At 71.1% G+C, this 56,271-nt stretch carries 49 protein-coding genes and 2 tRNA genes (1 of these 51 running past the window's edge); 27 read left to right on the top strand and 24 right to left on the bottom strand.

The window, feature by feature from the left end:
* The 4 genes from FVE25_RS54420 to FVE25_RS25900 form a co-directional block, all read left to right on the top strand.
* Positions 1–206, top strand: a 206-nt coding sequence (locus FVE25_RS54420; protein WP_219825630.1) for a hypothetical protein, incomplete at its 5' end; no start/stop codon positions are given.
* Positions 207–504: 298 nt separating this feature from the next.
* Positions 505–906 (top strand): hypothetical protein, encoded by a 402-nt coding sequence (locus tag FVE25_RS25910; RefSeq protein ID WP_157249617.1) that lies wholly within the window; start codon positions 505–507, stop codon positions 904–906.
* A gap of 124 nt (positions 907–1,030) precedes the next feature.
* Positions 1,031–1,159 carry a hypothetical protein gene (locus FVE25_RS56395; RefSeq protein WP_281367891.1) on the top strand — a complete coding sequence of 43 codons (129 nt, stop codon included), beginning with the start codon at positions 1,031–1,033 and terminating at the stop codon, positions 1,157–1,159.
* Positions 1,160–1,161: 2 nt separating this feature from the next.
* On the top strand, positions 1,162–1,422 hold the full coding sequence (locus FVE25_RS25900; protein WP_157249615.1) for a hypothetical protein: 261 nt from the start codon (positions 1,162–1,164) through the stop codon (positions 1,420–1,422).
* Here the strand turns inward: FVE25_RS25900 and FVE25_RS25895 are convergent.
* From FVE25_RS25895 to FVE25_RS25885, 3 genes are read right to left on the bottom strand one after another with little or no spacing between them, the layout of a single operon-like run.
* Positions 1,413–2,081, bottom strand: a complete 669-nt coding sequence (locus FVE25_RS25895) for a response regulator (RefSeq protein ID WP_157249614.1) — start codon at positions 2,079–2,081, stop codon at positions 1,413–1,415. The two genes, FVE25_RS25900 and FVE25_RS25895, sit on opposite strands and share 10 nt — an antisense overlap.
* Entirely contained in the window at positions 2,078–4,537 is a 2,460-nt protein-coding gene (locus FVE25_RS25890; RefSeq protein ID WP_157249613.1) for a sensor histidine kinase, read from the bottom strand. Before FVE25_RS25890 ends, FVE25_RS25895 begins: the two co-directional genes overlap by 4 nt.
* A 10-nt stretch (positions 4,538–4,547) precedes the next feature.
* Complete coding sequence (locus FVE25_RS25885) at positions 4,548–5,018, bottom strand: group II truncated hemoglobin (protein ID WP_157249612.1); 471 nt, start codon at positions 5,016–5,018, stop codon at positions 4,548–4,550.
* Positions 5,019–5,133: 115 nt separating this feature from the next.
* On the opposite strand from FVE25_RS25885, the gene FVE25_RS25880 reads away from it, so the two are divergent.
* Positions 5,134–5,592 (top strand): hypothetical protein, encoded by a 459-nt coding sequence (locus FVE25_RS25880; protein ID WP_157249611.1) that lies wholly within the window; start codon positions 5,134–5,136, stop codon positions 5,590–5,592.
* 44 nt (positions 5,593–5,636) lie between these two features.
* On the opposite strand, the gene FVE25_RS25875 is transcribed toward FVE25_RS25880, so the two are convergent.
* The 6 genes from FVE25_RS25875 to FVE25_RS25850 all read right to left on the bottom strand — a co-directional run bounded on the left by FVE25_RS25875 (position 5,637) and on the right by FVE25_RS25850 (position 11,630).
* A tRNA-Met gene (locus FVE25_RS25875) sits at positions 5,637–5,713 on the bottom strand.
* A 102-nt stretch (positions 5,714–5,815) separates the two neighbouring features.
* Positions 5,816–5,892 (bottom strand) — tRNA-Met (locus FVE25_RS25870).
* Positions 5,893–5,990: 98 nt separating this feature from the next.
* A complete protein-coding gene (locus FVE25_RS25865; protein WP_157249610.1) occupies positions 5,991–8,936 on the bottom strand; it encodes a UPF0182 family membrane protein in 2,946 nt (981 codons plus the stop codon).
* Positions 8,937–9,064: 128 nt separating this feature from the next.
* A complete protein-coding gene (locus FVE25_RS25860) occupies positions 9,065–10,111 on the bottom strand; it encodes a YlbL family protein (protein ID WP_157249609.1) in 1,047 nt (348 codons plus the stop codon).
* 10 nt (positions 10,112–10,121) lie between these two features.
* Positions 10,122–10,547, bottom strand: coding sequence for a molybdenum cofactor biosynthesis protein MoaE (locus tag FVE25_RS25855; RefSeq protein ID WP_157249608.1), 426 nt, complete (start codon positions 10,545–10,547; stop codon positions 10,122–10,124).
* 9 nt (positions 10,548–10,556) lie between these two features.
* Complete coding sequence (locus tag FVE25_RS25850) at positions 10,557–11,630, bottom strand: NAD-dependent epimerase/dehydratase family protein (protein WP_157249680.1); 1,074 nt, start codon at positions 11,628–11,630, stop codon at positions 10,557–10,559.
* A gap of 130 nt (positions 11,631–11,760) precedes the next feature.
* Here FVE25_RS25850 and FVE25_RS25845 point away from each other — a divergent pair, with 130 nt between their 5' ends.
* The 3 genes from FVE25_RS25845 to FVE25_RS25835 are packed head-to-tail and all read left to right on the top strand — an operon-like array spanning position 11,761 to position 14,511.
* Positions 11,761–12,960, top strand: a complete 1,200-nt coding sequence (locus tag FVE25_RS25845) for a zinc-dependent metalloprotease (RefSeq protein ID WP_157249679.1) — start codon at positions 11,761–11,763, stop codon at positions 12,958–12,960.
* The gene (locus FVE25_RS25840; RefSeq protein WP_157249607.1) at positions 12,957–13,505 is read left to right on the top strand and encodes an NUDIX hydrolase; all 549 of its coding nucleotides are present in this window, start codon (positions 12,957–12,959) and stop codon (positions 13,503–13,505) included. Before FVE25_RS25845 ends, FVE25_RS25840 begins: the two co-directional genes overlap by 4 nt.
* A 22-nt stretch (positions 13,506–13,527) precedes the next feature.
* The gene (locus FVE25_RS25835; protein WP_246267436.1) at positions 13,528–14,511 is read left to right on the top strand and encodes an endonuclease/exonuclease/phosphatase family protein; all 984 of its coding nucleotides are present in this window, start codon (positions 13,528–13,530) and stop codon (positions 14,509–14,511) included.
* On the opposite strand, the gene FVE25_RS25830 is transcribed toward FVE25_RS25835, so the two are convergent.
* From FVE25_RS25830 to FVE25_RS25820, 3 genes are all read right to left on the bottom strand, one after another.
* Positions 14,494–15,042, bottom strand: a complete 549-nt coding sequence (locus tag FVE25_RS25830; protein ID WP_246267435.1) for a hypothetical protein — start codon at positions 15,040–15,042, stop codon at positions 14,494–14,496. The two genes, FVE25_RS25835 and FVE25_RS25830, sit on opposite strands and share 18 nt — an antisense overlap.
* Positions 15,043–15,074: 32 nt before the next feature.
* Positions 15,075–15,452, bottom strand: coding sequence for a M48 metallopeptidase family protein (locus FVE25_RS25825; RefSeq protein ID WP_343046159.1), 378 nt, complete (start codon positions 15,450–15,452; stop codon positions 15,075–15,077).
* Positions 15,453–15,657: 205 nt separating this feature from the next.
* On the bottom strand, positions 15,658–16,440 hold the full coding sequence (locus tag FVE25_RS25820) for an enoyl-CoA hydratase/isomerase family protein (RefSeq protein WP_157249605.1): 783 nt from the start codon (positions 16,438–16,440) through the stop codon (positions 15,658–15,660).
* A 191-nt stretch (positions 16,441–16,631) separates the two neighbouring features.
* Here FVE25_RS25820 and FVE25_RS25815 point away from each other — a divergent pair, with 191 nt between their 5' ends.
* The 4 genes from FVE25_RS25815 to FVE25_RS25795 all read left to right on the top strand — a co-directional run bounded on the left by FVE25_RS25815 (position 16,632) and on the right by FVE25_RS25795 (position 22,323).
* Positions 16,632–17,771, top strand: a complete 1,140-nt coding sequence (locus tag FVE25_RS25815) for a ThiF family adenylyltransferase (RefSeq protein WP_157249604.1) — start codon at positions 16,632–16,634, stop codon at positions 17,769–17,771.
* A 280-nt stretch (positions 17,772–18,051) separates the two neighbouring features.
* Positions 18,052–19,368, top strand: a complete 1,317-nt coding sequence (locus FVE25_RS25810; protein ID WP_425489500.1) for an ABC1 kinase family protein — start codon at positions 18,052–18,054, stop codon at positions 19,366–19,368.
* Between the two features lie 549 nt (positions 19,369–19,917).
* Positions 19,918–21,084: an MFS transporter gene (locus tag FVE25_RS25800; protein WP_157249601.1), complete on the top strand. Its 1,167-nt coding sequence runs from the start codon at positions 19,918–19,920 to the stop codon at positions 21,082–21,084.
* A gap of 69 nt (positions 21,085–21,153) precedes the next feature.
* On the top strand, positions 21,154–22,323 hold the full coding sequence (locus tag FVE25_RS25795; RefSeq protein ID WP_157249600.1) for a Cmx/CmrA family chloramphenicol efflux MFS transporter: 1,170 nt from the start codon (positions 21,154–21,156) through the stop codon (positions 22,321–22,323).
* 474 nt (positions 22,324–22,797) lie between these two features.
* Here FVE25_RS25795 and FVE25_RS25790 read toward each other — a convergent pair whose 3' ends face one another.
* The 4 genes from FVE25_RS25790 to FVE25_RS25775 all read right to left on the bottom strand — a co-directional run bounded on the left by FVE25_RS25790 (position 22,798) and on the right by FVE25_RS25775 (position 26,649).
* The gene (locus tag FVE25_RS25790; protein ID WP_157249599.1) at positions 22,798–23,067 is read right to left on the bottom strand and encodes a WhiB family transcriptional regulator; all 270 of its coding nucleotides are present in this window, start codon (positions 23,065–23,067) and stop codon (positions 22,798–22,800) included.
* Between the two features lie 132 nt (positions 23,068–23,199).
* A complete protein-coding gene (locus FVE25_RS25785; RefSeq protein WP_157249598.1) occupies positions 23,200–23,508 on the bottom strand; it encodes a hypothetical protein in 309 nt (102 codons plus the stop codon).
* Positions 23,509–23,606: 98 nt separating this feature from the next.
* A complete protein-coding gene (locus FVE25_RS25780; RefSeq protein WP_157249597.1) occupies positions 23,607–24,491 on the bottom strand; it encodes an acyl-CoA thioesterase in 885 nt (294 codons plus the stop codon).
* Positions 24,492–24,552: 61 nt separating this feature from the next.
* A complete protein-coding gene (locus FVE25_RS25775; RefSeq protein WP_181019711.1) occupies positions 24,553–26,649 on the bottom strand; it encodes an ATP-dependent DNA helicase UvrD2 in 2,097 nt (698 codons plus the stop codon).
* Positions 26,650–26,755: 106 nt separating this feature from the next.
* Between FVE25_RS25775 and FVE25_RS25770 the strand changes: the two genes are divergently transcribed.
* The gene (locus FVE25_RS25770) at positions 26,756–27,637 is read left to right on the top strand and encodes an alpha/beta hydrolase (RefSeq protein WP_246267428.1); all 882 of its coding nucleotides are present in this window, start codon (positions 26,756–26,758) and stop codon (positions 27,635–27,637) included.
* Between the two features lie 69 nt (positions 27,638–27,706).
* Positions 27,707–27,955, top strand: a complete 249-nt coding sequence (locus tag FVE25_RS25765; RefSeq protein WP_157249595.1) for a glutaredoxin family protein — start codon at positions 27,707–27,709, stop codon at positions 27,953–27,955.
* Between the two features lie 3 nt (positions 27,956–27,958).
* On the opposite strand, the gene nudC is transcribed toward FVE25_RS25765, so the two are convergent.
* Complete coding sequence (nudC, locus tag FVE25_RS25760) at positions 27,959–28,930, bottom strand: NAD(+) diphosphatase (RefSeq protein WP_157249594.1); 972 nt, start codon at positions 28,928–28,930, stop codon at positions 27,959–27,961.
* Between the two features lie 114 nt (positions 28,931–29,044).
* On the opposite strand from nudC, the gene FVE25_RS25755 reads away from it, so the two are divergent.
* From FVE25_RS25755 to FVE25_RS25745, 3 genes are read left to right on the top strand one after another with little or no spacing between them, the layout of a single operon-like run.
* Positions 29,045–30,922, top strand: coding sequence for a serine/threonine protein kinase (locus tag FVE25_RS25755; protein WP_181019710.1), 1,878 nt, complete (start codon positions 29,045–29,047; stop codon positions 30,920–30,922).
* Positions 30,923–30,928: 6 nt separating this feature from the next.
* On the top strand, positions 30,929–32,530 hold the full coding sequence (locus tag FVE25_RS25750; protein WP_157249592.1) for a WD40 repeat domain-containing protein: 1,602 nt from the start codon (positions 30,929–30,931) through the stop codon (positions 32,528–32,530).
* Between the two features lies 1 nt (position 32,531).
* Positions 32,532–34,463, top strand: a complete 1,932-nt coding sequence (locus tag FVE25_RS25745; protein ID WP_157249591.1) for a serine/threonine protein kinase — start codon at positions 32,532–32,534, stop codon at positions 34,461–34,463.
* A gap of 295 nt (positions 34,464–34,758) precedes the next feature.
* On the opposite strand, the gene FVE25_RS25740 is transcribed toward FVE25_RS25745, so the two are convergent.
* The 3 genes from FVE25_RS25740 to FVE25_RS25730 are packed head-to-tail and all read right to left on the bottom strand — an operon-like array spanning position 34,759 to position 37,076.
* Positions 34,759–35,421: a response regulator transcription factor gene (locus FVE25_RS25740; RefSeq protein ID WP_157249590.1), complete on the bottom strand. Its 663-nt coding sequence runs from the start codon at positions 35,419–35,421 to the stop codon at positions 34,759–34,761.
* Positions 35,418–36,737 carry a sensor histidine kinase gene (locus FVE25_RS25735; RefSeq protein ID WP_219825629.1) on the bottom strand — a complete coding sequence of 440 codons (1,320 nt, stop codon included), beginning with the start codon at positions 36,735–36,737 and terminating at the stop codon, positions 35,418–35,420. The genes FVE25_RS25740 and FVE25_RS25735 overlap by 4 nt, the downstream gene beginning before the upstream one ends.
* A 39-nt stretch (positions 36,738–36,776) precedes the next feature.
* The gene (locus FVE25_RS25730) at positions 36,777–37,076 is read right to left on the bottom strand and encodes a hypothetical protein (RefSeq protein WP_157249588.1); all 300 of its coding nucleotides are present in this window, start codon (positions 37,074–37,076) and stop codon (positions 36,777–36,779) included.
* Between the two features lie 159 nt (positions 37,077–37,235).
* Between FVE25_RS25730 and FVE25_RS25725 the strand changes: the two genes are divergently transcribed.
* From FVE25_RS25725 to FVE25_RS25710, 4 genes are read left to right on the top strand one after another with little or no spacing between them, the layout of a single operon-like run.
* Positions 37,236–38,375, top strand: coding sequence for an ATP-grasp domain-containing protein (locus FVE25_RS25725; RefSeq protein WP_157249587.1), 1,140 nt, complete (start codon positions 37,236–37,238; stop codon positions 38,373–38,375).
* On the top strand, positions 38,357–39,796 hold the full coding sequence (locus FVE25_RS25720; protein ID WP_246267426.1) for an IucA/IucC family protein: 1,440 nt from the start codon (positions 38,357–38,359) through the stop codon (positions 39,794–39,796). The genes FVE25_RS25725 and FVE25_RS25720 overlap by 19 nt, the downstream gene beginning before the upstream one ends.
* Before the next feature lies 1 nt (position 39,797).
* Positions 39,798–41,345, top strand: coding sequence for an IucA/IucC family protein (locus FVE25_RS25715; protein WP_157249586.1), 1,548 nt, complete (start codon positions 39,798–39,800; stop codon positions 41,343–41,345).
* A complete protein-coding gene (locus FVE25_RS25710; protein WP_246267424.1) occupies positions 41,342–42,538 on the top strand; it encodes a type III PLP-dependent enzyme domain-containing protein in 1,197 nt (398 codons plus the stop codon). The genes FVE25_RS25715 and FVE25_RS25710 overlap by 4 nt, the downstream gene beginning before the upstream one ends.
* Here FVE25_RS25710 and FVE25_RS25705 read toward each other — a convergent pair.
* The 3 genes from FVE25_RS25705 to FVE25_RS25695 form a co-directional block, all read right to left on the bottom strand.
* A complete protein-coding gene (locus FVE25_RS25705) occupies positions 42,525–45,788 on the bottom strand; it encodes an ATP-dependent helicase (protein WP_157249585.1) in 3,264 nt (1,087 codons plus the stop codon). The genes FVE25_RS25710 and FVE25_RS25705 overlap by 14 nt on opposite strands.
* Entirely contained in the window at positions 45,782–49,120 is a 3,339-nt protein-coding gene (locus tag FVE25_RS25700; protein WP_157249584.1) for an ATP-dependent helicase, read from the bottom strand. Before FVE25_RS25700 ends, FVE25_RS25705 begins: the two co-directional genes overlap by 7 nt.
* 189 nt (positions 49,121–49,309) lie before the next feature.
* Positions 49,310–49,864, bottom strand: coding sequence for a TetR/AcrR family transcriptional regulator (locus tag FVE25_RS25695; protein WP_157249583.1), 555 nt, complete (start codon positions 49,862–49,864; stop codon positions 49,310–49,312).
* 85 nt (positions 49,865–49,949) lie between these two features.
* On the opposite strand from FVE25_RS25695, the gene FVE25_RS25690 reads away from it, so the two are divergent.
* On the top strand, positions 49,950–50,684 hold the full coding sequence (locus tag FVE25_RS25690) for an SDR family NAD(P)-dependent oxidoreductase (RefSeq protein ID WP_219825628.1): 735 nt from the start codon (positions 49,950–49,952) through the stop codon (positions 50,682–50,684).
* 397 nt (positions 50,685–51,081) lie between these two features.
* Here the strand turns inward: FVE25_RS25690 and FVE25_RS25685 are convergent, their stop codons facing one another.
* Positions 51,082–51,912 carry a nitroreductase/quinone reductase family protein gene (locus tag FVE25_RS25685; RefSeq protein WP_157249582.1) on the bottom strand — a complete coding sequence of 277 codons (831 nt, stop codon included), beginning with the start codon at positions 51,910–51,912 and terminating at the stop codon, positions 51,082–51,084.
* 221 nt (positions 51,913–52,133) lie between these two features.
* On the opposite strand from FVE25_RS25685, the gene FVE25_RS25680 reads away from it, so the two are divergent.
* The 5 genes from FVE25_RS25680 to FVE25_RS25660 form a co-directional block, all read left to right on the top strand.
* The gene (locus tag FVE25_RS25680) at positions 52,134–53,114 is read left to right on the top strand and encodes a GlxA family transcriptional regulator (RefSeq protein ID WP_157249581.1); all 981 of its coding nucleotides are present in this window, start codon (positions 52,134–52,136) and stop codon (positions 53,112–53,114) included.
* Positions 53,115–53,359: 245 nt separating this feature from the next.
* The gene (locus tag FVE25_RS25675; RefSeq protein ID WP_157249580.1) at positions 53,360–53,965 is read left to right on the top strand and encodes an isochorismatase family protein; all 606 of its coding nucleotides are present in this window, start codon (positions 53,360–53,362) and stop codon (positions 53,963–53,965) included.
* Positions 53,966–54,022: 57 nt separating this feature from the next.
* Positions 54,023–55,063, top strand: coding sequence for a hypothetical protein (locus tag FVE25_RS25670; protein ID WP_157249579.1), 1,041 nt, complete (start codon positions 54,023–54,025; stop codon positions 55,061–55,063).
* A 15-nt stretch (positions 55,064–55,078) separates the two neighbouring features.
* Positions 55,079–55,837, top strand: a complete 759-nt coding sequence (locus tag FVE25_RS25665; protein ID WP_157249578.1) for a GntR family transcriptional regulator — start codon at positions 55,079–55,081, stop codon at positions 55,835–55,837.
* A 200-nt stretch (positions 55,838–56,037) separates the two neighbouring features.
* Positions 56,038–56,271, top strand: the beginning of a protein-coding gene (locus FVE25_RS25660; protein ID WP_246267422.1) for an ATP-binding protein. 1,038 nt of this gene lie beyond the right edge of the window; 234 of the gene's 1,272 nt are visible here — the first part of the coding sequence; it begins with the start codon at positions 56,038–56,040; its stop codon lies off the right edge, out of view.

The raw sequence follows: 56,271 nt of genomic DNA, 5'->3' as shown, positions 1-56,271 counted from the left end.
TCAAACTCTCCATAAGATGTTTGACACTAGCAAAACTCATCATCAAACCACTGTTTGACGAGGTGTTGCATGAGATACTTCATGCACTGGCTTTTAACACACTGTTGAGTTCTCAAGAAACGGACGCGTTTTCCGGCGTTCGTTCGTTTTTCGTTGTGCCCTTAGTCTTTCAGCGTTCCCATTCTCTGTCAAACTCAGTTATTTGACATTTCCTGGGGCCCCAGCAAACGTACCAGACCATCCGGGCAGGATGAACCAGCGTGAGAGTTGGGGTGGCGCCGGGCGGATCCTGTAGATCGGCCGCCCTGCGGAAGCAACTCTAGCAGCCCTCAGACCCCGCTCACGCCCACTCGGGTAATCATCTTGTCCTTCCCTGGCCACCCAGCGCCTAAACCTCGCAGGCCGGAACAGCCCGGCCACCCCGGCAAGTGGACGGCAAGTCATCCGCAATCGCCTCCAGGTACGAAGTACACACGAGCAGACTGCGCCCCCGGAGGTGTTGGCATGACACGCTCGGAGTTCGATGACATCCGCGCCTTCCTGGCCGACGAGAAGACCACCCCCGGTGACCTGCTCAGGATCGCGCGAACCCTGGTCGACGACCTGGAGCATTCGCGAATGCGCGAGGCCGTGCTGCGCACCTACTACCTGCGCCTGCTCACAGCGGCGCGGGCCACGGTGGCGGCGGACGCGGTGGACGCGCCCGACCCCCTCGCCTTCCTGCGGCACGAGCTGGGCGAGCGTGGCCAGCTTCCGGTGGACGGCGAGGACGTGCAGCGCATCCTGTCGGATGCGCGGGCGGCCGCCGCGTTGCTGGCCTGCCTGGAGCAGAACCCCCAGCCGGTACGGCGGAGCGGCATGCGCCTGCGCCGCTGTGTGGGAACCGGCCGGAGGCTACCCCGATAGCGACACCCGTCGAAAGGCAGACCGTGTCCATACCCAGTCTTGGACGAACGACTGCGAGACTGCGCGTATGTGGCAACGGGGGTTCAACTGGGCCGCAATCGTCCTAGTAGGCGGTTTCGGTCTGATGTGGCTGGGCGTCGTGATCTACGCGGCCGACGCCTCGGCTCCATGGGCGCGGGTGGCCCAGGCCGTCTTCGGTGTCCTGCTGGCGGGCTGGGCCGTACAGAAAGCCACCGTGATGATCCGGGCGTAGCCATGACCGACGTGCCGTATGAGATCAGCCAGGACCTGGGAGACGACCCTCAGGAATCCCTGATCGCCATGTACCAGGACAAGCTCCCAGAGCGGCACAAGATCGCCGAGATCGACGACGAGGCCGACCGGAGCATCGTCACCTGGATGCGCGAAGAGGACAAGCGCGATACCGACGCCCATCCCGACCTGCTCGAAGAGCCTCGCTCCTACTTCCAGGAACAGGAACAGGAAGACGAGGAAGAGGAAGAGGATCAGGGCTGAAAGCGGTAGCCCATCCCGGGCTCGGTCAGCAGGTGGACGGGATGGGCCGGGTCGCGCTCCAGTTTGCGGCGTAGCTGCGCCATGTACTGCCGCAGGTAGTGCGTCTCCTTCAGGTAGGAGGCGCCCCAGACCTCGGTCAGCAGGTGCCGCTGGCTGACCAGTTTGCCCGGGTTGCGCAGCAGGAGCTCGAGGAAGTGCCACTCCGTGGGCGTCAGCCGTACCCCGCCCGAGATCGTCTTGCCCACGAGGTCGATCACGTGCTCGCCCACCCGCACCTCGGCGGACTCCACGGCGCTGACGGCGCTGCGGCGGGTGACGGCGCGGACGCGGGCCAGGAGCTCGTCGATGCCGAACGGCTTGGTGACGTAGTCGTCGGCGCCGGCGTCGAGCGCGTCCACCTTCTGCCGGCCGTCGCCGCGGCCGCTCAGCACGATGATCGGGACCTGGGTCCAGCCGCGCAGGCCGTGGATGACGTCCACGCCTTCGATGTCGGGCAGGCCGAGGTCGAGGATGACCAGGTCGGGGTGCCAGTCGGCGGCCTGGCGCAGGGCGGTGGCGCCGTCGGGGGCGAGCGCCACGTCGTAGCCGCGGGCGGCGAGGTTGATCCGCATGGCGCGCAGGATCTGGGGTTCGTCGTCCACGACGAGCACGCGCGTCATGCGGCCCTCCGCAGCGAGACGGTCATGGTGAGCCCTCCTCCTGGTGTTTCCTCCGGCGTGAGCGTGCCGCCCATGGCTTCGGTGAGCCCGTGCGACAGCGCCAGGCCCAGCCCCACGCCTTTGTGCGTGCTGCGGTCGCCCAGGCGCTGGAACGGCTGGAAGACCCGATCGTGCGCCTCGGCCGGAATGCCCGGTCCGTGGTCGACGATGCGGATCTCGACGTCGTCTCCGTGCCAGCTCGCCGTGACGACAACGTCGCCGTAGCGCACCGCGTTCCCGATGAGGTTCACCAGGACCCGTTCGAGCAGCACCGGGTCGGCGGTCAGATCGGGCAGCCCGGCGGGGATCTCGACGCCGACGAGATGGAAGACGCCCAGGTCGGTCAGGGCACGGTGGACGATCTCCTCCGCGTCGACCGGTTCCAGCGCCACGCCGAGGACTCCGGCCTGCAGCCGGCTCATGTCGAGCAGGTTCGACACCAGCCGGTCGAGTTTGACCAGCGACTCGTGGGCGGTGTCGAGCAGTTCGGCGCGGTCCTCGGGCGACCAGTCGACCTCGGTGCCGCGCAACGAGTCCACGGCCGCGTTCGCCGAGGCCAGCGGGGTGCGCAGGTCGTGGCTGACGGCGGCCAGCAGCGCCGTGCGCATCTTGTCGGCTTCGGCCAGCGCCGCGGACGAGGAGGCCGCCTCCTGCAGCCGTTGCTGGCGCAGCGCCACCGCGGACTCCGCGGCGAACGCCTCCAGCACCCGCCGATCGGCCGCGTCGAGGATCTTCCCTTGTACGGCCAGCCCCAGGTCGTCGTCGACGACCACGTCCGGCACGGCGGAGGGCGGGCCGCCCGCGATGGCCACGATGCGCCACCCGTCGCCGTCCTTCTCCAGCATGCTGGCCGAGCTCAGCCCGTACACCTCGAGCAGCCTGGCCAGCAGCGACGGCAGCGCCGCGTCCCCGCGCAGCACGTGTCCGGCCAGCGTGGACAGCACCTCGGAGTCGGCCCGCGCCCGGGCGGCCTCCCTGGAGCGCCGGGCCGCCAGGCTCACGACCGTGCTGACCATGACCGCCACCAGCACGAAGATGGTCAGCGCGAGCAGGTTCTCCGGCTCGGCCACGGACAGCGTGTGGAGCGGCGGGGTGAAGAACCAGTTGAGCAGGCCGAACCCGACGACGGCCGCGGTCAGGGCGGGCCATGTGCCACCGGCCAGGGCGACGCCGACGACCAGCAGCAGGAAGAGCAGGATCTCGCTGGACAGCGCCAGGTGGGGCCGCAGCGGCAGCAGCGCGGCGGTGAGCAGCGGCGTCCCGGCCAGCGCCATGGCCCATCCGGCGGTGCGGCGTCCGGGGGTGAGGGCGGAGCGGTCCGCGTGGCGCCGGCCGTGCCGGGTGCCCTCGTGGGTGACCATGTGGACGTCGATGCTGCCGGACAGGGCGGTGGTCTCCACTCCGACACCGCGGGCCAGGATCTGCGCGAGCCGGCCCCGCCGAGAGGCGCCGAGCACGAGCTGGGTGGCGTTGACCCCCTGGGCGAAGTCCATCAGGGCACGCGGGATGTCGTCGCCGAGGACCTGGTGGTAGGTGCCGCCGAGGCTTTCGACGAGGGTGCGCTGGCGGGCGAGGCTGGCCGGATCGCCGCCGGAGGTGAGGCCGTCGGAGCTGGTCACGTGGACGGCCAGGAGGTCGGCGCCTTTGGAGCGGTCGGCTATGCGGGCGGCCCGCCGTACCAGAGTGTCGCCTTCGGGGCCGCCGCTGAGGGCGACCACGACGCGCTCGCGCGCCTCCCAGGTCGTCTCGATGCCGTGGTCGGCGCGGTAGCGGTCGAGTTGTTCGTCCACTTTGCCGGCCACCCAGAGCAGGGCCAGTTCGCGCAGCGCGGTGAGGTTGCCGACCCGGAAGTAGTTGGACAGGGCGGCGTCGACCATCGCGGGGCCGTAGACGTTGCCGTGGGCCATGCGGCGGCGCAACGCCTCGGGCGCCATGTCCACGAGCTGGATCTGATCGGCGCGTCTGACGACCTCGTCGGGGACGCGCTCGCGCTGGGGCACCCCGGTGATCTGCTCGACGACGTCGCTGAGCGATTCCAGGTGCTGGACGTTGACCGTGGAGACCACGTCGATGCCGGCCTCGAGGATCTCCTCGATGTCCTGCCAGCGTTTGGCGTTGCGCGAGCCGGGCGCGTTGGTGTGGGCGAGCTCGTCGACGAGCGCCACGGCGGGTCTTCTGGCGATGACGGCGCCCGGGTCGAGTTCGGTGAGCTCGACCCCGCGGTGGTGCAGGATCCTGCGCGGCACGATCTCCATACCGTCGGGGCGCGCGGGGGTGGGGGGCCGGTCGGGGGTCTCGACGAGACCCACGACCACGTCTCTTCCCCGTCGGAGGGCACGCCGCCCTTCGTCGAGCATGGCGTGGGTCTTGCCCACGCCGGGGGCCGCACCCAGGTATATGCGCAGCTTGCCCCTCATACGTCCCAGGTTACGGCTGGTACGGCGGCGCCACCCCCCAGCCCCACCGCGGCACGGGCGCCTTCGTGGGCGGCGTGGCCCCGGGCTGCGAGTTGTGCACCGCCAGGCGGGTGCCCCACTCGATGTAACCGGCGAAGGCCGCGCGGAACTCGGGGTCGCCGGGCAGGTCAACCTCGTCGGCGGCGTCCATGAGCAGGTTGACCCAGCGCCGGCGCTGGGGCTCGGAGATGCCCTTGCCCAGGTGCTGCGAGAGCATGTGCGGGTACCCGCCGCGCTCCTCGGTGTAGCGTTTAGGTCCGCCGAAAACCTCACTCAGCCACATCGCCACATATTTCGGGTGACCCGGGTCCATGTGCTCGAACAGCGGACCGATGAGGTCGTCCTTCTTGACCTTCGCGTAGAACACCTCGGTGAGCCGCTCGAACGCCTCGACGCCGCCCGCCCAGTCGTACAGGGTCGGTACTTCTTCATTGCTAGCCACGTAATCATGTAATCATGAATGTGGCTCGCCTGTCATGGAACTCGCAAATAGGGCCTTGTCCCCCGTCTCCGCGGCACCCCAAGATGCAATGCGTGCTACAGAAGGGACGGGTGAGATGGACAGCGCGCTCTCCGAAACACCGGCGCCCGCCCGGCCGGCCGTACCACTGCGTCGCCGCATCCGGCCCGTGTGGTGGGTGGCGGCGACGCTCGTGGCGCTGACGCTGATAGCGCTGAGCCCCATGTGGATCAACGACATGCGGCTCGACGGCCTGGTCGACAGGGTGCGTTCCTATCCCCTGCCGCCCGGCACCGAGCCGAACATCGCGATCCAGGGGAAGGTCGGGCTCCAAGTGGGCGACAGCAACCACTGTGACTATGTGGTCCGGTTGTCGCTGCGCACGACGCTGCCGGCGGCGGCGCTGATCAAGTACTACGAGACCACGACGATCCGCGGCGTCAACGGCGCACCGCTGAGCGGCGAGGTCTACTTCGCGCAGGGCAAGGGACCGCGGCCGGTGATCGTGGAGTTTCTGGAACTTCACGACGCCGGGCTCGACCTGCGCTGCCGTTGAGCACAACACGAAGGCCCTGACCAGAATCTGGTCAGGGCCTTCTTTGGTAGCGGGGACAGGATTTGAACCTGCGACCTCTGGGTTATGAGCCCAGCGAGCTACCGAACTGCTCCACCCCGCGTCGGTGTGTGTCTTAACCATACCGGCGACCCGGCACAGACGCAAAACGAAGATCACCGCTACAACGAACAAGGCCCCGATCTTCCGATCGAGGCCCCTTCTTTGGTAGCGGGGGCAGGATTTGAACCTGCGACCTCTGGGTTATGAGCCCAGCGAGCTACCGAACTGCTCCACCCCGCGTCGTCTTGCTCTAGGAGCCTATCGGCGGTCAAGGGCGCGTGCAAACCGATTGGCCGGAAACGGCGAGGACCCCGCGCATCGGCGGGGTCCTCGGGTGCTCAACCGCTGGTCGAGGTCGGTGTGGCCGTTGGTGATGGCGGCGGTGTGGATGGCGGGGTCGAAGCGGCCGGTGTCGGCGACGGCGTGGACGTCGCCGGCACCGCGGCGCCCAGCGCCTCCAGCTGCTTCAGCGCCGCCTCCAGCTTCTTCTGCGCCTCGCCGTACTTCACCCAGTCCGGCGGGGACGCCTTCAGGGCCGCCTGGCCCTCCTCGTAGGCCCGGTTCACCTCGGCGATGGCCTGGGTGAGCTGGGTCTGCTGCTGTGGCGGCTGGTTCTGCGTGGGCGGCTTGTTCTCCGTGGAGGTCGGCGGCGCCACGCCGAAGACCTCCTTCAACGCCGCGTCCAGCGTGTCACCGAAGCCGACCTTGTCGCCGAAGAGCACCAGCACCTTGCGCAGGCTCGGGAAGCGGCCCGCGCTCTCCTCCTTCGGCTGCACGTAGACCGGCTCGACGTAGAGCAGGCCGCCGCCGAACGGGAGCGTGAGCAGGTTGCCGTAGATGACCTCGGTCGCGCCGCCGGTGCCGCGCAGGAGGTTCAGGCGTTCGGAGACCGTCGGATTGGACAGGAACGTGTTCTGGGCCTGTGGGGGTCCCTGGATCGCCGTGTTGCTCGGCAGTTGCAGGATCTCCAGCGTGGCCTTGTCCGGATCCGCCCCCGCGTCCACCGCCATGAACGCCGCCATGTTCTGCCGGCCGTTCGGGACGAAGGTGGTCGTCAGCGAGAACCGCTCCGCGCTGTTGGGCATCTTCATCGTCACGTAGTACGGCGGCTGCTTGCTCTTCTTCGTGGCCGGGTCCTCGGGGACCTTCCAGAAGTCCTGGCCGCCGAAGAAGGCGTCGGGGTTGGTCACGTGGTACTGCGTGAGGATCTCGCGCTGGGCCTTGAACAGGTCGGCCGGGTAGCGCAGGTGCTCACGCAGGTCGGCCGGGATCGCGCTCCTCGGCTTGATGATCGTGCCGAAGGCGCCCTGCCAGGTCTTGAGGACCGGGTCCTCGTCCCACGCGTACAGGGTCACCGTGCCGTCGTAGGCGTCGACGGTGGCCTTGACCGAGTTGCGCATGTAGTTGATGACGTCCGTGGGCACGGCCTGCGGCTGACCGGCGATCAGCCTGCTGGTCTGCACGTCGGTGGTCAGCTCGCCGAGGCTCTTGCGCTGGGAGTACGGGTAGGAGTCGCTGGTGGTGTAGCCGTCGACGATCCACACGATGCGGTTGTTGACGATGGCCGGGTACGGGTCCTTGTCCAGCGTCAGGAAGGGCGCCACCTTGCCGATCCGGTCGAGCGGCTTGCGGTCGTAGAGGATCCGCGAGTACTCGTTGACGTCGGAGGACAGCAGCAGGTTCGTCTCGCCGTACTTGGCGGCGTACAGCAGCTTGGTGAAGAAGTTGCCGATGGGCACGCCGCCCCTGCCGGCGTAGGTGTTGTTCTTCTGCCCGCTGCCGCCCTGCTGGTCGTCTGGGTAGTCGAGCTCGCGGCCCTGGCCGGGGCCCGGCTTGGGGCCGCCGACGATGGAGTACTCGGGCGAGTTCTCACCGAAGTACACCCGCGGCTCGAAGCCCTGGGGGACCAGCTCGCCCACCGGCGGGATGTCCTTGGCGTCGAAGATCGGCCGGCCCACGCTGTCGACCTGGTTGCCGGGGGCGGCGACGAAGCCGAAGCCGTGGGTGTAGACGAGCCGGCTGTTGATCCAGTTGCGTTCCTGCTCCGGCGGCAGGCCGATGTCGCGGACCGAGACCACGGTGTCGCGGATCTTGCCGTCGGGCATCTTGTACCGGTCGATGTCGAGCTGCTCGGGGAACTGGTAGTAGCCCTTGATCTGCTGCAGCTGCTGGTACGTCGGCGACAGGATGGTCGGGTCCAGCAGGCGCAGGCCGGGGATCGAGCTGGCCTCCTTCTGCAGCACCTCCTCCGTCGCCGAGGTGGTCGCCTGGTAGCCGGTGACCTTCACGTTCTTGGCGTCGACCTTGTAGGCGTCTCTGGTCGCGGCGATGTTGCGCTCGATGTAGTCGCGCTCCTTGGCCTGCTGGTTCGGCTTGACCTGGAACTGCTCGACCAGCGCCGGGTAGACGCTGCCGATCAGCACCGCCGACAGCACGAGGAGGCCGAAGGAGACGCCGGGCAGCATGCCGCCGGGCCGTACGACGCCCGCGAAGAGCATCACGGCGCAGATCAGCGCGATGATCGCGAGGATCGTCTTGGCCGGGAGCACCGCGTTGACGTCGGTGAAGGAGGCGCCGAAGACCTTGCCGCGGTCGGAGAAGACCAGGCCGTAGCGATCGACCCAGTAGGCCACGGCCTTGAGCAGCACGAACACGCCCAGCAGCACCGACAGGTGGGTGCGGGCCGCGCGCGAGGCGTGCACGCCGGGCGACTGCAGGCGGAAGCCGCCGTAGAGGTAGTGGGTGATCGCGGCCAGCACGATCGAGATGATGATCGCGGTGAACAGGAAATTCAGCGCCATCCGGATGAACGGGTAGTCGAACATGAAGAACGACACGTCCAGCCCGAACATCGGGTCTTTCTTGCCGGACTTCACCCCGTTGGCGAACTCCAGCCAGGTCTTCCACTGGCCCGCGATCGACGAGCCCGCGAACAGCGCGAGCACCGCCATGCCGACAATGAAGATCAACTTGCGGTGGGGGTCGAGCGCCATCCGATACCGGTCGGCGCCGCTGCCTCCGCCGAACATGGCGGGGCCGAACATCGGCCGCATCCGGAACGCCAGCAGCATGTTGCCGCCGGCGATGCCGACCATCAGCAACGCGCCGACCAGGAACAACACGATCTGTGTCAGCAGCACCCCGGTGAAGACCGCGGTGAACTGGACCGAGTCGTACCAGAGATAGTCGGTGTAAATGCCGGCGAACAGGAAGAAGAACGCCACGAGCGCCACGAGGGCGATCGCGACAGGAAGCAGCAGGCGCGGGCGGCGGGGCAAGCGCATCGCCCGGCCGGCTCCTGGGGTCCGGAAGCTCAAGGCCAACCCCTCGTCGTGGTGAACAATCGTCTCGCTCTGGCAACCTACACCGGTGTGCCAGCCGTACGGCTAACGCACGACGGGCGTCAGAAGTTTCACCTGGACGAACATGCGGGAAGATCAGTTTTTCCGGCCCGGATCGACTCCAGCGCCTGCGCCGCCTGGTGCAGGGTCTCGGCCTTCACCAGCCGCAGCCCGTCGGGCACCGACTTCAGCGCCTCGGCGCAGTTGTCGGCGGGGGCGAAGAAGACCGTGGCGCCCGCCTTCTTCGCGCCGACCATCTTCTGGGCGATGCCGCCGATCGGGCCGACCTCGCCCTGGGGGGTGATGGTGCCGGTGCCGGCGATGGACTTGCCGCCGGTCATCGAGCCGGGGGTGAGCTTGTCCATGATGCCCAGGGCGAACATCAGGCCGGCGCTCGGGCCGCCGACGTCGCCCACGCTGATGCTGACCTTGAACGGGAACTTGTACTTGGCCTGCATGCTCAGGCCGACCTTGCTGCGCCCCTGGTCGCCCTGGGTGGTCTTGACCGTGACGTCGAGCGTCTCCTTGCCCCGGGTGACGTTGAAGACCACGTCGGTGCCCGCCTTCAGCGCGCGGACGGTCCCCTGGACCATCTCGGTGTCGGTCACCTTCTTGCCGTCGATGGCGTTGATCTCGTCGCCCTTGAGCAGCTTGCCGTCGGCCGGCTGGCCCTTCTCGGTGGTGACCACCGTGACGGCGGTGCCGTACTTGATGCCGAGTTCGGTGAGGGCGGCGGCCGTGGCGCTGTCCTGCGAGTTGGCCATCTCGACGGTGTTCTCCTCTTCGACCTGCTTGGCGGTGCGGCTCTCCGGGAAGATCGTCTCCTCCGGGACCACCGCCACGTTCGGGTCGAGCCAGCCGCGCAGCGCGGTCATCAGGTCGATGCGGCTGCCGGGTCCGCCCTGGTAGGCGACGGTGACCAGGCTGAGCGCGCCGTCGGTCGGGTAGGTCTGGCGGTCGGTGATCGAGATCACCGGCTTCTTGTCGACCTCGCCGATGGTGTTCTCGGTGGGGCCCGGGCTCAGCACGACGTACGGCACCTTCATGAGGGCGCCGACGACACCGAGGGCAAGCACCATGAAGCCCGCCACCAGCAGGGTCAGGGCACGTCGTGACATGGAGGAGAGCTTATTCGCAGGCGCCGACCCACTCGGCCGACCCGTCCGCGAACACCTGATGTTTCCAGATGGGCACCTCGGCCTTGAGGTCGTCGATCAGGCGGCGCGAGGCGGCGAACGCCTCGCCCCGGTGCGGGCAGGCCGCGGCGACGATCACGGCGATGTCGCCGAGCTCGAGGTCGCCGGTGCGGTGCACGGCCGCCAGGGCCGTCACCGGGAAGTCGGCGGCGACCTTCTCGGCCACCCTGCGCAGCTCCTCCTCGGCCGACGGGTGCGCGGAGTACGACAGCCGGGTCACGGGCTTGCCGTGGTCCTGCTCGCGCACGGTGCCGACGAACAGCGTCGTGCCGCCCGCCGCGTGGTCACCCACGGCGGCCATCACCTCGTCCACGGACAACGGGGTGTCACGAATCCCTAGCAACCGGATGACGTCCACGCAAGCAGCCTACAGGCGGCGCTTCTTGCGGACCTGCCGGACGATGGCGGCGGTGCCGATGACCGCCACGGTGGCGCCCGCCGCGGTGAGCGTCGCCTCCTTGACCGGCAGCCTCCTGCCGACCACGGTGGTGCGGTTCTCGCGCAGTTCCAGCAGTTGCTCCAGGGCCGCCTCGTTCGTCCAGGCCGGCTTCCAGCCCGCCTCGCGCAGCGCCACGCAGTCGACGACCCACGGGTAGACGACGTAGTGCAGGTCGGTGGCGGGGGCCGGGGTGATGCCGAGCCGGTGCAGGCGCTGGGCGGTGCCGAACGTCAGCCCGGCGGGCAGATCGAGGCGGCGGATGCCGGACAGCTCCTCCACCTGCTCCTGCTCCAGCCAGCCGTCGGAGCCGACGGCCACGACGCCGGTCACCAGGCCGCGGGCGGCCAGTTCCAGGGCTGAGACGAGGTCCTCGACGTGGCAGAACTGCCAGCGCGGGTTGCAGCCCTTGACCGCCAGCAGCCTGGGCGACTCGAAGTGACGGGTGATGACGGTGTCCACGCCCGGGCCCACGACCGCGGCCGGGCGCAGCACGGTCACCTCCAGGCCGGTGTTGCTCCTGAGGGCGCGGCGGACCAGCGCCTCGATCTCCAGGTAGTCGCCGACGACGCCGGTGTCGGGCTCCGCGGCGACCGCCGAGTCCTCCGGCAGCGGGACCGGGTTGTCGGGGGCCGCGCCGTACACCATCGCGCTGGTGACGAGCACCACGCGCCGCACGCGCGCGGCGGCGCTGGCCGTGAGCACGGTCTGGGCGGCGCGCAGGTTGTAGGCGCGGCGTTCCGCCGGGTCGGAGTCGACGGCGTAGTCGCCGGCCAGATGGACCAGGACGTCGATGTCGGAGATGCGGTTCGCCAAGAGCGGATCCCGGACGTCGATCACTCTCCACGTGACGTCTTGGACGTCGCCGCGCTGTTCGTCGATGGCCACCACCCTGCGGAAATCCGCGGAGTGCGCGAGCTTTGCGAGCAACTCGCGGCCGAGGCCGGAGGCCGCGCCGGTGACGGCGACGACCGGTTGGCGCGGGCGTTTCGAGGTAGGCACCAGGTCCTCACTTTGCACTGATCCGCCGTAGGACGGCTAACGTGGCGGATGTGGACTCCTCCATCCTGCACGAGGTAGAGCGGTGACTGACCTGCCAGGTCGCGAAAACGACCCCAACGAGAACCCGTTCGCCATGTTCGGCAACCCTGAGCAGATGGCTCAGGCGATGCGCCAGTTCGCCGACATGTTGTCGGCGCCTCAGGGCTCCGGCCCCGTCAACTGGGACATGGCCAAGAACATCGCCCGTCACGCGGTGGTCGCCGAGGGCGATCCATCGGTGATGGAGGGCGAACGCCGCCAGATCGTCGACGCGCTCAGCCTCGCCGACCTGTGGCTCAACGAGGCCACGGCGCTGCCGAGCGGGGTGTCGAACCCGCAGGCGTGGAGCCGGTCTGAGTGGATCGAGAACACCATCCCGGTGTGGCGGAAGTTGTGCGAGCCGATCGCCGAACGCATGGTCGAGACCATGGGCGGCGCGCTCGGCGGCGCCGGCCTGCCCGCCGAGGCCCAGCAGATGGCCGGGCCGCTGATGGGCATGCTGAAGCAGATGGGCGGCATGATGGTCGGCCAGCAGATCGGGCAGGCGCTCGGCTCGCTGGCGCGCGAGGTGATCGGCACCTCCGACATCGGCCTGCCGCTGTCGGACACGGCGGCGCTGCTGCCGGGCGGTGTCGCCTCCTTCAGCAACGGCCTGGAGCTGCCCGCCGACGAGATCCGGCTGTACCTGGCGCTGCGCGAGGCGGCTCACCACCGGCTGTTCCAGCACGTGCCGTGGCTGCGCTCGCATCTGCTCGGCGCCGTCGAGGAGTACGCCAGGGGCATCACGGTCGACACCTCGGCACTCGAGGAGCAGATCCGCGGCCTCGACATCAGCAACCCCGAGGCGCTCCAGGAGGCCCTGAGCGGCGGCGCGCTGCTCAAGCCCGAGGAGACCGACCGGCAGAAGGCCGCGCTGGCCCGGCTGGAGACGATGCTGGCGCTGGTCGAGGGCTGGGTCGCCACCGTCGTGGACACCGCCGCCGAGGGCAAGCTGCCCTCCGCGGACGCCCTCGCGGAGACGGTACGGCGGCGCCGCGCCACCGGCGGTCCCGCCGAGCTGACCTTCGGCACCCTGGTCGGCCTGGAGCTGCGTCCGCGCAGGCTGCGCGAGGCGGCGGCGCTGTGGCAGGCGCTGGAGGCCGATCGCGGGCTCGACGGCCGCGACTCGGTGTGGGGCCACCCCGACCTGATGCCGCGGGCCGAGGACCTCGACGACCCGGACGCGTTCGTCAAGGGCGAGTCCGCCTGGGACATCTCCAAGCTGGACGAGCCGCCGTCGGGAGAGTCCGGGTGACTCTGCGTTCCGACGCGGTCGAGGTGCTGACCGGCTGGGTCGCGCCGACCGACGAGGAAGAGGTGCTCCGCAAGGAGTTCCTGGAGCACCTGGCGGCGCACGATGACGCGATGGACCGCGCATGCGTGCCCGGGCATCTGACGGCGACGACCGCGGTGTTGTCGCACGACGGGTCGCGGGTGTTGCTGACGCTGCACCCGAAGGCGGGGATGTGGCTGCCGATGGGCGGTCACTGCGAGCGCGCCGACGCGACGCTGGCCGGGGTGGCCCTGCGGGAAGCCACGGAGGAGTCCGGTATTTCAGGACTTCGGCTGCTGGTCGGGCCTCTGGCGCTGGACCGGCACGAGGTGTGGTGTCACCCGCCCCGGTCCTGGCACCTGGACGTGGAGTACGCCGCCGTGGCGCCCGAAGGGGCCGAGGCGGTGATCAGCGACGAGTCGCTGGACCTGCGGTGGTTCCCGGTGGACGGGATCCCCGACCTGTCCGACGAGGCCACCAGGCGGCTGGCCAGACGCGGACGTGAGATGCTGCTCGGTCTCGCCTGACCTCATCTAGGGGGCTCTTGCCGTGAAAATCCCCGCCGAGAGCCCGATCGGGGGCACGATCGTCACCCCGCCGCGCCGGCCCGCCCGCGGGCGGCTCGCGTGGGTCGCCCTGGCCCCCTTCACCGCCTGGGCGGTGGCCCGGGTGGCCGGGCTGGAGCGTGGCGGGCCGCTGACCCAGCTCATGACGGTCACGCCGTACGCGGCCCTGGGGTCTGTCGCGCCCCTGCTGATCGCGGCACTCGGCCGGCGGCGCGCGGCGAGCGCCGTCGCGCTGGCGACCACGGCCACGCTCGGGTTGTGCGTGCTGCCCCGCGCCCTCGGTGCCGCTTCCACGGCCTCGGGGCGGCCGTTCACGGTGCTGAGCGCCAACCTGTTCCTCGGGCGGGCCGATCCGCTCGCCCTCATGGATCTGGTACGGCGGGCGCGGCCGGACGTGCTGAGCCTCCAGGAACTCACTCCCGGCGCGGTCAAGGAACTGGACGCCGCCGGGCTCGCGGAGACGATGCCGCACCGGGTGCTGCGGGCGGAGGAGGGCTCCGGGGGCACCGGGCTGTTCTCGCGGCATCCGGTGCGCGAATGGGACGTCATGCCGGCCGGGGTGGGGCACCAGATGCCCGGGGCGGTGGTGCAGGTGCCCGGCGGGCGGCCGGTGGAGATCGTCGCGACGCATCCCTTCCCGCCCGCGGGAGCCGAGGTCGTGCAGTGGCGGGCGGCCATGGCGGCGTTTCCCCCTGCCGAGGGGCTGCGGATCCTGGCCGGGGACTTCAACGCCACGCTGGACCATGCGGCGTTGCGCGGCGTGCTGGCCCGTGGGTACAAGGACGCGGCCGATTCCGTGGGGGCCGGGCTGGTGCCCACCTGGCCGGCGAACCAGCGGGTGCCGCCGATCATCGCGATCGATCACGTGCTGGTGTCCGCGCCGATCGGGGTCAGGGAGTTCGGGGTCCACACCGTGCCCGGGACCGATCATCGGGCGGTGGTGGCCCGGTTAGTACTTCCCGAGTAGGGCGCGGGTGTTGTCCCAGCCTTCCAGGCCGGGGTCCAGGCGCAGGGTGTCGTCGCGGGTGCGCAGGCGGTGCCAGCCGGGCGAGGCGGCCACCATGCGGCGGCCGGGGGCCTGGGCGCGCAGGTCGGCCACCGGGTCGTCGGCGTCGAGGTCGGGGGCGGCCCAGCCCGGGAGGGGGAGGTGGCAGGCCAGCGCGGCGGCTCCGCCGTACTCGCAGGGGCTGAGGGCGATCTGGGCCCGGCCGAGTTCGCGGAAGAGCTTGCCGACCAGGAGCGGGGGGAGGTCGGGGGCGTCGGCGGCGATGACGGCTGCCTGGTCGCCGGGGAGGCGGTTGATGATGCTTTTCAGGGGTTCGTCGTCATTTATGGGGATGATGTCGGTGCCGGGCCAGACGATGTCCTCCAGGCCGGGGACGCTCGTCACCAGGACCGGGGTGACCAGGTCGAGGGCGGCGACCATCTCGTAGGTGTCCTCGGCCATGGCGGCGCGGAACTCCTCCGGGTCCACGCCGTCCGGAGCCGCTCGCCCCATGCCCTGACGTGCGAGAACCGCTACCGTGCGGATCAACATTCCTCCGGCGCGGTGTTCGCGGCGGTGGAGAATCCCTCAAGGAAGCCACGCGCCCGCTCGGCCTTGGGATACTGTTCGACCAGAGCCCAGAAACGGGGGCCGTGGCTCGGCACCAGCAGGTGCACGAGCTCGTGGATGATGACGTAGTCGATGACCCATTCGGGCAGGCCCTTGAGGCGGGTCGAGATCCTGATCGTGGCGTTCTCGGGGGTGCACGAGCCCCATCGGTGCTGCTGGTTGTCGACCCAGCGGACGCTGGCGGGCTTGGGCTTGCCGTCGAGGTACCTCGCCGACAACTCGTTGGCCCTTGCCAGGAGGCCCTCGTCGGTGGGTCTGCGACGCCGTTCCTTGGCCGCCAGGCGATCGAGCATCCGGCTCACCCATTCATCAGCGTCTTCGCCACTCAGCCATGCGGGCAGGAGCACGATCGTCTTGTCGCCGTCTCGGTATGCGGAGACCGTACGCCGGCGACGAGAACTTCGACGGACCTCGACTGTCTCGGGGGGCACATATGCACGTTAGCCGACACGGCGCGAATTCCACAGGGGGTGAGGCCCGTTTTCGCTGGTCAGATGATTAAGAGCCGGTGAATTTGGGCACTCGCCTTTCCCGATGGGCACTCAGGCCCTCCAGCATGTCGGCGGAGGCCATGGTCACGGGCTGGGCGAGAGCCTCCCAGCGGAGCGCGGCTTCGAGATCGTGATGGTCCCGATTTAGCGCGACTTTGGTGAGTTTGGCGGCGATCGGGGCTGTTGTGGCGACCTTGGTGGCGATCTCGTGAACTGCAGCTCTTAGCTCATTTCCAGCAAATGACCGATTTATCAAGCCTTCTGATGCTGCTTCAGTACCTGTCAGGACACGTCCGGTGAGGAGCATCTCGCGGGCCAGGCGGGCGCCTCCCGCCCTGGGGAGCAGGTACGTCGCGGCCATGCCCGGGTGCAGGCCCAGCGAGGTGAACGGAGCCAGCAGCTTGGCGTCGTCGGCGGCGTACACCAGATCGCACGCCAGGGCCACGCACAGGCCCGCCCCCACCGCGGCGCCGTTCACGGCCGCGATCGTCGGGACCTCCAGGTTCGTGACCGACAGCCACGTCCGGTAGAAGGTGAGCATCCGATCCCGCAGGTCGGGGACCGACGCATCGGCCCCGCCCGCGATCCACGACAGGTCACCGCCCGCCGAGAACGCGCTGCCCGCCCCGGTGACCACCACGCACCGGACCGTCTTGTCGCCGGCCAGCTCGGCCATGGTCTCGGACCAGCGGCGGGTCATCGCGTCGGTCATGGCGTTGCGGCGGTCGGGCTGGTTGAAGGTCACCCACACGACACCGTTGTCCGAATGATCGACCAAGAGCTCGCTCATGCCGAGGATCGTAACCCCGCCCCTTCCCCGCTCACCCGTGCCCCTCCGCCCGGGCGGGGTGCCGGATCGCCTGGGTTGTGGGGAGATGTCACCGGCCGGTTGTCCACAGCTCCGTGACCTGCGGCGAAAGTTATCCACAGCCCAGGAGAACCCCGCCCACAACCCATCCCGGCCGTGGAACCCTGACCGCCATGAGGCCCCGCGTGAAACCCGCCCTGCGCCGCGTCCTCCGCGACGAGCGCACCCTCCAGTTCGGCGTGCACCCCCAGCACGCGGTCATGGTCACCGACCTCACCGAGCCGCTCCGCGTCTGGATCGAGTCCCTCGACGGCACCCAGGACCTGTCCCAGGCGCTGAAGGCGGCGGCCAAGGCCGGCATGCCCGAGCCCGACGCCCGCACCCTGATCGCCGAGCTGACCGCCCAGGGGGTTCTCGACGACGCCTCGGTACCGCCTACTCCCCTTCAGGACCTGCCCCTCCTCGAACGCGACCGCCTCCGCCCCGACCTCGACGCCCTGGACCTGTCCCGCGACACCCCGGCCGGCGGCCTGGCCATCCTGGGCCACCGCCGTGAGCGCAGAGTCAGGGTGTACGGCGCAGGCCGGGTGGGCGCCTCGATCGTCAATCTCCTGGCGGCCAGCGGCGTGGGCACCATCCGGGTCATCGATCCGGCTTTGACCCGTCCGGAGGACCTGGTCCCCGGCGGCCTGACCTGGGCGGAGCTCGACCTGCCGCGCGAGGAGGCGGCCGTGGCCGCCGCGGATCGGGTGATCTCGGCCCCGTCCTCTCACAATCCGGCGCCGGACGAGCCGTCCGAGCCCTATGTCCGGCTGATCGCGGGCGGGCCGTACCTCAACGACCGTTCCGACCTGCCCGACCTGGTCATCCTCGCTCCGGTCGGGCCGCTGGACGGCATCCTGGTCACCGAGCTGACCGCGCTGAACATCCCGCATCTGCTGGTGTCGGCGTTCGAGGGGTACGGCACGGTGGGCCCGCTGGTGCATCCGAGCCAGAGCGCGTGCCTGCACTGCCTCGACCTGACCCGGCGCGACCGCGACCGCGGCTGGCCCATGGTGACCGCCCATCTGGGCGGGTATCCGGCGGGCGAGATCGCCTGCGACACCACCTTGGCGACGCTGACGGCGGCCGAGGCGACCCGGCACGCGCTCGCCTACCTGGACGGCCGGCCGTCGATTGTGACCAACGGCACAATCGACATTTGGCCTGATTGGCAAAGAAAACGGCGTACCTGGGCAATCCACCCACAATGTAGGTGTATACGCAACAATCCTGATTCGCTAAGAATGGTCAGAGCGACCACCCGCGGCTGAACCCGCCCACTTCCTACCGCCCGGCGCCGGGGTCCGCCCACCGAGCCACGACGGCCGAGCCGTAAGGTCACAGGAGCAACACCTCGCACCCAGCGAGGGCGGCACCACATGGGGGCACCGCACAACACCGCCCGCACCCGGCGGGCACCTGGGGAGACAGCTGGCCTGGAAGCCACCAGGCCGAGTCAGCGACCCCGCGCACCAGGGTCGACCACGGAAGGGGGAAGTGGCGTCTACCCGGACGTCGCGAACTAGGGTGAGCGATCTTCCGCGCCGCGCTGTGACGCGCTCCGCCAAGCTGGCCACGCTTCCGATCAGTTTCGCCGGCCGTACCGCATTGGGCATCGGGAAGCGCCTGGGCGGCAAGTCCGCCGAAATCGTCGCACAGGAGATTCAGCAGCGCACCGCCGAACAGATCTTCAAGGTCCTCGGCGAGCTCAAGGGCGGCGCGATGAAGCTGGGCCAGGCGCTGTCCATCTTCGAGGCCGCCCTGCCACCGGAGATCGCCGGCCCCTACCGGGCGACCCTGACCAAACTCCAGGACGCCGCCCCGCCCCTGCCCACCGCGACCGTCCACAGGGTCCTGGCCGAGCAGCTGGGCGACGACTGGCGCGAGAACTTCGTCTCCTTCGACGACCGGCCGACCGCCGCCGCCTCGATCGGCCAGGTCCATCGCGCCGTCTGGCACGACGGCCGCCAGGTCGCGGTGAAGATCCAATACCCGGGCGCCGGCAAGGCGTTGCTGGGCGACTTCGCCCAGCTGGCCCGGCTCGGCAAGCTCTTCGGCGCCCTCCTCCCCGGGCTGGAGATCAAGGCCGTCCTGGCCGAGCTGCGCGAACGCGTGGCCGAGGAACTCGACTACTTCCGCGAAGCGGAAGCCCAGCACGCCTTCGCCCAGGAGTTCCACGGCGACCCCGACTTCCTCGTCCCCGACGTCATCGCGGCCAACGAGATGGTCCTGGTGACCGAATGGATGGACGGCACCCCGCTGTCCCGCATCATCACCGACGGCACCAAGACACAGCGCGACCGCGCCGGCCTCCTGCTCGTCCGCTTCCTCTTCTGCTCCCCGGCCCGCGTGGGCATGCTCCACGCCGACCCCCACCCGGGCAACTTCCGCATGCTGGACGACGGCCGCCTGGGCATCCTCGACTTCGGCGCCGTCAACCGCCTGCCCGACGGCTACCCCAAGGCGTTCGGCCAGCTCACCCGCATCTTCAACCACGGCGACATGGACACCGTGATCTCGGGCCTGCGCGCGGAAGGCTTCATCCGCCCCCACATCGAGATCGACCCCGACGCCCTCCGCTCCTTCCTGGCCCCCTACGTCGAACCCACGGCCGTCGAGGAGTTCACCTTCAGCCGCGAATGGCTCCAGGCCCAGGCCGCCAGCGCCACCGACCTCCGCCCCACGAACGTGGTCCGCCAGCTGAACCTGCCCGTGTCGTACGTCCTCATCCACCGCGTTCATGCGGCTGGCATCGGCGTCCTGTGCCAGCTCGGCGCCACGGCCCGCTTCCGGGACGAGGTGCTCCAGTGGGTCCCAGGCTTCGCCGACGACCCCGACCAAGCCCCCGACACCCTCCCCATCCCCTAACTGCGCAGGCCCCTTCAACCGGCCGCAGCTCCGCCGTTGCCCGCTCCGGCTTGACGCGCCTGCCTAGGCACGTCCCCGGCCTCGCGGTGCTCCGGCTTTGTGCCGCGTGGCATGCGATGGGCGGGTAACCGAGGCCGCTGCGGATGTGGGGCCGACCGGAAGTGGCGGCATATCGCCGGACGGGAGCAACTAGGACAGGGTTGTGGGCACCCCGGCACCCCGGCACCCCGGCACCCCGGCACCCCGGCACCCCGGCACCCCGGCACCCCGGCACCCCGGCACCCCGGCACCCCGGCACCCCGGCACCCCGGCACCCCGGCACCCCGGCACCCCGGCACCCCGGCACCCCGGCACCCCGGCACCCCGGCACCCCGGCACCCCGGCACCCCGGCACCCCGGCACCCCGGCACCCCGGCACCCCGGCACCCCGGCACCCCGGCACCCCGGCACCTGGGATGGTAGTGGTGACGTCTGAAACGTGCCAGTGTGTGCGGGTTGTTCGCTGCTTGGCTGGTTGCCCGGAAGGTTCATCTGCTCGGGACGGGAACCATGTCAACCATCACTCTTGCCCGGCCGCGTTCGCCGCTTGTCAGCTGGCTGGCGGTCGCGGCGGTCATGTTGGGGATTTTCACCATTGTCACCAGCGAGATCCTGCCCATCGGACTGCTGACCGCTATTGGTGGTGATTTCGGGGTTTCGGATGGTGTCACCGGGCTGACCATGACGTTGCCCGGGGTGGTGGCCGCGATCTCGGCGCCTGTTGTGACGTTGACCACCGCGCGGCTAGATCGGCGGGTGATGTTGTGCGTGCTCATGGCGGTGCTCGCCGTGGCCGATGTGCTGGCCGCCGTCGCGAACTCCTATGGGGTCATGCTGGTGTCCAGGGTGCTGGTCGGGCTGACGATCGGGGGCTTCTGGTCCATCGGGGCCGGGCTGGCGGGGCGGCTGGTCCCGCCTCGGGCGGTTGGGGCGGCTACGGCGGTGATCTTTTCGGCTGTTCCCCTGGGGTCCGTTCTCGGGGTGCCCGCCGGGACGCTCATCGGTGAGCTTGCGGGGTGGCGGGCTGCTTTTCTGGTCCTGGCGGGGCTGGCGGTTGCGGTGCTGGTGGGGCTGGTTCTGGTGCTTCCGCCGCTTCCCGCCACTCGGGTGACCAGCGTGCGCGTTCTGGTTGAGGTGTTGCGTAGTCGGGGGGCGGGGGTTGCGCTGGCCTCTACGTCGCTCGTGGTGGTGGCGCATTTCGGGACTTATACCTATGTCACGCCGTTTCTGCAGGACGTCACGGGGCTGGCGCCGGCGGCGGTCAGTGCTGTTCTGCTGGCGTACGGCGTCGCCGGGATAGGCGGGAACTTCCTGGCGGGCAGGGGTGCGGGCACGCGGCTTCGGGTCACATATGTGAGCTGCGTCCTTCTGATCGCGGGTGCGACGTTGCTCCTGCCCGTCGTGGGCGGGTCGGGCGTGGGGGCCGTGGGGTTGCTGGTGGTCTGGGGGCTGGCCTATGGGGGCGTGCCTGTCTGTTCGCAGGCGTCCTTCCTGGCGGCTGCGCCTCATGCGCCCGAGGCTGCAACGGTTCTTTTCACCTCTTCCTTCCAGGCTACGTTCGCGCTTGGCGCGTTCCTTGGCGGGCGGGTTGTCGATGGGGTCTCGGTCAGCGCCGTGATGATCTGCGGCGGGCTGGTCGCGCTACTCGCGGTGGTGGCCCTGCGGTATTTGGACTGATCGATCTAAAACATGTTACGGTGCTCCTCGTTGATTATGAACCGATCGGTCTAATATTGGGGAGTACCGATGCCACTAGCCGTCTACATCCTCGGCTTGGCGATCTTCGCCCAGGGAACCTCGGAGCTCATGCTCGCCGGGCTCCTCACTGAGATCGCCGCCGACCTCCGGGTGAGTGTGCCGGAGGCGGGGCTGCTGATTTCGGCGTTCGCGATGGGCATGCTGGTCGGGGCGCCGATTCTGGCGGTGGTGACTTTGCGGTGGCCGCGCCGTACCGCGTTGCTGGTGTTTTTGGGGATCTTCGCGGTGACCCACGTGGCCGGGGCGCTCGCGCCGGGTTACTGGATGTTGTTCGTCACCCGGGCCGTCGGGGCCTTCGTGTACGCGGGGTTCTGGGCTGTGGGAACCGTGACCGCGCTCAGCCTGGCGCCCGCCACGGCCAGGGGCAAGGCCATGGGGGTCGTGGCGGGCGGGCTCACCCTGGCCACGATCTTCGGGCTGCCCGCCGGGACCGTCGTGGGGCAGCATTTCGGGTGGCGGGCCGCGTTCTGGGTGGTGGCGGCGTTGTCGCTGCTGGCCATGGTGGGGGTCCTGGCCACGGTGCCCGGCGGGCGGCCGGCCGACGAGGCGGCGCCCCGGTTGCGGCGGGAGCTGCGGACCATGGCCAATCCCCGGCTCTGGCTGTCGTATGGCACGACGGCGTTGTCCACGGGCGGGCTGCTGGTGACGTTCAGCTACCTTGCGCCGCTGCTCACCGACACCACCGGGCTGCCTGCCGCATGGGTGCCGGCCGTACTGGCGCTGTATGGGGTGGGGGCGTTCGCCGGGATCACCATCGGCGGGCAGACGGCGGATGCGCATCCATTCGGGACGTTGTACGTGGGTGTCGCCGGGCTGATCGTCACCTCGGTGGCGCTGGCGTTCGCCGCCGGGTCGGCCGTCCCCACGGTGATCCTCGCCGTGTTGCTGGGCGGGTTCGGGTTCGCCACCAATCCGGCGCTGAACACGCGGGTGTTCTCGCTGGCGGAAGGGGCTCCCACGCTGGCGGCCAGCACGAACTTCTCCGCCTTCAACGTCGGGATCACGGCCGGCCCCTGGCTGGGCGGGCTGGCGATCGGGGCCGGGTACGGGTACGCGGCGGTCGCGTGGATCGGGGCGGCGCTGGGCGTGCTGGCGCTCGTGACCGTGGCGGTCGCGTCCGCCTCGCGGGCCCGGGTGGTGGCGACTGAGGCTGTCTGAGTTCACAGTTTCGCCGTGAGCGTGATCGTGAGCGTGATCGTGAGCGTGATCGTGAGCGTGAGCGTGATCGTGAGCGTGAGCGTGAGCGCCCCGGGCCGGGAAGGGTGTGGCCGGGCCGCCGGTTGTAGCGGGTGAATGGGGTTGAGTACGGCAAAGGGCCCGGACGCGGGTGGCGTCCGGGCCCTCTGTCAGAAGGAGACCTCACCGGAGGTCCTGCGCCGGCGGCAGGACCTCCGGGCTCAGAGTCCTCGGGTCAGCGCGTGACGCAGGCGCTCATTGGCCCGCTGCACCTTCCGGCGAGCACGTTGTACTCGGCGGAGACGGTTGATCAAGCGCTGCTCCTCCGCCTCTCGGTGGAGGGTTTGTATTCGGTCGTTGACCAGATCTTGATACAGATACGGAATCTCAAAGCTCCTGGTGGGAAGCGTGCTCATGTCGGCGGGTTCCTTTCTTGACGTGCGTGCGGGTGCGGGACTAAGCGGCGACCGGGTGCTTGCGCGGACGGCCGCGCGGCCGCTTGCGGGGAACGACGGTCCCCCGGAGGATCAGCTCGCCACCCCAGACGCCCCACGGCTCCTCGCGCTCGAGCGCGCGGTCGAGGCAGGCCTTCTGGATCGGGCAGCCACTGCAGAGCGCCTTGGCGAACTCGACGTCCTCAGGCGACTCGGCGAACCACAGGTCGGGGTCGGTACGGCAGGGGATCTTGGCTTCGTCGATCAGGTCCATGATCGTCTTCGCCCCCATCTGCGTCTCCTTCTTCTTTTGGATCTCAGTGATCTTGGTCGGGCACCTCGTAGGCGGTCGGGGATCACGGACAAACAAAGAGGCCGCGGATCCGGTGTGTGGATCCGCGGCCTGGGGGCTGCTATGTGCCGGTCAACTTATGACCGGCGCATCCCTCCAGGGTTGCGGACCACACAGTCCACCCTTGGTGATCTGCTGGGTCGGCACAGGGTTGCTCAGGGCACCTGCGATGACAGGTGCGTTCGTCGGCTCAACGCCGCTTGCCACTCCGTAGACCGGCGCGACGATGGCGCCCTTGCGAGCGCCGAAGACGGACTCTTGGCCGAAGAGGGCAGACTCCACCCGTCGGAACCTGGCCGGCCCATCGGCGAGCCTGTTGACGGAGTCGCGGTGCGCGGAAGCGAGCCACTGCATGGCCGACATTTCCTTGATGTAGATCACCGGGACTCACCTCCGTTCATTGAGAGAGCCGGACAGGAGCGTCCGACTTGCTTGACCATGACCCTAAACCGGGAAGCCGGGAAGGGGCAACATATTTTCTACCTGGGATTTTGTGACTTAATCTCGCGGATCATCGCCTCCTGCACCACGGAAACCACGAGATCTCCGGATGCGGTGAACATCTGTCCGCGGGCCAAGCCACGGGCGCCCCCTGACCAAGGGGACTCCTGAGCATAGAGCAACCAGTCGTCGGCTCTGAACGGGCGGTGGAACCACATGGCGTGGTCCAGGGAGGCGCCCATGACGTTCGAGGTGCCCCAGGACAGGCCGTGCGCCAGCAGTATCGTGTCGACGAGCGTGAAGTCGGAGGCGTAGGCGGCCAGCACGACGTGCAGCAGCGGGTCGTCGGGCAGCGCGGCGTCGTAGCGGAACCACACGTTCGTCTCGGCGCTGATCAGCTCGGGGTTGCGCGACGCCTCGAAGGTCAGCGGCGAGGCGTAGCGGGCGTCGACGGGACGCGGCTTGGACAGCCAGTCCTTCCAGCCGGGCTCGTCGCCCACGAGCTCATACAGCTTGTCCTGGAACGTCGGCAACGTCGCCGGGTCGGGTACGGCCGGCATCACCGCGGCCTGGTGTGCCCAGCCCTCCTCGGGCGTGTGGAACGAGGCGGACATCGTGAAGATCGCCTTGCCGTGCTGGACGGCGACCACCCGGCGCGTGGTGAAGGAGCGCCCGTCGCGCACCCGCTCGACGTTGTAGACGATCGGGATGGCGGGGTCGCCGGGCCGGATGAAGTAGGCGTGCAGCGAGTGCACGTGCCGGTCGCCGGGCACGGTACGGCCGGCCGCGACCAGCGCCTGCGCCGCGACCTGGCCGCCGAAGACCCGCTGGATGCGCTCCTCCGGGCTGCTGCCGCGGAAGATGTCGAGTTCGATCTGCTCCAGATCGAGCAGGTCGAGCAGCTCCTTAAGCGCCTCGTTCACCAACGCCCCCTTGCGGATGTGCCATATCCCCCTAAGTCTGACCTGTCCCCCGCAGTGTCCCCTACGCGCCCCGGCACAGACCGAGGACGGCGTCGCCGTACTTGTCCAGCTTGACCTTCCCGATCCCGGCGATCGACAGCAGTTCCTGCTCGTTGCGCGGCACTCGCTCGGCGATCGCCTGCAGGGTGACGTCGGTGAAGACGACGTAGGGCGGGATCTTCGCCTCCTTGGCCGTGGCGGTCCGCCACGCCTTGAGGCTCTCCAGGAGCGCCTCGTCGTAGTCCGCCGGGCAGTTCGCGCACCGGCCCAGCTTCTGCTCGGCTGCGGTGGCGAGGTTTCTGGCGCAGATCCGGCAGGACACCGGCACGGCCACCTGCCTGCGCTGGCGTGTGCCCGAGGGCGAGGGCGAGGACGCGGCGGGGGCGGAGCGGGTGGTGGCCGGACGTCCGGTCAGGCCGTCGAGGAAGCGGGACGGGTGCCGCGATTTGTACCCGCCCGGCGCCCGGGAGAGCGCCCAGGACAGGTTCAGGTGCTCGCGGGCCCGGGTGATGCCGACGTAGAGCAGCCGCCGCTCCTCCTCGATCTGCTCGGCCGTCTTGGCGTGGATGATCGGCATCATCCCGTCGGTGAGCCCGACGAGGAAGACCGCGTCCCATTCCAGGCCCTTGGCCGCGTGGAAGGAGGCGAGCGTGACGCCCTCGACGGGCGGCGCGTGCTGCTCGGCGGCCCGGCGTTCGAGCTCGGCCACGAACGCGGGCAGGTCGGCGCCTTCGGCCGCCATGTCCTCGGCCAGGTCGGCCAGCGCGCGCAGCGACTCCCACTTCTCGCGGGCCTTGCCTCCGGAGGGCGCGGCGGGGGTGAGGCCGACGCCGGTCAGGATGTGGTGAACCTCACCGGCCAGCGGTTCGCCGGCGGCCGATCGGGCCGCGCCGCGCAGCAGGACGACGGCCTGCCGTACCTCTGGGCGCTCGAAGAAGCGCTCGGCCCCGCGCAGGACGTAGGGGATCTCGGCCTTGGACAGGGCTTCCTCGTAGGACTCCGACTGGGAGTTGATGCGGTAGAGGACGGCGATCTCGCGGGCGGGCACGCCCTTGTCGAGGAGCTTGCGGATGGCGCGGGCGACCCCGGCGGCCTCGGCCGGCTCGTCGTCGTTCTCCGTGAAGACGGGCTTGGGGCCGTCCTTGCGCTGGGCGAGGAGTTCGAGGCGGTGGGGGGAGCGGCCCTTGGCGATGACGAGGTTGGCCAGGTCGACGACCTGGGGGGTGGAGCGGTAGTCGCGCACGAGCTTGATGACGGTGGCGTCGGGGCGCTCGACGGCGAAGCCGGTGAGGTAGCGGGGGCTGGCGCCGGTGAAGGAGTAGATGGTCTGGTTGGGGTCGCCGACCACGCAGAGGTCGTCGCGACCGCCGAGCCAGGTGTCGAGCAGGAGCTTCTGCAGCGGGTTGACGTCTTGGTACTCGTCGACGACGAAGTAGCGGTACTGCTGGCGGACCTGCGCCGCCACCTCCTGGTGCTCGTTCATCACCGCGGCGGTCAGCTCCAGGATGGTCTCGAAGTCGACCAGGTGCCGCTCGCGCCGGATCCGCTCGTACTCCTCGTAGACGCGCGCCATCTCCTCGGCGTCCACCGGCGGCGTGCGCTGGAGCTTCTTGGCGGCCGAGGCGTAGTCCTCGGGGCTGATCTGCACGACCTTGGCCCATTCGACCTCACTGGCCAGGTCGCGCAGGGTGTCGGGGCTGGTGCGGGTCGTCTTGATGGCCTCGCGCAGCACGGGCAGCTTGGACTCGATGACCGACGGCGCCGCGCCGCCGATGACCCGGGGCCAGAAGTAGGTGAGCTGGCGCAGCGCGGCGGCGTGGAAGGTGCGGGCCTGGACGCCGGGCGCCCCGAGGGCGCGCAGGCGCTGGCGGAGTTCGCCGGCGGCGCGTGTGGTGAAGGTCACGGCCAGCACGCTCGGGGAGTCGACGTACCCGCTGCGCACGGCGTGGGCGATGCGGTGGGTGATGGCCCTGGTCTTGCCGGTGCCCGCGCCGGCCAGCACGCACACCGGGCCGCGCACGGCCTCGGCCACCGCCCGCTGCTCGGGGTCGAGCCCGGCGAGTACGTCGTCGCTGTTCACCCGTTCATCCTCCCAGCCGGTGGCGGTGAAGGGCTCCATTCTGGCAACATGCCGCCCGTCACCGGTTCACCACGCCGAGATGCGAAGAGCCGGTCATTTCCCCCACAATGGGGCCCGACAAACTGCATGGGGGAAAGGGAAGGCCGTGCGAACTGCGGTTTTCGCGAGCGCGCTCGCCGCTGCGATCGCGCTCACGCCGGCGGCGTCCGCCGCGGCAGCCAAGGACCCTTTCCCCGTCGATCCCAACGGGCTGGGCGGCCTGTCGGCCGAGAGCGTCAACTACGGCCAGCAGCGCAACCAGGACATGGACGTGTGGTGGGCGGCCGACGGCAACAAGCGTCCCGGCGTCTTCCTCATTCACGGCGGCTGGTGGTCCGGCGGCGACAAGAAGTACATGACGGAGATCGCCCGCTCCTATGCCGACCAGGGGTACGTGGTCTTCAACCTCAACTACCGCCTGTCCACGCAGGAGTCGTGGCCGGCGCAGCGCAGCGACGCCTTCTCCGCGATCGCGGTGGCCCGCAAGCACGCCGACCGCTGGGCGTTCGACGCGAGCAACTTCGTGGTCGTCGGCTTCTCCGCGGGCGGCCACATCGCCGCGGCGGTCGGCACGTACGGCAACGGCGTCGCCGGCCTCAAGGGCGTCGTCGGGCTGTCGCCGGTGATCTCGCCGCTGCGCGCCTACGCCGACGGTCACAAGTCCCCCGACGTGAACAAGCGCCGCCTGCGCCTGGCCGCGATCCGGCTGGCCGGCGGGTGCGAGCCCAAGGGCAAGTGCTCGCGCGTGTGGGCCAGCATGGAGGTGCCCTGGCACGCCAGCGCCAAGGACGCGCCGATGCTGATGCTGCACGCGGAGAAGGAGTTCGTGCCGCCGGTGCAGAGCCAGTTGCTGAAGGACATGCTCGGCCAGGTGGGCGTGGACGTGACGGTCGTCACGCAGCCGGGCGACCAGCACAGCGCGCCGCTGTATCGCGAGCCGGGCGTGGCCGAGCGCGTCCAGCAGTGGATCTCCGAGCGGATCGGCTGACCCGGGGGATTACGCGGGGGCCCGGCGTTGTTGCACCGGGCGGCCCGTATTCGTGAAAGGAATCCCCTCATGGCGCTGACGGTCTACACCACCACCTGGTGCGGCCCCTGCAAGCGGCTCAAGTCGCAGCTGACCCGTGAAGACATCACCTTCAGCGAGGTCGACATCGAGGCCAACCCCGAAGCCGCCGCGTTCGTGGAGAGCGTGAACAACGGCAACCAGGTCGTGCCGACGGTGGTCATCGAGACCTCCGGGGGCAGGGTCGTGCGGACCAACCCGTCGGCGCGCGAGGTCAAGGCGCTGCTCAAGGCCGCCTGAGCCCTACCAGTCGCCGGCCAGGTGGTCGCCGTACCAGGTCTCGATCAGCCGCCGGGCGATCGAGACCGGCGGCGGCAGTCGCAGCTCGCCCGTGGCCAGCGCCTCGGCGAGCTGCTCGCGTGAGTACCACCGGGCTTCGGCGATCTCCTCGGTGTCGGGGGTGAGCGTGGTGGACAGGGCCTCGGCGAAGAAGCCGAGCATGAGGCTGCGGGGGAAGGGCCACGGCTGGCTGCCCAGGTAGCGGGGGTTGGTCACGGTGATGCCGACCTCTTCGGCCACCTCGCGGATGACCGCGTGCTCCAGCGACTCCCCCGGTTCGACGAACCCGGCCAGGATCGACAGCCGCCCCTCGGGCCACTGGGGGCCGCGGGCCAGCAGGCAGCGGTCGTCCTGGTCGCGCACCAGCATGATCACCGCGGGGTCGACGCGGGGGAAGTGCTGCGAGCCGTCCACGGGGCAGACCCTGACGTGCCCTCCGGACTCGACTCGGGTACGGCTGCCGCAGCGCGGGCAGAATTCGTGGGTGGTGTGCCATGCCTCCAGGGCCACGGCGTAGACCAGGAGTCCGGCGTCGCGGTCACCGAGCAGCCCGCCCACCTGGCGCAGCCCGGCCACGACCGGTTCGCCTTCGGGGGTGTCGCGCAGGTTCATGGGGACGGTCACGCGGCCGTTGAGCTCGGCGTCGACGCCGGGCAGCGGCGCGGCGACCGCGAAGTAGGCGGTGCCGTCCTCGACGCCGAGCAGGTAGCGCTCGCCTTCCGGTGCTTCGGTGACCGGGTAGAGGACGGCCTCGACGTCCTCGCCGGTGCGGCGGACGAGTGTGTGGCCGTCGTTGATGATCAGAACGCGGGTGGACGGGGCTGCCCAGGCACGTTCCAGCCAGGCGGTGTCTCCGCGCAGCAGCGCGGATCGGTCGATGGTGCCGCGTGCGAGTAGCAGTGGCCCGATCAGTTGCTCTTCTGCCCTTGTTTCCACGCGGACACCCTATGACGCCGGTTCCGGGAAGGCTCTGCCGCCATACTTCCGGCCGAAACCCACATAACCACATAATTGGCTCGCAGCGTCGAGATGATCGGAGGCCCTTGGTCGATGCCTTTACGAGACCCGCGGCAACTCGGGGACTACACGCTGGAGCACGCGCTTTCCGAGGGCCCGGCCGGCGAGGTCTACGCAGGCCGTGGTCCCGGCGGGGAACGGGTGGCGATCAAGCTCTTCAGCACCGAACTCGAGAGTCCGCAGAACTTCCTGCAGCGTGCTGAGCGGCTCAAGCGCGTGGAGGCGTTCCACAGCGCGATGATCCTGGACGCCGGGATCGAGGGGGCGCGGCCGTACGTCGTGTCCGAGTTCGTGGACGGGGTGAGCCTGCGGCAGGCGGTCATCGAGCACGGGCCGCTGGGCGGGGCGGCGCTCCACCGGCTGGCCATCGCCACCATGACCGCGCTGGCCGCCATCCACCAGGCCGGGGCGGTGCACGGCGCGCTGCGGCCGGACAACGTCCTGCTCGGGCCGGACGGCCCCCGGGTGATCAACACCGGGGTCGCCGCCGCGGTCGAGTCGGGCGCGGCGATCGCCACCCAGCAGGTCGCATCCCCCGCCTTCCTGGCGCCCGAGCAGTTCGCCGGCGCGCTCTTCCCGCCCTCGGCCGACCTGTTCTCCTGGGGCGCGACCGTGGCCTTCGCGGCCACCGGGCAGTCGCCCTTCCACTCCAACTCGCTGTCGGCCGCGATGAACCGCATCCTGCGGGAGGAGCCGGACCTGTCCGGCGTGGCCGATCCGCCGCGCCAGATCGTGGCCGCGTGCCTGGCCAAGGATCCGGGCCTGCGGCCGTCGGCCAGTGAGGCGCTGATGCGGCTGGTGGGCCACTCGATGCTCACCGACCTGCCGCCGATCATCGAGGAGGCGCCGCCCAGACGCCGGTCCAGGGCGCCCGCGCTGGTGGCCGCCGCGGTGGTGCTGGCGGTGCTGTCGGCCGGCGGCGGGCACGCCCTCGCGCGGGTCACGCGGCCGAACGCGCCGCAGGGGATCGCGGCCGCGCCCTCCACCCCGCCCGGCGCCTCCGCCGCGCCCAGCATGAGCGTGCGCCCCGCGCAGCCGGACCCCACGCCGCCGCCCAAGCCCACCGCGTCGGTCAAGGCGGCCGGGATCGGGCTGACCCTGCACGAGAACCCTTCCGACCCGGTCATCCTCCGCGCCTACCGGGTGGGCAAGGACACCTACATCCGCGAGGGCGACACCTTCGTCAAGTCGAAGATCTCCAACGCGGAGCCCGGCTTCTCGCCCGACGGCAAGTGGCTGGCGCTGTACGCGGAACCCACCCTGACGATCATCAACCTGCAGACGAAGGAGCAGTTCGCCCTCACGCCGCAGGTCAGCGGGACGCTCACGCTGCCGACCTGGTCGCCGGACTCCAAGCGCCTGCTGCTCAACATCACCGACGGCGGCGACCCCGAACTGGCCATGGGCTTCGCCCTCGTGGACCCGGTCACCAGGACCACCGCCACGGTGAACACCCAGGACAAGGGCGAGCGCATCTACGCCTGGCTGCCCGACTCCTCCGGCGTGCTCATCGACTACAAGACCGAGACCGGCTGGGGGCTCAGGGCCCGCGACCTGGGCGGCCGGGAGTTGTGGACCAGGCACTGGGTCGGCCAGCTCTGGGGACGGCGCAGCTTCAACCCGTCGAACACCTCGTTCCTGACCCTGTGCCCGAGCGGCGGCAGCTTCTGCCTCTGGGACCCTCAGTCCTGGGGCCGCCAGGCGACCGTGGCGGTGTACGGCAGCAAGGGCGGCACGCTACTGAGCTGGTACGACGACAGCCACCTGATCATCACCGAGCCGCGCGACAAGGACAAGGCGGTCCACCAGATCATCGCCATCGACCTGCGTGGCCGTACGCAGCGGGTGATGGGCGAGCTGGTCGGCAAGGACGACCGCGACGACCTGATCTACACCTACACACGGAGGTAAACCGGCATGGACTCCGGCATCCTGGTCACCGACCGGGCGGAGGGGCCGACTCTGGCCGAGGCGGTGCGGTCGGGCGGCGCGCTGGCGCCCAACGCCACCTACCGCCTCGCGCTCGCCGTGCTGACCGCGCTCGCCTCCGTCCACCGCACCGGAGGCCGCCACGGCGACCTGGGCCCGCACACGGTCGTGCTCGGCGAGGACGGCCCGCACGTGCTGCGCGGCCTGCCCGGCGGGGAGGGCGGCCAGGCCGACGACATGTTCGCCTGGGCCGCACTGATCGCCTTCGCCGCGACCGGCCAGGACCCCTTCGGCGCGGTGGACAAACGCCGCAGGTACGGCGCGGCCGACCTGGGCGCCCTGCAAGGGGAACTGCGTGAGCTGGTGGCCGACTGCCTGGCGGAGGAGCCGGTGCATCGTCCCAGGGCGGAGGAGGCGCTGTTACGGCTGCTCGGCCACTCCGGCGCGCTGGAGACCGTGCTGCCCGACACGCCCCAGCCGGTCCGGCGGCGGCCGGCCGGCCTGCTGCTGACGGCCGGCGGCCTGGTCATCGTGCTGGCCTTCGGCGCGCTCGGCTACCTGCTGACGCCCAGGACCATCAGCGCGGCGGCGGGCACCACCCCCGTCTCCTCCGGCCCGCCCAAGGCCGCCGCGGCCACGCCGCCGCCGCTGGCCGCCCCGACGGGCAAGGTGACCCTGCCCAACGGCGCCGGCACGCTCTTCGAGCAACCGGGCGACCAGGTCCGCGTCACCGCCTACTCGGTCCAGGACAAGAACGGCGATTCGACGTCGTACGCGCGCACCCCCGACGGCTCGGCCTTCGTGCGGACCGGCGGCGACAACATCTTCACGCCCATCTCCCCCGACAACCGGTGGATGGCCACGGTCAACGAGCTGCACATCCTGTCCGAGGAGCGGCTGGACGTGCAGTTCACCGACCGGGCCACCGGGGAGAAGTTCACCGTCCCGACCGTCACCAACCCGCGCTGGGGCGTCTCGCCCCTGTGGTCGGCCGACAGCAAGACGCTGCTGCTGACGATGATGGAGCGTGACGCCCAGGTGGAGGACGCGTTCGTGCGCGGCTTCATCCTCATCGACGTCGAACGGCGCAGCGCCCGCGTCGTGGAGACCTTCAACGCCGAGGACGTCGCCGTCTTCCGCAAGCAGAAGCCGGACGAGCGCCGGGCGTACTTCTACCGCTGGGCGCCGGGCGGCCAGATCGCCTCCGGGTACAAGGGGTGGGACTTCCAGGGCATCCGCTTCTTCGACCAGGCCGGCAAGGTCGTGCGCACGCTGCACTGGGTCGGCCAGCCGATCGGCCAGTCGTTCTTCTCGCCCTCCGGCAAGTACTTCGTCACCAGCAGTTGCTCGCGCAAGGTGGTCGCGACCTGCGTCTGGGACACCGAGACGGGCAAGCGCTTCGCCACCGTGCAGGCCGTCCCCGGCTACTTCTACAGCTGGTACGACGAGAGCCACCTGGTCGTCGGCCGGGTGGCGGGGACGACGGTGACCATCGAGGTGGCCGACCTCACGGGCAAGGTGCTGCGGAAGCTGGCGGAGCTCGAGACCAAGAAGGACGGGCGCGCGGACGTCCGGTTCAACAGGAGCTGACGTGATCACCCCTGACCGCATCGGCGGCTTCCGGATCCTCGGCACGCTGGGGTCGGGCGGCCAGGGCGTGGTGCACCTCGGCGAGTCGCCGGATGGCGAGAAGGTCGCCATCAAGGTGCTGCACCGGGTCTCCGGCCCGGAGGCCGCCGCGCGGTTCCTGCGCGAGGCGCGGGTGCTGCCGGAGGTGGCCTCGTTCTGCACCGCCCAGGTGCTGGGCACCGGCAGCGAGGACGGCGTGCCGTACATCGTGAGCGAGTACATCGACGGGCCGACGCTGCAGGCGGGCGTGCGGGAGCGGGGCCCGATCGCCGGGCGGGAGCTGCGCAGGCTCGCGGTCGGGACCATCACCGCGCTGGCGGCCATCCACCGCGCGGGGGTCGTGCACCGGGACTTCAAGCCGGCCAACGTGCTGCTGAGCCGGGAGGGGCCGCGGGTCATCGACTTCGGCATCGCCCGCGCGGCGGCGGGCGAGACGACGATCGGCGGCGCGGTGGGCACGCCCGCGTACATGGCGCCGGAGCAGTTCGAGAACGAGTCGGCGGACACCTCGGCCGACCTGTTCGCGTGGGCGGCGACGATCGTCTTCGCGGCGACCGGGCGGGCGCCGTTCGGCCAGGACTCGGTGCCGGCCATCCTGCGGCGGCTGACGACGGAGGAGCCCGACCTCGGCGGCCTGGAAGGCGACCTGCGGGAGATCGTGGCGGGCTGCCTGGCCAAGGATCCGGGCGCGCGGCCGCGGGCCAGCCAGGTGCTGCTGCGGCTGCTCGGGCACCCGCCCGTGCCGGACCCGCCCTCCCGGCCGGTGCGGGGCGGGCCGACGGTGCCCACGAGGCGGCGCACCGACTCGGTTTCCGAGGGGGTGCTGCGCCAGGGCCTGGAGGAGTCGCGCCGGCCCCGCCGCGGGCGCGCCGCCCTCGTCGTGGGTACGGCACTGGCCCTGGCCGTGGCGATCACCGGCGGCGTCCTGCTGACCCGGCAGCAGCCGGAGAAGGCGGCCGCGCCCACCACTCCGGCTCCTGCCGGGCCGGTCGTGCGGCCGGCGCCCGTGCTCAGCGGGCCCCCGGCGGCGGACGTCATCGAGATGGCCGTGCCGGAGCTGAAGGCCACCTTCTACGAGAGCCCGCGGGACCCGGTCCGGCTGTCGTCCTTCACGGTCAAGGAGGAGGACCTGCGCCAGCCGTCGTATGTCAGGAAGCCCGAGACGACGGAGTTCCTGCGCCTGCCGGTGTACCGCGAGCCGATCATCGCGCCGGACGGCAAGCTGGTGGCCTCGGTCTACCAGTCTCCGAAGTACGCGCCGGACGAGAACAACACCGTGGAGTTCACCGACCGGTCACTGGCGACCGTCTTCACGGTGCCGACCGTGGAGCCGCCGCTGGTGGTCAAGCGGCCGATCTGGAACCGGGAGTCGTCGAAGGTGCTGGTGACCGTCACCGACACCGACGGCAAGGGCACCGGCTTCGCCGTGGTGGACCTGGCCACGCGCACCTCCCGCTACGTCGAGGTGAGCGGGCTGACCAAGGAGTCGGTCTTCGGCTGGGCGCCGGACGGCTCGGTCTATCTGCTGCTGGGCGGGCCGGTGCGGTTCTACTCCCCCGACGGGCGGCTCCAGCGCACGGTCGCCGGGATACGGTCGGGCGCGGACCAGCCGGCGGCGGTCAACGGGTCGCTGATGGCCGGCGGGTGCGCGGGCCCGGCGTCGGCCGTCTGCGTGATCGACTACGAGAAGGACCGGAAGGTCGGCGAGTTCCCGCTGGCGGCCAAGCATGCGTTCTGGGGCTGGTACAACCGGGATCATCTACTGATCTACAACTACAGCGCGAGCCCGTGGCGGGTGGACATCGTGGATCTTTCGGGCAAGCGGGTGCGGCGGTTCGCCTCCCTGCAGGGGGACAAGGACACGTTCTGGCGCTTGTACTGGATGGGCGGCTGAGCCCGGCGCGGGGTACGGCGCCGGGCTCAGGACCTGCCGTGGTCAGCGGGCGAAGGCCACGATGTTGTCGCGGTAGCTGCCCTTCTCGCGGTCGAAGACGCCGCCGCAGGTGATCAGGCGCCGCGGTCCAGGCCCTTGACCTTGAAGAAGACCGCGGGGCCGGTCTTGGAGTCCGTACCGGATCGGCGGCCTGGGCGCCGGTCCACGTGCCTCCAGCGCCCGTGTCCACCCCCCCTCGGCCAGCCGTCGTCATCGTCGTCGTCGGCCTGGACGTGGGACGTCCGTGAGGCCGCCGTTAGAGGGCTTTCATCCGGTACCCCGTGCCGCGCAGCGTCTCGATCCGCTCGGCGCCGATCTTCTTGCGCAGGTAGCGCACGTAGACGTCGACCACGTTGGAGCCGGGGTCGAAGTCGAAGCCCCACACGTGGCTGAGCAGCTGCTCGCGGGTGAGCACCTGGTCGGGGTGGCGGCAGAACACCTCGGCCAGCGCGAACTCGCGCGCCGACAACTCCACGACCAGCCCGCCGACGTGGGCCCGGCGGCTGCGCAGGTCGAGGGAGAGGTCGCCCACGCGCAGCACGGTCACCTCGGGCGTGCGCTCGGCGCGCAGCCGCAGGCGCACGCGGGCCAGGAGTTCCTCGAAGGCGAAGGGCTTGGGGATGTAGTCGTCGGCGCCGCCCTCGAGCCCGGCGACGGTGTCGGCCACGCTGTCGCGGGCGGTCAGGATGATGACGGGCAGCGTCACCCTGGCCTGCCGCAGCCTGCGCAGCACGGTGAAGCCGTCGCTCAGCGGCAGCCCGATGTCGAGCACCATGAGGTCGAACTCGCCGCCGCGGGCGTATTCGAAGGCGGCCTCGCCGTCCTCCACGACCGTGGTGACGAAGCCGTTGCCGCGCAGCCCCTTTTCGAGGAACGCGGCGATCCTGGCCTCGTCTTCGGCGATGAGTATCCGGTTCAACCCGTGACCTCCAGTTCGATGATGAATCGGGCGCCGTCCTCCACCCAGACCCGGCCGCCGTGGGCCTCGGCGATGGAGCTGACGATGGCCAGGCCCAGCCCGGCGCCCTGGTGGGAACGGCTGCCCGCGCGGACGAACCGCTGGAAGATGCGCTCGCGGTCCTCCGGCCGCACGCCGGGGCCGCCGTCGCGCACCCAGAGCCGGACCTTGTCGCCGTCCACCGCCGAGCCCGCGGCCACGAGCGCGCCCTCGGGCGTGTGCCGTACAGCGTTGGCGGCGAGCTGCATGAGCGCCTGGGTGAGCCGCTGCCGGTCGGCCACGATCCTGGCCTCGGCCACCTCGTCCACCCGCCAGTCGCGCTCGCCCAGCGCCCTGGCCTTGGCGATGACGCTGACGGTCAGGTCGGCCAGCTCCACCTCCTCCAGCGACAGGAAGCCGGGCTGCTCCGACTTGGCCAGCGTGAGCAGGTCGTCGACGATCCGGTTCATGCGGTTGAGCTCGTCGGTGACCAGCGCGAGCGTCTCCTCGCGCTCGGCCGGGTCGTCGCCCATGAGCTCCAGGTGGCCGCGGATGACGGTGATCGGGGTGCGCAGCTCGTGCCCGGCGTCGTCCACGAACTCCCGCTGCACCTCGAAGGCGCGCTGCAGCCGGTCGAGCATGTGGTTGAAGGTGCGGGCCAGCGCGGCCACGTCGTCGTTGCCGACCACCTCCAGGCGCCTGGTCAGGTCGCTGGAGTCGCCGATGCGCTCGGCGGCCTGCCGTACCATCCGGACCGGCGCGAGCACGCGGCCGGCCACGAACCAGCCCGCCGCGCCGGCCAGCGCCAGGGCGGCCAGCGAGGTCAGGGCGAGCACGCGCACGGCGTCCACGACCTCCTGGCGGTGCTGGGAGTACTGGATGGCCATGACGAAGTGGCCCTGGCGCGGGTCGCCCTTGACCTTGACCGGGATGGAGGCCCAGCGGACCTCGCCCTGGCGGGTGGGCCAGGCGCCGTCCTCGGGTTGCTCGGCCTCGGCCACCCGGGCGACCAGCGCGGCGTCCTCGTCGAGGGTGACGGGCGAGTGGCCGATGCCCTTGCGGTGCGGCTGGCCGTCCACGACCGTGAAGAACCACTCCCAGCGGTCGGCCACGTTGACCTGGAGGTAGCCGATGAACAGCTGGTCGAGGTCGGTGGCCGGGCGTTTGGCGGCATAGGTGCGCAGTTCGCCGGCCTCGTGCTCGAACTCGGTGGCGATCCGCTCCTCCACCCGCGCCTGCAGGACCTCCCACGCGGCGAAGATGGACAGGCCGAGCGCCAAGCTGACGACCGCGAGCATCCAGCCTACGATCCGGGCTCTCGCGCTCACCTTGCCTGCTCAGTCGTCGTCATCGTCATCATCATCCCCGCCGCCGCCCCTGGTCGGCGAAGGGGGTGGCACCGGGTCGGCCTTGGTCTTCTTCCTGGTCGGGGTGGGTGTCGGCGTCGCGCGCTCCTTCGCCGGCGACGGCGCCGGGGTCGCGCGCCGCTCCGACGGCGTGACCACCGCCGAGGGGGTGACGATGATCTCGCCGCCCAGCTCGGGTTCGGCCGCGCCCGCCCTGACCACCATGGTCATGGCCAGCGCGGCGAGCACCGCGCCGACCGCGGCGCCCACGAGTGTGGTCTTGCGGGTCATGACAGGACCGTAGGCTCGGCCGAGGAGAGGTCGGTGAGACGACGATGAGAAGACTCTCATTTACCGACCGATTACCCTGTCCGTGCAGCGAGGTGATCGTCCCGGCACTATCATCGCCGAGTTAGGTTAGCCTTACCTGATGCCCGGGGGTGCCCTGCTTTGCGGCTCTATCTGACCGCGCTCAAGCCGACGGACTCGGTGACCGACGGCTTCCTGCCCGCGGCCCGGGCGCTCGGCTGCGCGGTCACGATCCTCACCGACCGGCCCGACCGGCACCCGGACGCGGTCGGCTGCGACGTGCGCGACCCGCGCGCGCTCATCGACGCCATCGCCCATCTCGGCCGCCCGGACGCGATCTTCACCAACTCCGACCACCTCCAGGCCGAGACCGCCCTGGCCGCCGACTACTTCGGCCTGCCCGGCAAGGACTGGCGGGCGTGCCTGGCGGCCAAGAACAAGTACCTCACCCGCCGCCGGCTGGCCGAGGCGGGCGTGGAGGAGGTGTTCTCGGTACGGCTGGCCCCCGGCGACCCGGTTCCCGACGGCCTGCCGTACCCCTTGGTGGTCAAGCCCCGCGAAGGGGTGGCCAGCGAGGACGTGATGCTGGTGGAGAAGGACCTCGGCGCCGCGGTCGAGCGGGTACGGCGGGCGCGGCCGGGCGAGGCGGTGGTCGTGGAGGAGTATCTCGACGGCCCCCTGCGCACGCTGGAGACGCTGGGCGACGGGAACGAGCTGCGCGTGCTCGGCGGGTTCGCCACGACGCTGGGCCCGTTGCCGCACTTCGTCGAGGAGCGGCTGGACTGGGCGCCGGGCGGGCCGCACGAGCACGTCCTGGCGGCCCTGCGGGCGCTGGGGGCCGGGTTCGGCGCCTGTCACACCGAGTACGTGGAGACGGCGCGCGGGCCGCGCATCGTCGAGGTGAACTACCGGGTGATCGGCGACCACTGCGACTTCCTGCTGGCCGACATCGTGGACGTGCCGGTCTTCGAGTGGATTCTGCGGGTGCACCTCGGCGAGCCCGTGCCCGCCGGGCCGCTGGGGACGGGGTACGGCACGGCGGTCAGCCTCGTCGCCGACCGGTCGGGGACGATCACGTCGGCGCCCGGAGCCGAGGAACGCGCCGAAGGCGACGTCCGGCTCTGGCACCGGCCGCTGCGCGCCGCCGGGGACCACGTGGTGCAGACCCACACCAACCGCGACTATCTCGGCGTGATCCGGGCCGTGGGGCCGGACCGGGCCCGGGTGGAGGCGGCGGTCGCGGCCTACCGAGCGGAGCGGCCGTGGGTGATCTCGGCGTGACTCCGGGCGCCACCGAGGCCAGGCTGGCCGCCAGGGTGCTGGACGCGCTGCTGCGCGAGGACTACGGCGGCCTGTCGCGGCGGGTGAGCAGGACGCGCGAGGGCGTGCGGCTGACGCTGGCCGGCGGCATGGTCGTGCGGCTGGTGCCCGGCGTGCTCTACCAGGACTTCGTGGTGGCGCCCGAGGAGCGGCTGCGGCTGGCGCAGGTGCTCGGCACGCTGGCCGAGATCGCCGATCCGGCCGACGCCGAGGGGGTGGCCGCCTTCGCCGGCGAGTGCGCCGCAGCGCTGGCGGCCGGGGAACTGCACGCGGCGCACGCCGAGCGGGTGCTGGCCGCCGGCCCGTCCTACGAGACGCTCGCGGCGTTCGTGGACCATCCGGTCTACCCGACGTCCCGGGCGCGGGTCGGCATGGGCGCCGCGGACCTGCTCGCCTACGCGCCCGAGTTCGGGCCCGCGTTCGCGCTGCGCTGGGTCGCGGTGCCCGGATACGACGAGCCGTTTCCCGTGCACCCGCTCACCCTGGCCGAGGCGCTGAAGGCGGACGGGGTGCGCGAGGTCGAGGGGCCGGAGACGATCGTGCGGCCGACGCTGTCGATGCGCACGGTCGAACTCGACGCCCGCACCCACCTCAAGCTGCCGCTGCCCATCAGCACGCTGGGCGTGCGCAACCGGCGCTCGATCAAGCCGGGCACGCTGCGCGACGGCGCCCTGGCCGAGCTGCTGGTGCGCGAACTGGCCGACCCGGACGTCCTGGTCGCCGACGAGCAGAGCTGGGCGCACGCCGGCCACGAGTACCTCGCCTGGATGATCCGCAGGCTGCCCGAGGGCACGATCGTGCCGGTCGCCGCCCTCACCGCGCCGACCGTGCTCGGCCGGCTCGGCGACGTCATCCCCGCATACCTGCGGATCCTGCTGCGCTGGAACGTGCGGCTGTTCGTCCGGCACGGCGTGGCGCTGGAGGCGCACCAGCAGAACCTGGCCCTCGTGTTCACCGCGTCCGGCATGAAGCTTCTGGTCAAGGACAACGACGGGCTGCTGGCCTCGCCGTCCAGGCTGCGCGCCGCCGGGCTCGAGGTGCCGGACTTCACCGACGAGCGCATGCTCACCGACGACCCCCACGCGCTGGCCGACGTGTTCGTGACGATCACGCTGCACCTGGCCGCCGCCGCGGTCGCGTTCGGGGCGCTGCCGCACGAACGCGCCGCCCGGCTGCTGCGCGACACCCTCGCCGACGCTCTGGACGAGCACGGCGACGACCCCATGGCCCGGCTGCTGCGCGCCAGGACGCTCGACGCGGCCCGGCTCACCGGGAAATCGATGATCATCGCGGGCACGCTCGTGGCCAAGGAGCGCAGCGGCGCCCGCGACGTCAACAAGTACTACGGCGCCAGCGGCCCCAACTACCTGAGGAGAGCGTGACGTGGAAAGCCTGGTCCTCGACTCCGTCACCGCGGCGGTGCCGCCGGCCGAGGATGCGACCCTGGCGGCGCTGCTGCGCTGCTGCGTGCGCGAGGTGGCGGGGCCGCGCGGGCTGGTGTGGCCGGCGCCGCCGTACCTGCTGCTGCGGGTGGGCGGGACGTTGCTGCGGGCCCGCACGCGCGGTGGCGCCGCGCTGCGCTTCACCTCGCCGCCCGAGCGGCTCGAGCGCGGCGTCTGGGTGCCGCTGACCTCCGCGGAGCTGGTACGGCTGGCGGCGGCCGACCTCAGCCCGGGCGGCGTGAACGGCGAGTTCGCCGGGCAGGTGGCGGCCAGCAGGGAGGCCCTGGAGGCGATCCTGCGGGCGCGGGCCGGCGCGACGCCGCCCGCGGACCCGTGGCTGGCTTCCGAGCAGGCGCTGGTGTACGGGCATCCGTTCCATCCGAGCCCGAAGGCGCGCGGGGGGCGGGACTGGCTGGCCTACGCGCCCGAGGCGCATGCGCGCTTCCCGGTCCGGCTGCTGGGGGTGCGGAAGGACGTGCTGGCCGAGGAAGGGGCGGCCGGGGTGCTGGACGCGCTGGGCGAGGCGCCTGCGGGGTTCGCGGTCCTGCCGGCGCATCCGTGGCAGTTGTCCCTGCTGAAGCCGGTTTACGATGACCGGCTGGTGGATCTGGGGCCGGGGCCGGTGGTGGTGCCCACCTCGTCGGTGCGGACGGTGTATTCGCCGGATCTGGGGGTGTGCCTGAAGTTCTCGTTGGATGTCCGGATCACGAATTGTGTACGGAAGAACGCCTGGTATGAGCTGTCGGGGGCGGTGGAGTTGAACCAGCGCCTCGAACCGATTTTCCAGGATATTGCCCGGAAATATCCGGCGACGCGCTGGCTGCCCGAGCCCGGCTACCGCTCGGCCGGCCTCGGCACCCGCCTCCTCGAGGGGCTCGGCGTCATCGTGCGCTCCAGCCCGTGGTCGGTCACCTCGCCCGGGATCACGCCGGTGCTGGCCGGCGCCCTCTCCGCCGAGGGCGTCCAGGCCGCCGACCCCCTCGCCTGGTGGGAGTCCTACGTCGCGACCGTGGTGCCGCCGGTGCTGGAGGCGTACTTCCGGCACGGGGTCGTCCTGGAGCCGCACCTGCAGAACGTGCTCATCGGGCTGGACGCCGCCGGGATGCCCGCCGAGGTGATCTTCCGTGACCTGGAGGGCACCAAACTGGTCACCGGACGGCACGACCTGACCGGGGTGCCCGCCCGGGTCGCCGACGCCCTGTCCTACGACGCCGAACGCGGGTGGGCGCGGGTCGCGTACTGCCTGCTGGTCAACCACCTCACCGAGGTCGCCGCCAGCGTGGCCCCCGACGAGGCCACCCTGGCCCGCCTGTGGCGCGCGGCCGCCGCGGTCATCGCCGGGGCGGCCGCCGACCTGGGCAACCCGCTCCCCCTGTCGGACCTGCTGGCCGGGGCGCCGCTGCCCGCCAAGGCCAACCTGTCGGTCCGCTGGGCCAGAGCCGCCGACCGCTCCGCCGGGTACGTCCCGATCGCGAACCCGCTCGCATGACGGCCCTCCGGAGGGGCGGCGACGCGGACGTCGGCCGTACGGGCGGTGACGCGGACGCCCGGCGCATGGGCGGTGACGCGGACGCCCGGCGCATGGGCGGTGACGCGGACGCCCGGCGCATGGGCGGTGATCCTGAGCGCCTGGCCGTGGCGGCCGCCGGGCGGCCCGCCTACGTGTACGACCTGCCCGGCCTGGACGCGCACGCCGCCGCCGTACGGCAGGCGTTGCCGGGCGTCGAGCTGTACTACGCGGTCAAGGCCAACCCCGACCCCGAACTGCTGCGCGTCCTGGAACCCCATGTGGACGGCTTCGAGGTCTCCTCCGGAGGCGAACACGCCCACGTCGCCGCCCTGTTCCCGGGCAAGCCGCTGGCCCTGGGCGGCCCGGGCAAGACCGACGCCGAGCTGCTCCTGCCCGCGTACCGCCTGCACGTGGAGTCGCCCGGCGAACTGCGCCGCCTCCTGTCCACGGGCCGCCGCGCCGACGTGCTGCTGCGGGTCAACCCCGACCTCCCCGTCTCGGGCGCCGCCCTGACGATGAGCGGCCCCTTCGGGATGGACGACGACGACGTGCGCGCCTGCCTGCCGCTCTTCGACGACCGGGTACGGCTGCGCGGCCGTCACTACCACCTGGCCAGCGGCCTGGACGCGGACCAGCTCCTGGGCCTGGCGGAATCCCTCCTGGCCACCGACCCCCACGAGGTGAACCTGGGCGGCGGCATGGCGGTGGACTACCGGGATCCGGGGGCCCGCTTCGACTGGGCCGCGTACGGCGCCGGGCTGGCGCGGCTGCGCCGTACCGGGCAGGTGGTCCGCATCGAACCGGGCCGCGCGCTGACGGCCTACTGCGGCTACTACGTCACCCAGGTCGTGGATGTGAAGCGGGTGCGCGGCGCGGCCTACGCCATCCTGCTAGGTGGCACCCACCACCTGCGCACCCCTGTGACGAAAGGCCACGACCAGCCCTTTACGGTGCTCCCCACCGGCACCGGCCAGGCCCTCCACGACGAGCCGGTCACCTTGGTAGGCCAGCTCTGCACCCCCAAGGATGTCTTCGCCCGAAACGTCACGACGTCACTGCGCGCCGGCGACACCGTGATCTTCGCCATGGCCGGCGCCTACGCCTGGAACATCTCCCACCACGACTTCCTCATGCATCCCCCGCCGGCCTTCCGCTACCTCACGAACGCCTAGGCACGGCCTCGATCAAGGCGATCAGACCCGTTTCGTCCAGGAGGTTCACCGGGCGGACGGTCTCGTTGGAGCGGACGTAGTGGAAGGCGGCGCCCACCTGCTCGACCGGCACCCTGGCCAGGTGTGACCAGGCCAGGCGGTAGGCGGCCAGCTGGACCGCGGCGGCCTTGGCGGCCTTGCCCTTGGGGCGGGTGCCGGTTTTCCAGTCGACGACCTCGTACCTGCCGTCCGGGAGCTCGAAGACGGCGTCCATGCGGCCGCGCACCACGCGGTCGGCAATCAGGGTTTCGAAGGGGACCTCCAGGTCCAGGGGCTTGCGGCCGGCCCACTCGCTCTCCTCGAAGCGTTCCTGGAGCTCGGCCAGGCGCACGTCCGCCTCCTCCTCCACGATGTCCAGGCCCGGCAGCTCGAAGTCGTCGATCAGGCGCTGCTGGTCCCAGCGGGTCTCCAGCCAGCGGTGGAAGGAGGTTCCCCGCCTGGCCAGCGGGGCGGGTTTGACGGGGACCGGGCGGCGGATCCTGCGGGCCAGTTCCTTGGCGTCGGTGGCCAGCGTGACCAGGGAGGAGACGGTCAGCCTGGCCGGGAGGTCGACCGTGGTTCCGGCGTTCTTGCGGTAGGTCTCGCGCTCGCGCAGCAGCAGGTCGGTGTCGCGGTCCCAGGCGCGCACGCGTTCCTCCTCGAACGAGCGCAGGTGGTCGTCCCCCTCCTCCTCCAGGGTTCCGGCCAGCGCGTCCTCCACCAGGCGGGCGCCGTCCAGCACCGCTTCGTACCGGTCGCCTTCCGGCGTCACCGGCCAGACCGCCTCGGCCGGTTCGTCCAGCAGCGGGTTGGTGGCCCCCTCCGCCAGGTCGCCGGCCCAGTAGGCGACGCGGTCGCTGGTGTCGCGGATCTCCAGGAGGAAGTCCGACGGCTCCAGCGGCTTGGTGGCGCTGCCCCAGCGGTAGCCGGAGGCGATCAGGTGGTAGTGGGCGCGGGTGACCGCCACGTAGGCCAGGCGGCGTTCCTCCATCAGGTCGCGGTCGCGGCAGCGCTCGTCGAAGGCGGCCAGTTCCTCCTTCGACAGGCCGCCCAGCCCGGGCAGGTCCGCCGCGTCACCGCGCAAGGGGTACGGGAGCTTGCGCGGGTTGTCCGTCCACCGGCTGTTGGTGACCGGGGTGGCGGGGAACATGCTGCCGGTGGCGATCGTGCCCTTCGAGCTGATCAGCTGCGACAGGCCGGGCACCACCACGACCGGCCACTCCAGGCCCTTGGAGGCGTGCACGGTCATCAGCTTGACGCTGTTGCTCTCGCCCACCCGGCCCGCCTCCAGGCCGAACTCCTCGCTCTCCGCCGCCTCCAGATAGGCCAGGAAGGCGCCCAGCGTCGGGTCCTCGGCGTCCCCGGCGAAGCGGGAGGCGGCGTCGAGGAAGGCGTCCAGGTCGGCGCGGGCGGCGAAGGCGCTCACGGTGCCGCCTCTGGCCGCCACCTCGATGTCGAGGCCGAGCCGCCGTTCGACCTCGGTGATCAGGTCGGGCAGCGGCTGGGCGGTGTGGGCGCGCAACTGGCGCAGCTCGTGGGCGAGGGCCACCAGGCGGGTCCTGGCCAGCGGGGAGAACGACGCCAGCCACGCCTCGCGGTCGGGCAGCTCGTCCAGCGCGTCGATGAGGCTGCCGCGTTCCTCGGCCAGGTCGGCGACGACCTGGTTGAGCGGGTCCTTGTCGAGCTGCACGCCTTCCCTGGCCTCGCGGGTCAGCTCGCGGGCGTGCTCGCCCAGCTGGCGCAGGTCCGCGGGGCCGATCCGCCAGCGCGGGCCCGCCATGAGCCGGGCCAGGGCGTCGCCCGCGGTGGGGTCGTAGAGGGCGCGCAGGGTGGCCACGATGTCGTTGACCTCGGGGACCGTCAGGAGGCCGCCCAGGCCGACGACCTCGACCGGGATGTCCCTGGCCTCCAGGGCGCGGCGCAGCGCGGGGAACTGCGAGCGCTTGCGGGCCAGGATTGCCACGTCCTGGGGCTGGAGTTCCAGGGTCTTCTTGCGTTCCTTCTCGCCCCAGGGCAGGCCGTCGGGGGCGATCTCCTGGCCCAGGATCTTCTTGATGCCCTCGGCGATCCACTCCGCCTCGTCCTCGGCGGTCTCGTGGAAGGCGCAGGTGACCCGGCCGCGGTCCTTGCGGTTGGCGCCGGGGACGAGGACGGGGACCTCTCTGGCTTCCATGCGCAGCGGGATCTGGACGCGGGCGGCCACGTCGAGGACGCGGTCGCCGTTGCGGAAGCTGACGCTGAGCTGGCGGACTGGGGCGTGGTCGCCGGAACTTGTCCGGAAATCTTGGGAAAAGCGGCGGAGGTTGCCTGCCGAGGCGCCGCGCCAGCCGTAGATGGACTGGCAGGGGTCGCCCACCGCCGTGACCGGATGGCCGCCGCCGTACAGGCTTCTGAGCAGGACGAGCTGGGCGTGACTGGTGTCCTGGTACTCATCCAGCAGGACCACCGAGAAGCGGCCGCGCTCGATCTCGCCCACCTCGGGGTGCCGCTCGGCGATCCGGGCGGCCAGCGACATCTGGTCGCCGTAGTCGATGACCTCCCGGGCGCGCTTCAGCCGCTCGTACGCCTCCACCAGGGGAAGCAGCTGCTCCCTCGCCCGCTGCACGGAGACCGGCTTGCGCTGGGCCAGCGTCGTCTTGGCCGGGAGCCTGCCGTACCGCTCGTCCAGCCACTCCCCCACGCGGCGCACGTCGCCGCCCGCGCGCAGGTGCTCCGACAGCTCGCCCGCGAGCTCCAGCACCGCCGCCGTGACCGACGGCGGGCCCAGCTCGATCTTGTCCATCGGCCCGTCGTACATCGCCACCACCCGCGAGGCGAGCTGCCATGAGACCGCCGGCGTGACCAGGCGCATCGTCGGCTCCAGCGCCTCGCGCAGCGCGTGGTCGGTCACCAGGCGCGCGGCGTAGGCGTGGTAGGTGGAGACGGTCGGCTCGTCGTCCAGCAGCGACGGCGCCACCAGGCCCGCCTCGGCCAGGCCGTTGAGGCGCTCGCGCACGCGATTGGCCAGCTCGGCGGCGGCCTTGCGGGTGAAGGTGAGACCGAGCACGTTCTCCGGCCGGACCAGGCCGTTGGCCACCAGCCAGACCACCCGCCCGGCCATGGTCTCGCTCTTGCCGGAACCGGCGCCCGCCATGACGACCATCGGCTCCAGCGGGGCCTCGATCACCACCGCCTGCTCAGGCGTCGGCGGCAGGACGCCCAGTTTGTCGGCCAGCTCTACCGGACTCAGCACACCTGGCCCCCGTTGTCGTTGACCGGGCAACTCGCCTTCGCCGCGCACGTGCGGCAGCCGTCGTTCACCTTCGCCTGGAAGAACGGGCCGGACATGCCGGTCGCCACCGTGTCCACCAGATCCTTGGCCCAGCCGGGGTCCCGGTCGTCGGCCAGGGCGGGCTGCCCCTGCTCCAGGGCGTCGTTCTTGCCGCCCGCCTTGCCCACTTGCAGGAGCGCGGCGCCGCCCGGCTCGGTCATGCCGTGCCGCGCGAAGGCGCCCAGCAGGGCGGCGAGCTGGTAGACGCCGAGCTGCGGGTGGCGGTCGAGCTCGCCCGCCTTGGGCTTGCTGGAGCCGGTCTTGAGGTCGATGATGACCGCCCGGCCGTCCGCGTCCCGCTCGACCCGGTCCACCCGGCCCTTGATCTGCACGCCCTCGGCCACGATCGCGGTGAACGACTCCTCCAGCGCAACCAGCTCCCTCGGGTTTTCCTTGTGCCAGCGCAGGAACTTGGCGATCATCTGCTCGGCCACCTGGCGCTGCTTGCGGTTGAACCAGACGCCGCCGAAGTCCAGCTCGCCCCAGATCTCGTCCAGGCGGCGGCCCAGGAGATCCTCGCTGGGCAGGTCCGTCGCGGCCAGGACCGCCAGCGCGTGGATGACGTTGCCCAGGCCCTGGGCGGTGCTCGTCCCCGCGGCGCCGACGGCCGTCTCCAGCAGCCAGCGCAGGCCGCACTTGGTGAAGCTCTCCACCGCCGACGGCGAGATGCGCACGACGTCGTCCGGCCAGCCGAGCGGCCGGTCGTCGGAGATCGGGGTCAGGGCGTACCAGTCGTTGGGATGGGCGCCCTGCACACCCGCCGCCGCCAGCCGCGCCAGGTGCCGGGCGGCCTTCTGCCGTACCTTCTGCGGCCGGGTCGCGTCGGTCACCGCGCTGCGCAGGTCGGCCACCAGCGCGGACATGCTCAGCCACCGCGCCCGGTCGTCCACCGTCGCCGTCTCCACCGCGCCCGGCATCAGCTCGGCCAGGAACCGCGAGGGCCGCTCGTCGGTGTCCTCGCCGCCGACCGCCGTCACCACCAGCTTTTTCCGCGCCCGAGTGGCGGCCACGTAGAACAGCCGCCGCTCCTCGGCCACCAGCTTCGACACCAGCGAAGCCGTGTTCGGCTGCCCGCCCTGGGCCAGCTCCACCAGGTCCTCCACGCCCAGCATCGAACCGCGCAGCCGCAGATCCGGCCAGACGCCCTCCTGGACGCCGGCCACCACCACGACGTCCCACTCCAGCCCCTTGGAGCGGTGGGCCGTCAGAATGCGTACGGCATCGCCGTCCGGAGCCCGCTCGGCCAGCGTGTCCCCCGGGATCTCCTGGGAGGCGATGTCGTCCAGGAACACCTCGGCCCCGGCCCTCGGCATCCGATCCACGAACCGGGCCGCGTGGTCGAACAACGCCACCACGGCATCCAGGTCACGATCGGCCTGCGCGCCACGGGCGCCGCCGGACAGGCTCTGCTCGGTCCAGCGCTCGGCCAGGCCGCTGCTGTGCCAGATGGCCCACAGCACCTCCTCGGCGGTGCCCTGACCGGCGACCGCCTCCTTGGCCGCCTGCAGCAGCTTGGCCACCCGCTCGGCGGGCAGGGCGACGTGGGGCTCGACCCGGGTCAGCTCCCGCACGTCCTTGATCGCCGCGACGAGCAGCTCCCCCGAGGAGCGGACGGTGGTCTCAGGTCTGGTGTACGGCCCGGCGTCGCCGGTGCCGGTGCCCGGGTGGGCTTCGTCCTCCGGAGGGTCCGCGGATGCGGCCTCGTTCTCGGCGATCTTGAGCGCCCGGCGCAGGCGGCGCACGCCGATCATGTCGGTGCCGCCCAGCGGCCCGGTGAGCAGTTCCTCGGCCACGGACTCGTCCAGCTCACCCGGGTACAGCGCCACGCGGAGCATCGTGAGCAGGGGCCGGACGCCGGGTTCCTGGGCGATCGGGACCTCGTCCCCCGCCACCATCGTGGGCACGCCCGCGCTCACCAGGGCCCGCCGCAGCAGCGGCACCTGCCGGGTGGCCGAGCGGACGAGCACGGCCATCCGGTGCCAGGGCACGCCGTCGATCAGGTGGGCCCGGCGCAGGGTGTCGGCCACGACGGCCGCCTCCTGGCTGGTGGAGTCGGCCAGCAGCACCCGCGCCTCACCGGGTTCCGCGTCGTCGAGCGGCACCAGGTCACGGTGTCCCCACGCCTTGGGCTCCCGGGGAGCGGCCGGCCGGGCGCCGTCGCGAGGAGCCTCCGGCGCAGGGAGGTCGCTCTCGTTGACCAGGTCGTCGGCGGGCCCGCCGGCCAGCAGCGTTTCGAAGTCCAGATCCGGCTCACGCTCCGGCTCCGGTGGCGCCTCGAAGAGGGCGGTGAGGTGCGGGGTGGGGGCGGCGGGCAGGCGGGCGGCGACCCTGCGGGAGGCGGTGAGCAGGTCGGCGCCGCTGCGGCGGCACACGCGCAGCGCGATCACCGGGGCGTCGCGGCCGTCGAGGGTGCGGAAGCGCTGCGGGAAGCGCATGATGCCCTGGACGTCGGCGCCGCGGAAGCCGTAGATGGACTGGTCGGGGTCGCCGACGGCGACGAGGTCGCGGCCGTCGCCGGCCAGGTGCTGAAGCAGGTGCTCCTGGGCGGGGTCGGTGTCCTGGTACTCGTCGACGAAGACGACGTCGTAGGCGGCCCGTTCGCGCCGCCGTACCTCGGGGTCGGACAGGAGCGCGGCGGCGGCCTTGATGAGCTCGGCGTAGTCCAGGACGGGCTCGGGGTCGAGGTCGAACCGCTCTTGGTAGCGCAGCGAGAACCTGCCCGCGGCCACCCAGTCGGCGCGGCCGTGCTGGTAGCCGAGGTCGACGAGGCGGGCGGCGTCGAGGCCGCGTTCGCCCGCGCGGGACAGGAAGTCGCGCAGTTCCTCGGCGAAGCCGCGGGTCTTCAGCGGCTCGCGCAGGGACTGCGGCCAGTCGCGGGCGCCGTCCTCGAGCTCGCCGTGGAGCAGGCGGCGGATCTCCAGCAGTTGCTCGGGGCCGCTGAGCAGGCGGGGTGGTTCCTTCGCCGACTGGACGGCCTCGCGGCGCAGCAGCGCGTAGGCGTAGCTGTGGAAGGTGAGGGCCAGCGGGGTGCGGGTGGTGCGCCGCAACCGGCCGGTGATGCGCTCGCGCAGCTCGCCGGCGGCCTTCCGGCTGAACGTGAGGACCAGGACGCGCTCGGGGTCGAGGCCGCGGCGTTCGATCCGGTCGACGACGGTCTCGACGACGGTCGTGGTCTTGCCGGTGCCGGGGCCGGCCAGCACGAGGAGCGGGCCCCCGGGGTGGTCGACCACGGCACGCTGGTACGCGTCGAGCACAGGAGCCGCAACCGGCCCTCCGCCCCCACGTCGCACCAACCGCCAGGTCTTACCACTCACAGCACTAGATTCCACCAGACCACAGGGGTAGATCGTGCCGCCTTGACCGTTCTCCCCGCTCTCCCGGCCCGTCCGGCGGAGTCAGGCCACGCTACCGGTGCATGTCGCGAATATCCCGCCAACGCGCCGCTAACCGGGGAACAACCCCGTGAGCAGCCCGTCGAAACCGGCCTTGAGCTCGGCGGGAGTGCGCCCGCGGTGGCTGACCAGGTTCGCGGTCAGCGGAGCGAGCAGGGCGTCGGCGGTGAAGGCGGCGTCGGCCTCGGGGCGCGCCTGGCCGATCAGCAGGGCCAGGTGCCGGTGGTATGCCTCATAGGCGCCGCCGAAGCGCGCGTACGGCCCGGCGGTCTCGGCCATGAGCAGCAGGTCGAGCTGGGCGAACGTGCGGTCGGTCAGCGCGTGCAGAAAGGCGCGCACCCGCTCGCCGGGCGGCGCGCCGGGCCCGAGCGGCGGCGGCCCGGCCAGAAATGCCTCCTGGAACTCGCGTTCCTTGGCGTCGATGAGCGCGTAGGCCAGCCCGGACCGGTCGCCGAAGCGCCGGTACAGCGTGCCGACCCCGACCCCGGAGGCGGCCGCGACGTCGGCCATGGCCAGGCCGTCGATGCCCCGGGTGGCGACGATGCCGGCCGCCACGGCGAGGATCTTCGCCCGGTTCCTGGCGGCGTCGGCCCGTTCGCGCGTCACGGGCCAACACTATCGACCCCTTGCTAACCGGAACCAATTCCGCTTACTCTCAAACGGAATTGATTCCGCTTATGGGAGGATCATCATGCTGTACGGCAAGGCCGCCCTCGTCACCGGCGGCAGCAGGGGCATCGGCGCCGCCATCGCCCGCGCGCTGGCCGGAGCGGGCGCCGACGTGGCGATCACCTACGCCAGCGCCGAAACCCGGGCCCGCGAGGTGGTGGCCGCGATCGAGACCGCCGGCCCGCGCGGCACCGCCATCCAGGCCGAGGCCGCCGACGAGCACGCGCTGCGCGCCGCCGTGGACCACACCGTACGGACACTGGGCCGCCTGGACATCCTGGTGAACAACGCCGGCATCGCCCCCTACGGCCCACTGGAGGAGATCACGCTGGAGGAAGTGGACCGGACGCTGGCGGTGCACGCCCGCGCCGCGTTCCTGCTGGCCCAGGCGGCGGTGCCGTACATGAAGGAGGGCGGGCGGATCGTCACGATCGGCAGCAGCCTCGCCGAGCGGGTCCCGTACGCGGGATGGACGTTGTACGCGATGAGCAAGTCGGCGCTGATCGGGCTCACCAAAGGGCTCGCCCGCGACCTGGGGCCGCTGGACATCACCGCCAACCTCGTCCATCCCGGCTCCACGGACACCGAGATGAACCCCGCCGACGGGCCCGACGCCGACTCCGAGCGCTCCTACACCGCGCTGGGCCGCTACGCGCACCCGGACGACATCGCCGCCACCGTCCTGCACCTGGCCGGGCCGGGCGGACGCAACATCACCGGCGCCGCCCTCACCGTGGACGCCGGGACCACCGCGTGAACCCGGCGTACGCCGCCGGATCCGCCCCCGGCCGGGAGGTACCGGGTGACGGCCGACTCCTTCATCGCCACCGGTGGTGACGGGTTTCAACGGGCACCGATCGGGTGGAGAAGGGCCGCGACATCGAGGTCTTCGAATCCCACATCCGGGCGAACACCCCGCTGCCGGTGCCCGCTCTGGGCCGGATCACCCGCGTGAACCGGGTCTCGGGAGCCACACTCCCGAGACCCACGTTCGCCACACCGGTCCCTCGTCACGCCGGCCCCTTGCTACGCGGGTCCCTCGCTACGCGGGCCCCTCGCTACGCCGGTCCTTCGCCACACCGGCCCCTTGTCACGCGGGCCCCTTGCTACGCCGGTCCTTCGCCACACCGGTCCCTTGCTAGGCGGGCCCCTTGCTACGCAGGGTCGAGGAGGGGGATGAGCTGCTCCTCCTCGTAGTCGAGGTGCCGCTCCACCTCCTCGGCCAGGCGTTCCACCTCGGCCAGTGCCTCCGCCGGGTCGGCGGAGGGGGCCGAGACGACCTCCTGCAGCCGTTCCAGCAGCACGGCCACCCGCTCGTGCTCGGCACGCAGCCGGTCCATCACCTCGGCCAGTTCGGGATGCTGCGCCGAGACCGCGGGAAACAGCCCCGCGTCCTCGTGCGTGTGATGCACGTGCAGTCCCTGGCACAGGGTGAGGCAGTTGACCCGCAACTGCGCCCCCAGCCCCGGCCCGGAGGCCGCGACCTCCTTGCGGATCAGGGTGAGCTCCCGGCGGAAGGCGTCGTGGATCATCCTGAGCGCCTCGCCGAAGGACCTGCCCGGCGGCGGCCCGCCGTCGATGCCCTTGAGCGAGATCACAGGGATCACCCGTGACGTCCTGGCCTGGTAGTCAGCCCAGCCCGGGTCGGCCTCGACCGCCCGCGCCCAGGCCGCGGCGCGTTCCTCGCCCTCCAGGGCGGTGGCCTGCGCCTCGTAGGTGAAGATCCCGTCCTCGACTGTGACGACGGGGTTGGCCAGCAGGTTGTGGTACCACGCCGGATGGCGGGGCGCCCCGTTGGCCGAGGCGATCACCAGCACCTGCGCTCCCCCGTCGGGCAGGTACCCGAGCGGGACGGTGTGCCGGTCTCCCGACCGCGCCCCCGTCGTGGTGAGAAGCAGCAGCCGGGCGCCTTCGAAGGGGGCGCCTACCTGTCCCCTGTTGGCTCGGAACTCTTCAATGATCTTCGTGTTGAAGTCGAACGACATTCTTCTCCATGGATTTCATGAGCTTTCATCGGCAAAGGCGAGCTGAAACAGCTGGAACGCGGCGGGCCACGCGCCCGCCGACCGCTCACGCCTTGGCCGGGTACCCCACTCGCTCATGGCCCATGGCCGACCCGGCAGTCACGCAGGACACTCTACATGCGTCCGGATATGACAGAACCCCGTCATTGCCGTCATAGCCCCTGACCAGCCACGATAGGCACATGTCCACAAACCGCCGCATCGTCATCGCGGTCTTCCCCGATGTCGACCTCCTCGACGTCACCGGCCCGGCCGAGGTCTTCGCGCTGGCCAACCGGGAGACCGGCGGTGAGGCGGGCTACCAGGTGCAGCTCGCCGGCCGTACGCCCGGGACGGTCACCACGTCGGCGGGCGTACGGCTGGTCGCGGACCTCACCTTCGCCGAGGTCAGCGGCGTGCTGGACACGCTGCTGATCCCCGGCGCCGTGGACCTGGGCCCGGCGGGGCCGCTCGCCCGGATCGACCAGGACGTGGTGACCTGGCTGAAGGACGCCGCGCCCCTCGCCCGGCGGGTGGCGTCGGTGTGCGTGGGCGCGCACCTGCTGGCCGCGGCCGGGCTGCTGGACGGCAAGACGGCCACCACCCACTGGTCCACCGCCGCGCAACTGGCGGCCGAGCACCCGGCGGTCACCGTCGATCCCGACCCGATCTTCGTCCGGTGCGGGAACGTCTGGACAGGGGCGGGCATCAGCGCCTGCATGGATCTCGCGCTCGCGCTGGTGGCCGAGGACCTCGGAGAGGAGGTCGCCCTGGCGGTGGCCCGGCAGTTGGTGATGTACCTGAAGCGCCAGGGCGGGCAGAGCCAATTCTCCGTCCCCCTCAGCCGGCCGCCCGCCGCCCGGCGGGACATCGACGACCTGCGCATGTACATCGCCGACCACCTGGACGGCGACCTGTCCGCGCGTGCGCTCGCGACGCGCATGTGCCTGAGCGAACGCCACTTCGCCCGGGTCTTCCGCCAGGAGACCGGCACCACGCCTGCCGCCTACGTCGAAGCCGCCCGCGTCGAAACGGCCCGCCGCCTGCTGGAGAGCACCGACCAGCCCCTTGACCAGGTCGCCGCCGCCTGCGGGCTCGGCTCGGTGGAAACCCTCCACCGGGCGCTCCGCAAGCAGATCGGCACCACCCCCGCGGCCTACCGCCGCCGCTTCCGCACCACCTGACAACCCATTCCGAGGGGTACGGCACCGCCGCACCCGCTGTTTGACCTGCCAAAACGTTTCACCCGGTGGTTAAAACGTTTCAACTGCCACGTGAAACCTTCACCCGGCCTCAAGGCATCCGCGTGGCCTTGCAGCGCCGCCCGGGCCAACAGCGTCCAGTTGGCCTTCGAGGCGTTCGCCCGGCTATTAAAACGTTTCGCTCGGCCTTTGAAGCGTTCAAAGGCCCTTCTGATTGGAGCCCTTCCATGACCGTGTCCACGAGCCTGCGTGAGCTGTCCGGCCTCGGCAACGAGCTGCCCCGGCTGGCCGATGCCACGCTCATCATGATCGACTTCCAGAACACCTACCGGCGCGGCGTCATGGCCCTGGACGGTGCAGAACCGGCCCTGGTGGCCGGTGCTCGCCTGCTGGCCGCCGCCCGGGCCGCGGGCAGCCGGGTCGTGCACGTCGTCAACGACGGCGGCGAGGGCACCCCGTACGACATCCGCGCCGAGATCGGGGCCATCAGCGCGGAGGTCGCCCCAGCCGGCGGCGAGCCGGTCGTGGTCAAGCGGTTCCCGAACGCCTTCCACGAGACCGGCCTGGAGAAGACGCTGCGGGACCTGGGCGCGGGCAGGGAGCTGGTGCTGGCCGGGTTCATGACCCACATGTGCGTCACCTTCACCGCGCAAGGGGCCTTCAACCTCGGCTACCGGCCCACGGTGGTCGCCGAGGCCACGGCCACCCGGTCTCTGGCCGCCCCGGACGGCTCCGCCGTACCCTCTGCGGTCCTGCAGACGGCGGCGCTGACCACGATCGGCGACCTCTTCGGCCCTGTCGTCCCGAGTGTGGGCGATCTGATTCCGGTATAGACCAGATAGCCTCCCTCCGGCAGAATCGGCGAGGTCCGTAAATGCTCGGGAGGCTTGATGCGCACGGTTTCTTCCCTCGTGGCGGCGGTCCTGACCTTCGTCCTCACCAGCGGCGTCACCCCATCCGGCCCGGCAGCCGCCGCCACCAGCGCGGCCCTGCCGGGCGGCAAGGCCACCTACGTCGTCTCGCAAGGCCACCTGAAGGCCGAGTCCCGGGAGAACTGGGTACGGCTCGGCAGCTACCGCTTCTCCCCCGACGGCACGGTGACCTCGGCCATGTACCTGTGGTGGCAGCGCAACCCCGAGGCCCGCCAGCCCACCGGCACCACGCCCGACGCGGGCTGCTCCACCAAGGCGGGCGGCTCGGCGTCCCGGGCGCGCACCTGCCGGGTCCTCACCGCCGGCGGCTTCACCGGGGCGCCCGACGAGAACCGCACCGGCACCTACACCGTGTCGGGAAATGTCGTGAGCATCCGCTGGAAGATCGCCCAGACGTGGACCGAACAGTGGTCCGTCCGCCCCTCGTCCGACGGGAAGCTGGCCCGCCTGGACTTCAAGCAGAGCACGCTGGCCACCCACGGGTACGGCTACGGCAGCAACGCCTCCTTCGCCACCCGCCGGGCGATGAGCTCGGTGCGGGCGTTCCCCGGCACGCTCCGGCAGGACCTGACGAGCTGGGCGGGCGGCAGGATCGTCAACTCCGCCGGCCAGCGGTTCGGCCACTCCGCCTTCCGCACCTGCACGACGACCACCTGGTGCCTGACCTATCTGCAGCCGTCGGCCAAGGGCGCCTGCCAGAAGTCCGGCGGCTGCCCCAACTACGGCGGCGGCACGAAGGCGAACGTCAGCTCCATCCAGTACTACCTCACCAAGATCTCCAGCTCCGACCGCCGCGACACGTTGTGGCACTGGTGCACCTGCCTGGCGATGGAGCGCAAGCAGTTCTGCTACACCGGCAACTCCCACGTCAAACCGCTCATGCAGATCATCGATGACAGCGGCGCCTTCCGCGGCTGGGTCGGCGCGGAAGCCTCCTTCTCGACCGGCGCCAGGGGCGCTGACATGATCGCGGTGTTCCGCATCAGCGACGTCCGCTGACCATAGATTGGGGCCATGGCGCGCACCCCTCACGACAGCTTCCACGATCTCGCGCTGCCCGCGTCGCTCGAACCGGACCGCAACAAGGGCGAGCAGATCAGGGAGATCCTGGAGCTCATGGTGCGCGCCCTGCCGCCCGGCACCCTGCTCCCCTCGGAGCGCTCGCTGGCCGAGCGTTACGGGGTGGCCAGGGGTACGGCCCGGCAGAAGATCGACGAGCTGGTCATGCTCGGCCTGATCCGCCGCTCGAGCGGCGCCGGCACGTACGTCGCCGAGCCGAAGCTGCAACAGGGCACCACCATGGCCTCCTTCAGCGAGGAGATGCGGGCCCGGGGCCTGACCCCGTCGGCCCGCATCCTCTCCGCCCGCACCCGCAAAGCCGGTGCCGCCCTGGCCGACCGCCTCGGCCTGCAGCCGGGCGAGCGCGTCCTGGAACTCCGCCGCCTCCGCTGCGCCGACGGAACCCCGATCGCGATCGAGCACACGTACCTGTCCGCGCGCCGCTTCCCCTCCCTCGCCCGGGTCCTCCGCGATGACATGTCCCTGTACGCCACGCTGAGGGAACGCTGGAATGTGCGCGTCGAGCGCGCCGTCCACCGGGTCTCCGCCATCGCCCTCGGCGAGGACGAGGCCGCCCTGCTGGATGCGGTGCCCGGCCTGCCGTCCTTCCTGGTGGATCGCCAGGCGTGGGACCGTTCCGGCGGCGTGGTCGAGTGGGGCCGCTCGACATACCGGGGCGACTTCTACGACGTCGTCTTCGAGGTGGGCACCTAGCCGGCGGAGCACAGCGCACGATCGAGGAGGGCGGCCGAGCTCTTGTACTGCCTGGCCCGGCCCACACCCCGCCATCCGGGGCAACTGTCCCGGCAGAACGCTCACACACTATCCGGCAGAACGCTCACACACTATCCGGCAGAACGCTCACACATCTGGCCTGACCTGCGGTAAGTTTCGTCACTGTGACAGGTCCATCCTTGTTCCCTCGCCGCGCCCAGACGATGGTGCTCGACGCGCTCTCGGACACGCGGGTCGTCGTGGTGAACGGCGCTCGGCAGGTTGGAAAGAGCACGCTGGCGAGCTTGATCGCCGACGAAACGGACAACGCCCGGCGACTCTATCTGGACGATCCCGCCGTTCTGTCCGCAGCCGAAGAAGATCCCGTGGCCTTCGTCCACCACGACGGGCTTCTCCTGATCGATGAGATCCAG

Origin of the sequence: Nonomuraea typhae, assembly GCF_009760925.1 — a bacterium.
Lineage (GTDB): Bacteria > Actinomycetota > Actinomycetes > Streptosporangiales > Streptosporangiaceae > Nonomuraea > Nonomuraea typhae.
The sequence above is the reverse complement of the archived record's forward strand: the minus strand, read 5'-3'. Positions and strand labels throughout refer to the sequence as shown.

Coding starts and splice junctions, on each gene's coding strand:
- FVE25_RS25800 (WP_157249601.1), top strand. CDS start 19,918: ATGTCAACCATCACTCTTGCCCGGCCGCGTTCGCCGCTTGTCAGCTGG.
- FVE25_RS25675 (WP_157249580.1), top strand. CDS start 53,360: ATGACCGTGTCCACGAGCCTGCGTGAGCTGTCCGGCCTCGGCAACGAG.
- FVE25_RS56395 (WP_281367891.1), top strand. CDS start 1,031: ATGTGGCTGGGCGTCGTGATCTACGCGGCCGACGCCTCGGCTCCATGG.
- FVE25_RS25815 (WP_157249604.1), top strand. CDS start 16,632: ATGAGGCCCCGCGTGAAACCCGCCCTGCGCCGCGTCCTCCGCGACGAG.
- FVE25_RS25765 (WP_157249595.1), top strand. CDS start 27,707: ATGGCGCTGACGGTCTACACCACCACCTGGTGCGGCCCCTGCAAGCGG.
- FVE25_RS25860 (WP_157249609.1), bottom strand. CDS start 10,111: ATGTCACGACGTGCCCTGACCCTGCTGGTGGCGGGCTTCATGGTGCTT.
- FVE25_RS25900 (WP_157249615.1), top strand. CDS start 1,162: ATGACCGACGTGCCGTATGAGATCAGCCAGGACCTGGGAGACGACCCT.
- FVE25_RS25880 (WP_157249611.1), top strand. CDS start 5,134: ATGGACAGCGCGCTCTCCGAAACACCGGCGCCCGCCCGGCCGGCCGTA.
- FVE25_RS25710 (WP_246267424.1), top strand. CDS start 41,342: ATGACGGCCCTCCGGAGGGGCGGCGACGCGGACGTCGGCCGTACGGGC.
- FVE25_RS25665 (WP_157249578.1), top strand. CDS start 55,079: ATGGCGCGCACCCCTCACGACAGCTTCCACGATCTCGCGCTGCCCGCG.
- FVE25_RS25910 (WP_157249617.1), top strand. CDS start 505: ATGACACGCTCGGAGTTCGATGACATCCGCGCCTTCCTGGCCGACGAG.
- FVE25_RS25820 (WP_157249605.1), bottom strand. CDS start 16,440: ATGAGCGAGCTCTTGGTCGATCATTCGGACAACGGTGTCGTGTGGGTG.
- FVE25_RS25775 (WP_181019711.1), bottom strand. CDS start 26,649: ATGGAGCCCTTCACCGCCACCGGCTGGGAGGATGAACGGGTGAACAGC.
- FVE25_RS25895 (WP_157249614.1), bottom strand. CDS start 2,081: ATGACGCGCGTGCTCGTCGTGGACGACGAACCCCAGATCCTGCGCGCC.
- FVE25_RS25690 (WP_219825628.1), top strand. CDS start 49,950: ATGCTGTACGGCAAGGCCGCCCTCGTCACCGGCGGCAGCAGGGGCATC.
- FVE25_RS25790 (WP_157249599.1), bottom strand. CDS start 23,067: ATGGGGGCGAAGACGATCATGGACCTGATCGACGAAGCCAAGATCCCC.
- FVE25_RS25685 (WP_157249582.1), bottom strand. CDS start 51,912: ATGTCGTTCGACTTCAACACGAAGATCATTGAAGAGTTCCGAGCCAAC.
- FVE25_RS25730 (WP_157249588.1), bottom strand. CDS start 37,076: ATGACCCGCAAGACCACACTCGTGGGCGCCGCGGTCGGCGCGGTGCTC.
- FVE25_RS25825 (WP_343046159.1), bottom strand. CDS start 15,452: ATGCTCGATCGCCTGGCGGCCAAGGAACGGCGTCGCAGACCCACCGAC.
- FVE25_RS25890 (WP_157249613.1), bottom strand. CDS start 4,537: ATGAGGGGCAAGCTGCGCATATACCTGGGTGCGGCCCCCGGCGTGGGC.
- FVE25_RS25865 (WP_157249610.1), bottom strand. CDS start 8,936: ATGCGCTTGCCCCGCCGCCCGCGCCTGCTGCTTCCTGTCGCGATCGCC.
- FVE25_RS25735 (WP_219825629.1), bottom strand. CDS start 36,737: ATGCTCGCGGTCGTCAGCTTGGCGCTCGGCCTGTCCATCTTCGCCGCG.
- FVE25_RS25755 (WP_181019710.1), top strand. CDS start 29,045: ATGCCTTTACGAGACCCGCGGCAACTCGGGGACTACACGCTGGAGCAC.
- FVE25_RS25830 (WP_246267435.1), bottom strand. CDS start 15,042: ATGGGGCGAGCGGCTCCGGACGGCGTGGACCCGGAGGAGTTCCGCGCC.
- FVE25_RS25845 (WP_157249679.1), top strand. CDS start 11,761: ATGTTCGGCAACCCTGAGCAGATGGCTCAGGCGATGCGCCAGTTCGCC.
- FVE25_RS25680 (WP_157249581.1), top strand. CDS start 52,134: ATGTCCACAAACCGCCGCATCGTCATCGCGGTCTTCCCCGATGTCGAC.
- FVE25_RS25670 (WP_157249579.1), top strand. CDS start 54,023: ATGCGCACGGTTTCTTCCCTCGTGGCGGCGGTCCTGACCTTCGTCCTC.
- FVE25_RS25795 (WP_157249600.1), top strand. CDS start 21,154: ATGCCACTAGCCGTCTACATCCTCGGCTTGGCGATCTTCGCCCAGGGA.
- FVE25_RS25750 (WP_157249592.1), top strand. CDS start 30,929: ATGGACTCCGGCATCCTGGTCACCGACCGGGCGGAGGGGCCGACTCTG.